The 55,803-nt window shown below is 61.4% G+C and carries 54 protein-coding genes (2 of these 54 cut by a window edge); 29 read left to right on the top strand and 25 right to left on the bottom strand.

The genetic code is table 11. The features are described from left to right. The 3 genes from dld to AC2CGQ_RS12905 form a co-directional block, all read right to left on the bottom strand. Positions 1–213 carry the beginning of a D-lactate dehydrogenase gene (gene dld / locus AC2CGQ_RS12915; RefSeq protein ID WP_261438196.1) on the bottom strand. 1,494 nt of this gene lie to the left of the window's left edge, so only the first 213 of its 1,707 coding nucleotides appear in the window; it begins with the start codon at positions 211–213; its stop codon lies beyond the left edge, outside the window. Positions 214–337: 124 nt separating this feature from the next. Further along, positions 338–1,132 (bottom strand): type I methionyl aminopeptidase, encoded by a 795-nt coding sequence (gene map, locus AC2CGQ_RS12910; RefSeq protein ID WP_033642282.1) that lies wholly within the window; start codon positions 1,130–1,132, stop codon positions 338–340. Continuing rightward, complete coding sequence (locus AC2CGQ_RS12905; protein WP_006324220.1) at positions 1,129–1,332, bottom strand: ParD-like family protein; 204 nt, start codon at positions 1,330–1,332, stop codon at positions 1,129–1,131. The genes map and AC2CGQ_RS12905 overlap by 4 nt, the downstream gene beginning before the upstream one ends. Before the next feature lie 168 nt (positions 1,333–1,500). On the opposite strand from AC2CGQ_RS12905, the gene ddlA reads away from it, so the two are divergent. Next, entirely contained in the window at positions 1,501–2,604 is a 1,104-nt protein-coding gene (gene ddlA, locus AC2CGQ_RS12900) for a D-alanine--D-alanine ligase (RefSeq protein WP_015377061.1), read from the top strand. A gap of 34 nt (positions 2,605–2,638) precedes the next feature. Here the strand turns inward: ddlA and AC2CGQ_RS12895 are convergent, their stop codons facing one another. Beyond that, a complete protein-coding gene (locus tag AC2CGQ_RS12895) occupies positions 2,639–3,418 on the bottom strand; it encodes an ABC transporter substrate-binding protein (RefSeq protein ID WP_075685286.1) in 780 nt (259 codons plus the stop codon). A gap of 34 nt (positions 3,419–3,452) precedes the next feature. After that, positions 3,453–4,607, bottom strand: a complete 1,155-nt coding sequence (locus AC2CGQ_RS12890; RefSeq protein WP_484593699.1) for a methionine aminotransferase — start codon at positions 4,605–4,607, stop codon at positions 3,453–3,455. A gap of 118 nt (positions 4,608–4,725) precedes the next feature. On the opposite strand from AC2CGQ_RS12890, the gene AC2CGQ_RS12885 reads away from it, so the two are divergent. The 3 genes from AC2CGQ_RS12885 (at position 4,726) to AC2CGQ_RS12875 (ending at position 9,053) form a co-directional block, all read left to right on the top strand. After that, positions 4,726–5,646 (top strand): LysR substrate-binding domain-containing protein, encoded by a 921-nt coding sequence (locus AC2CGQ_RS12885; protein ID WP_044031695.1) that lies wholly within the window; start codon positions 4,726–4,728, stop codon positions 5,644–5,646. Positions 5,647–5,758: 112 nt separating this feature from the next. Beyond that, complete coding sequence (gene bglX, locus AC2CGQ_RS12880; RefSeq protein WP_031299711.1) at positions 5,759–8,056, top strand: beta-glucosidase BglX; 2,298 nt, start codon at positions 5,759–5,761, stop codon at positions 8,054–8,056. 73 nt (positions 8,057–8,129) lie between these two features. Further along, positions 8,130–9,053 carry a DUF7916 family protein gene (locus AC2CGQ_RS12875; RefSeq protein WP_021503971.1) on the top strand — a complete coding sequence of 308 codons (924 nt, stop codon included), beginning with the start codon at positions 8,130–8,132 and terminating at the stop codon, positions 9,051–9,053. On the opposite strand, the gene AC2CGQ_RS12870 is transcribed toward AC2CGQ_RS12875, so the two are convergent. After that, a complete protein-coding gene (locus AC2CGQ_RS12870) occupies positions 9,050–10,078 on the bottom strand; it encodes a methyltransferase (RefSeq protein ID WP_015377067.1) in 1,029 nt (342 codons plus the stop codon). The two genes, AC2CGQ_RS12875 and AC2CGQ_RS12870, sit on opposite strands and share 4 nt — an antisense overlap. Before the next feature lie 354 nt (positions 10,079–10,432). Between AC2CGQ_RS12870 and AC2CGQ_RS12865 the strand changes: the two genes are divergently transcribed. Further along, positions 10,433–10,825, top strand: a complete 393-nt coding sequence (locus AC2CGQ_RS12865; RefSeq protein ID WP_004939596.1) for a hypothetical protein — start codon at positions 10,433–10,435, stop codon at positions 10,823–10,825. 73 nt (positions 10,826–10,898) lie between these two features. On the opposite strand, the gene AC2CGQ_RS12860 is transcribed toward AC2CGQ_RS12865, so the two are convergent. Beyond that, positions 10,899–11,699, bottom strand: coding sequence for an alpha/beta fold hydrolase (locus tag AC2CGQ_RS12860; RefSeq protein WP_484593721.1), 801 nt, complete (start codon positions 11,697–11,699; stop codon positions 10,899–10,901). A 237-nt stretch (positions 11,700–11,936) separates the two neighbouring features. Between AC2CGQ_RS12860 and AC2CGQ_RS12855 the strand changes: the two genes are divergently transcribed. Next, positions 11,937–12,698 carry a CDP-diacylglycerol diphosphatase gene (locus AC2CGQ_RS12855; protein WP_015377069.1) on the top strand — a complete coding sequence of 254 codons (762 nt, stop codon included), beginning with the start codon at positions 11,937–11,939 and terminating at the stop codon, positions 12,696–12,698. Between the two features lie 41 nt (positions 12,699–12,739). Here the strand turns inward: AC2CGQ_RS12855 and AC2CGQ_RS12850 are convergent, their stop codons facing one another. The 7 genes from AC2CGQ_RS12850 to lsrK form a co-directional block, all read right to left on the bottom strand. Beyond that, complete coding sequence (locus AC2CGQ_RS12850) at positions 12,740–13,042, bottom strand: hypothetical protein (protein ID WP_004939584.1); 303 nt, start codon at positions 13,040–13,042, stop codon at positions 12,740–12,742. Beyond that, positions 13,039–13,674, bottom strand: a complete 636-nt coding sequence (locus tag AC2CGQ_RS12845; RefSeq protein ID WP_015377071.1) for a division plane positioning ATPase MipZ — start codon at positions 13,672–13,674, stop codon at positions 13,039–13,041. The genes AC2CGQ_RS12850 and AC2CGQ_RS12845 overlap by 4 nt, the downstream gene beginning before the upstream one ends. A 271-nt stretch (positions 13,675–13,945) precedes the next feature. Further along, a complete protein-coding gene (yajD, locus tag AC2CGQ_RS12840; RefSeq protein ID WP_004939576.1) occupies positions 13,946–14,287 on the bottom strand; it encodes an HNH nuclease YajD in 342 nt (113 codons plus the stop codon). 54 nt (positions 14,288–14,341) lie between these two features. Beyond that, complete coding sequence (locus AC2CGQ_RS12835) at positions 14,342–14,803, bottom strand: GNAT family N-acetyltransferase (RefSeq protein ID WP_015377072.1); 462 nt, start codon at positions 14,801–14,803, stop codon at positions 14,342–14,344. A 54-nt stretch (positions 14,804–14,857) separates the two neighbouring features. Further along, positions 14,858–15,751 (bottom strand): LysR family transcriptional regulator, encoded by an 894-nt coding sequence (locus tag AC2CGQ_RS12830; protein WP_484593698.1) that lies wholly within the window; start codon positions 15,749–15,751, stop codon positions 14,858–14,860. A 60-nt stretch (positions 15,752–15,811) separates the two neighbouring features. Next, positions 15,812–16,996: an MFS transporter gene (locus AC2CGQ_RS12825; RefSeq protein WP_021503966.1), complete on the bottom strand. Its 1,185-nt coding sequence runs from the start codon at positions 16,994–16,996 to the stop codon at positions 15,812–15,814. 220 nt (positions 16,997–17,216) lie between these two features. Then, on the bottom strand, positions 17,217–18,782 hold the full coding sequence (lsrK, locus tag AC2CGQ_RS12820) for an autoinducer-2 kinase (protein ID WP_484593697.1): 1,566 nt from the start codon (positions 18,780–18,782) through the stop codon (positions 17,217–17,219). Between the two features lie 193 nt (positions 18,783–18,975). Here lsrK and lsrG point away from each other — a divergent pair, with 193 nt between their 5' ends. The 3 genes from lsrG to AC2CGQ_RS12805 all read left to right on the top strand — a co-directional run bounded on the left by lsrG (position 18,976) and on the right by AC2CGQ_RS12805 (position 20,936). Next, the gene (lsrG, locus tag AC2CGQ_RS12815) at positions 18,976–19,269 is read left to right on the top strand and encodes a (4S)-4-hydroxy-5-phosphonooxypentane-2,3-dione isomerase (protein ID WP_004939559.1); all 294 of its coding nucleotides are present in this window, start codon (positions 18,976–18,978) and stop codon (positions 19,267–19,269) included. Positions 19,270–19,356: 87 nt separating this feature from the next. Next, positions 19,357–20,262 (top strand): EamA family transporter, encoded by a 906-nt coding sequence (locus AC2CGQ_RS12810; protein ID WP_088381362.1) that lies wholly within the window; start codon positions 19,357–19,359, stop codon positions 20,260–20,262. 83 nt (positions 20,263–20,345) lie between these two features. Next, positions 20,346–20,936 carry a LysE family translocator gene (locus AC2CGQ_RS12805; protein WP_484593696.1) on the top strand — a complete coding sequence of 197 codons (591 nt, stop codon included), beginning with the start codon at positions 20,346–20,348 and terminating at the stop codon, positions 20,934–20,936. Here AC2CGQ_RS12805 and AC2CGQ_RS12800 read toward each other — a convergent pair. Further along, complete coding sequence (locus AC2CGQ_RS12800) at positions 20,912–21,739, bottom strand: AraC family transcriptional regulator (RefSeq protein ID WP_015377078.1); 828 nt, start codon at positions 21,737–21,739, stop codon at positions 20,912–20,914. The two genes, AC2CGQ_RS12805 and AC2CGQ_RS12800, sit on opposite strands and share 25 nt — an antisense overlap. Before the next feature lie 69 nt (positions 21,740–21,808). Here AC2CGQ_RS12800 and AC2CGQ_RS12795 point away from each other — a divergent pair, with 69 nt between their 5' ends. Continuing rightward, positions 21,809–22,027, top strand: coding sequence for a DUF7661 family protein (locus AC2CGQ_RS12795; RefSeq protein ID WP_015377079.1), 219 nt, complete (start codon positions 21,809–21,811; stop codon positions 22,025–22,027). Between the two features lie 8 nt (positions 22,028–22,035). Here the strand turns inward: AC2CGQ_RS12795 and AC2CGQ_RS12790 are convergent, their stop codons facing one another. Both AC2CGQ_RS12790 and amyA read right to left on the bottom strand, forming a co-directional pair. After that, positions 22,036–22,884, bottom strand: a complete 849-nt coding sequence (locus AC2CGQ_RS12790) for a PA4780 family RIO1-like protein kinase (protein ID WP_076740446.1) — start codon at positions 22,882–22,884, stop codon at positions 22,036–22,038. 120 nt (positions 22,885–23,004) lie between these two features. Continuing rightward, positions 23,005–24,495, bottom strand: a complete 1,491-nt coding sequence (gene amyA, locus AC2CGQ_RS12785) for an alpha-amylase (RefSeq protein ID WP_021503962.1) — start codon at positions 24,493–24,495, stop codon at positions 23,005–23,007. Positions 24,496–24,995: 500 nt separating this feature from the next. On the opposite strand from amyA, the gene AC2CGQ_RS12780 reads away from it, so the two are divergent. Continuing rightward, positions 24,996–25,901: a bifunctional helix-turn-helix transcriptional regulator/GNAT family N-acetyltransferase gene (locus tag AC2CGQ_RS12780; RefSeq protein ID WP_021503960.1), complete on the top strand. Its 906-nt coding sequence runs from the start codon at positions 24,996–24,998 to the stop codon at positions 25,899–25,901. A gap of 84 nt (positions 25,902–25,985) precedes the next feature. Then, positions 25,986–27,284 carry an SLC13 family permease gene (locus AC2CGQ_RS12775; protein ID WP_166444964.1) on the top strand — a complete coding sequence of 433 codons (1,299 nt, stop codon included), beginning with the start codon at positions 25,986–25,988 and terminating at the stop codon, positions 27,282–27,284. Here the strand turns inward: AC2CGQ_RS12775 and dapF are convergent. The 3 genes from dapF to bhsA (AC2CGQ_RS12760) all read right to left on the bottom strand — a co-directional run bounded on the left by dapF (position 27,259) and on the right by bhsA (AC2CGQ_RS12760) (position 28,956). Continuing rightward, a complete protein-coding gene (gene dapF / locus AC2CGQ_RS12770) occupies positions 27,259–28,134 on the bottom strand; it encodes a diaminopimelate epimerase (protein WP_484593695.1) in 876 nt (291 codons plus the stop codon). The genes AC2CGQ_RS12775 and dapF overlap by 26 nt on opposite strands. A gap of 113 nt (positions 28,135–28,247) precedes the next feature. Beyond that, positions 28,248–28,505 carry a multiple stress resistance protein BhsA gene (bhsA, locus tag AC2CGQ_RS12765; RefSeq protein ID WP_484593694.1) on the bottom strand — a complete coding sequence of 86 codons (258 nt, stop codon included), beginning with the start codon at positions 28,503–28,505 and terminating at the stop codon, positions 28,248–28,250. Positions 28,506–28,698: 193 nt separating this feature from the next. Then, positions 28,699–28,956 carry a multiple stress resistance protein BhsA gene (gene bhsA, locus AC2CGQ_RS12760; protein ID WP_277497035.1) on the bottom strand — a complete coding sequence of 86 codons (258 nt, stop codon included), beginning with the start codon at positions 28,954–28,956 and terminating at the stop codon, positions 28,699–28,701. A 175-nt stretch (positions 28,957–29,131) separates the two neighbouring features. Between bhsA (AC2CGQ_RS12760) and AC2CGQ_RS12755 the strand changes: the two genes are divergently transcribed. Further along, a complete protein-coding gene (locus tag AC2CGQ_RS12755; protein ID WP_004939509.1) occupies positions 29,132–29,776 on the top strand; it encodes a TetR/AcrR family transcriptional regulator in 645 nt (214 codons plus the stop codon). 35 nt (positions 29,777–29,811) lie between these two features. On the opposite strand, the gene AC2CGQ_RS12750 is transcribed toward AC2CGQ_RS12755, so the two are convergent. From AC2CGQ_RS12750 to AC2CGQ_RS12735, 4 genes are all read right to left on the bottom strand, one after another. Then, positions 29,812–30,630, bottom strand: a complete 819-nt coding sequence (locus AC2CGQ_RS12750) for a MetQ/NlpA family ABC transporter substrate-binding protein (protein WP_166444965.1) — start codon at positions 30,628–30,630, stop codon at positions 29,812–29,814. A gap of 19 nt (positions 30,631–30,649) precedes the next feature. Further along, positions 30,650–31,318, bottom strand: coding sequence for a methionine ABC transporter permease (locus AC2CGQ_RS12745; RefSeq protein WP_004939505.1), 669 nt, complete (start codon positions 31,316–31,318; stop codon positions 30,650–30,652). Beyond that, positions 31,311–32,336, bottom strand: coding sequence for a methionine ABC transporter ATP-binding protein (locus tag AC2CGQ_RS12740; RefSeq protein ID WP_021503958.1), 1,026 nt, complete (start codon positions 32,334–32,336; stop codon positions 31,311–31,313). Before AC2CGQ_RS12740 ends, AC2CGQ_RS12745 begins: the two co-directional genes overlap by 8 nt. A 401-nt stretch (positions 32,337–32,737) precedes the next feature. Then, complete coding sequence (locus AC2CGQ_RS12735) at positions 32,738–33,181, bottom strand: acetyltransferase (RefSeq protein WP_004939500.1); 444 nt, start codon at positions 33,179–33,181, stop codon at positions 32,738–32,740. 242 nt (positions 33,182–33,423) lie between these two features. Between AC2CGQ_RS12735 and AC2CGQ_RS12730 the strand changes: the two genes are divergently transcribed. The 3 genes from AC2CGQ_RS12730 (at position 33,424) to AC2CGQ_RS12720 (ending at position 36,118) form a co-directional block, all read left to right on the top strand. Beyond that, entirely contained in the window at positions 33,424–34,296 is an 873-nt protein-coding gene (locus tag AC2CGQ_RS12730) for an oxygenase MpaB family protein (protein WP_088382041.1), read from the top strand. Between the two features lie 162 nt (positions 34,297–34,458). Further along, on the top strand, positions 34,459–35,562 hold the full coding sequence (locus AC2CGQ_RS12725) for a suppressor of fused domain protein (RefSeq protein WP_021503957.1): 1,104 nt from the start codon (positions 34,459–34,461) through the stop codon (positions 35,560–35,562). A gap of 28 nt (positions 35,563–35,590) precedes the next feature. Continuing rightward, a complete protein-coding gene (locus AC2CGQ_RS12720; protein WP_015377091.1) occupies positions 35,591–36,118 on the top strand; it encodes a cysteine hydrolase family protein in 528 nt (175 codons plus the stop codon). A 32-nt stretch (positions 36,119–36,150) separates the two neighbouring features. Here AC2CGQ_RS12720 and AC2CGQ_RS12715 read toward each other — a convergent pair whose 3' ends face one another. Continuing rightward, positions 36,151–37,026, bottom strand: a complete 876-nt coding sequence (locus AC2CGQ_RS12715; RefSeq protein ID WP_261438249.1) for an NAD(P)-dependent oxidoreductase — start codon at positions 37,024–37,026, stop codon at positions 36,151–36,153. A gap of 290 nt (positions 37,027–37,316) precedes the next feature. On the opposite strand from AC2CGQ_RS12715, the gene trpS reads away from it, so the two are divergent. The 13 genes from trpS to urtC form a co-directional block, all read left to right on the top strand. Next, positions 37,317–38,324, top strand: coding sequence for a tryptophan--tRNA ligase (gene trpS / locus AC2CGQ_RS12710; protein WP_021503955.1), 1,008 nt, complete (start codon positions 37,317–37,319; stop codon positions 38,322–38,324). Positions 38,325–38,441: 117 nt separating this feature from the next. After that, on the top strand, positions 38,442–39,275 hold the full coding sequence (gene phnC, locus AC2CGQ_RS12705; RefSeq protein WP_019454697.1) for a phosphonate ABC transporter ATP-binding protein: 834 nt from the start codon (positions 38,442–38,444) through the stop codon (positions 39,273–39,275). A 41-nt stretch (positions 39,276–39,316) separates the two neighbouring features. Further along, positions 39,317–40,249, top strand: coding sequence for a phosphonate ABC transporter substrate-binding protein (gene phnD, locus AC2CGQ_RS12700; RefSeq protein ID WP_004939482.1), 933 nt, complete (start codon positions 39,317–39,319; stop codon positions 40,247–40,249). Positions 40,250–40,327: 78 nt separating this feature from the next. Next, positions 40,328–41,191, top strand: coding sequence for a phosphonate ABC transporter, permease protein PhnE (gene phnE, locus AC2CGQ_RS12695; protein WP_021503954.1), 864 nt, complete (start codon positions 40,328–40,330; stop codon positions 41,189–41,191). After that, entirely contained in the window at positions 41,188–42,087 is a 900-nt protein-coding gene (gene phnE / locus AC2CGQ_RS12690; protein WP_103085798.1) for a phosphonate ABC transporter, permease protein PhnE, read from the top strand. Before phnE (AC2CGQ_RS12695) ends, phnE (AC2CGQ_RS12690) begins: the two co-directional genes overlap by 4 nt. A gap of 230 nt (positions 42,088–42,317) precedes the next feature. Continuing rightward, complete coding sequence (locus AC2CGQ_RS12685) at positions 42,318–42,782, top strand: YehS family protein (RefSeq protein ID WP_004939471.1); 465 nt, start codon at positions 42,318–42,320, stop codon at positions 42,780–42,782. Between the two features lie 188 nt (positions 42,783–42,970). Further along, the gene (locus AC2CGQ_RS12680) at positions 42,971–46,114 is read left to right on the top strand and encodes a right-handed parallel beta-helix repeat-containing protein (RefSeq protein WP_484593693.1); all 3,144 of its coding nucleotides are present in this window, start codon (positions 42,971–42,973) and stop codon (positions 46,112–46,114) included. A 254-nt stretch (positions 46,115–46,368) separates the two neighbouring features. Next, on the top strand, positions 46,369–48,198 hold the full coding sequence (gene atzF / locus AC2CGQ_RS12675; RefSeq protein WP_166444968.1) for an allophanate hydrolase: 1,830 nt from the start codon (positions 46,369–46,371) through the stop codon (positions 48,196–48,198). Positions 48,199–48,200: 2 nt separating this feature from the next. Continuing rightward, the gene (uca, locus tag AC2CGQ_RS12670; RefSeq protein WP_484593692.1) at positions 48,201–51,821 is read left to right on the top strand and encodes an urea carboxylase; all 3,621 of its coding nucleotides are present in this window, start codon (positions 48,201–48,203) and stop codon (positions 51,819–51,821) included. A 14-nt stretch (positions 51,822–51,835) separates the two neighbouring features. Continuing rightward, a complete protein-coding gene (locus tag AC2CGQ_RS12665; RefSeq protein WP_031299707.1) occupies positions 51,836–52,546 on the top strand; it encodes a GntR family transcriptional regulator in 711 nt (236 codons plus the stop codon). Between the two features lie 35 nt (positions 52,547–52,581). After that, a complete protein-coding gene (gene urtA, locus AC2CGQ_RS12660; protein WP_033633796.1) occupies positions 52,582–53,850 on the top strand; it encodes an urea ABC transporter substrate-binding protein in 1,269 nt (422 codons plus the stop codon). 56 nt (positions 53,851–53,906) lie between these two features. Then, a complete protein-coding gene (gene urtB / locus AC2CGQ_RS12655; RefSeq protein WP_004939455.1) occupies positions 53,907–55,487 on the top strand; it encodes an urea ABC transporter permease subunit UrtB in 1,581 nt (526 codons plus the stop codon). Beyond that, positions 55,487–55,803, top strand: the beginning of a protein-coding gene (urtC, locus tag AC2CGQ_RS12650; RefSeq protein WP_031299706.1) for an urea ABC transporter permease subunit UrtC. The gene runs 760 nt beyond the window's last position; the window shows 317 of its 1,077 coding nt (coding positions 1–317); the start codon lies at positions 55,487–55,489; its stop codon lies beyond the right edge, outside the window. The genes urtB and urtC overlap by 1 nt, the downstream gene beginning before the upstream one ends.

The raw sequence follows: 55,803 nt of genomic DNA, 5'->3' as shown, positions 1-55,803 counted from the left end.
CTGCATGATGACGATTTTGTCGGCGGCCACGCAGGCCTGCAGAATGCGCCACAGCTGCAGCAGGCTGGTGGGAAACACCACCGCCAGCGCCTGGCCTTCGCCGGAGCGGAAGCCCTTGCGATACCGTTCGGTGTTGCGATCGCCGGTCAACAGCTGCGGGCCGCCGACGATGTCCTTGAGCTGATTGATAAACGTCTGATTGCCTGACTGCATGCTGCCTGTCTCCCTGTCATCCCCGTCGCCTTAACCGCGGCGCCGGTGCCGCGCAATAAGCTAAGAGGCTATCAATTAAATAACTTATCAAGCCATTAGCTTATTAAGCTAATGGCTTGTGGGTTTAGTAGCGCTCGGCGTAGCCGGCCCGGCGCTCTTCGTCGCGCAGCGTCAGGATCTCCACGCCGTCGGCGGTGACTGCCACGGTGTGCTCCCACTGCGCCGACAGTTTTTTGTCGCGTGTCACCACCGTCCAGCCGTCCTTCTTCTGCTTGATGCGGCGGTCGCCCTGGTTGATCATCGGCTCGATGGTGAACACCATGCCTTCCTGCAGCGCCATGCCGCTGCCGGGTTGGCCGTAGTGCAGCACCGCCGGCTCTTCGTGCATGTCGCGGCCGATGCCGTGGCCGCAATACTCCCGCACGATGCTGTAGCCGGCCTGCTCGGCGTGGCGCTGGATGGCGTGGCCGATATCGCCCAGGGTGGCGCCCGGTTTGACCGCGCGAATGCCCTGCCACATCGATTCATAGACGTTGTTCACCAACCGTTTGGCCAGCGGCGTCACCTGGCCGATGCAGTACATCTTGCTGGAGTCGGCGATGTAGCCGCCGTTTTCCAGCGTGATATCCACGTTGACGATCATGCCGGAACGCAGGATTTTGCTGGCCGACGGCACGCCGTGGCACACCACGTCGTCCACGGAGGTGTTGAGCACATAGGGGAAATCATACTGCCCCTTGCTGGCCGGGCGCGACTTCAGCTCTTCGACGATAAACGCCTCGGCGCGGTCGTTGATCTCCATGGTGGAGATGCCTTCGACGATGACCTCATCGAGCATAGCAAACACTTTAGCCAACAGAGCGCCGGAATGGCGCATTTTGGCAATCTCTTCCGGCGTTTTAATCACAATCTGTTTCACCCGACAATCTCCTTCAGCGTCAGCGCGTTATCTTTCATCATTTTTTTTACCAGTTGCGGGTAAGTCAGTTCCGGATGGAACTCCGCCAGCATGCCGATCTTGATCCAGTACTCGGCCTGCGCGTTGATCGAACGCGTCATAGTCAGGCTGGCGAGGCGCAGATCGTCATGCAGCGCGTCCGAAATTTTTACGATGCCCATCGGCGTCTCCATAAATTAACAATATACGAAGTGTATACGTTTTGGATGGTCGCGATGTGGCATTCTGTGGCGTAAGAAGATTCTGGCAACAACGATTGCCGCCGCCAGGCAATGCGTTTATTGTGATAAACGACTTTTTTGCCATGATTTTTCAGAAGGATTTAAGGCGTGACTAAACTACGTGTTGGGGTGATTTTTGGCGGTAAATCGGCGGAGCATGAGGTGTCGCTGCAGTCGGCCAAAAACATTGTGGATGCAATCGACAAAGAGAAGTTTGACGTCACGCTGCTGGGGATCGACAAACAGGGGCAGTGGCACATCAACGACGCCTCCAACTATCTGCTCAATGCCGAGAACCCGGCGCTGATCGCGCTGAACCGCTCGAACAAGAACGTGGCGCTGATCCCGGGCCAGGAAAAGCAGCAGCTGATCGAAGCGGGCAGCGCCGGCGCGCTGGGGCAGCTCGACGTCATCTTCCCGATCGTGCACGGCACGCTGGGAGAGGACGGCTCGCTGCAGGGGCTGCTGCGCATGGCCAATATGCCGTTCGTCGGCGCCGGGGTGCTCGGCTCGGCGGTCAGCATGGATAAAGACGTGACCAAACGCCTGCTGCGCGACGCCGGGCTGGCGGTGGCGCCGTTCGTCACCCTGACGCGCGCCAACCGCGCCGGGTTCACGTTTGAGCAACTGAGCGAGCGCCTCGGCCTGCCGCTGTTCGTCAAGCCGGCCAACCAGGGCTCGTCGGTCGGGGTCAGCAAGGTGGAAAACCGCGCCGAGTTTGACGCGGCGGTGGCGCTGGCCTTCAGTTTCGATCACAAGGTGCTGGTGGAGTCGGCGATCGTCGGCCGCGAGATCGAGTGTGCGGTGCTGGGCAACGACGATCCGCAGGCCAGCGTATGCGGCGAGATCGTGCTGAGCGACGCTTTCTACTCCTACGACACCAAATACATCAATGAGCAGGGCGCTCAGGTGGTGGTGCCGGCGGCGATCGCGCCGGAAGTAAGCGACCACATCCGCGAGGTGGCGCTGAAGGCGTTCCGCGCGCTGGAGTGCTTCGGGTTGGCGCGGGTGGATGTGTTCCTGACGCCGGACAACCAGGTGGTAATCAACGAAATCAACACGCTGCCGGGCTTCACCAACATCAGCATGTATCCCAAGCTGTGGGCTGCCAGCGGTGTCAGCTATCAGGCGCTGATCACGCGCCTGATCGAATTGGCGCTGGAGCGCCACCAGCAGGATCGCGCGCTGAACAGCTCGGTGTTCGATCGCTAAACGCGGCAGGGGGCGGCGGTGCCGCCCCCGTCCATCACTTCACCGTCACGTCGATGTCGCCGAAATACTTCTTCGACAGCGCCGCCACTGTGCCTTGCTGTTTCACTTTGGCGATGGCGGCATCCAGTTTCTTCTTCAGCGCCTCATCCCCTTTGCGCAGGCCGAAGGCAATGCCTTCACCGAGGATTTTGTCGTCGCGCACCGCCTCGCCGACGAAGGCGAAGCCCTTGCCGTCCGGCTGCGACAGGAAGCCGCTTTGCCCCGACGGCGCCATCACCAGCGTGGCGTCGAGCCGACCGGCCGCCAGATCGAGATACACCTGATTCTGATCCTGGTAAGACACCACATCCACGCCCGCCGGCGCCCAATGGGTTTTGGCGTAGATCTCCTGAATTGAGCCTTGCAGCACGCCCACGTGTTTGCCCGCCAGCGCTTTGGCGTCCGGCAGCAGGCCGCTGTCGGCCTTGGCGATCAGGCGGTTCGGCACCTGATAGATGGCGTCGGTAAAGGCGATCGCCTGGCGCCGCTGTTCGGTCACGTTCATCGCCGAGTTGATGGCGTCGAACTTGCGCGCCTGCAGCGCCGGGATCAGGCTGTCGAACGAGGTTTCCACCCAGCTGCATTGCAACTGCGCGGCGGCGCACACCGCGTCGCCCAGTTCAATGTCGAACCCTTCCAGTTTGCCGCTGGCGGATTTGGATTCGAACGGCGGATACAGCGCTTCCAGACCGAAGCGCAGGCTGTTTTCCGCCGCCAGAGAAGAGCTGGCGGCCAGCAGGCATCCGGCGGCGAACAGCGTTTTCAAAGCTTTCATAGGCAGTGCCCCTTTCCCATGGTCGGACAAAAAATTACACCTGGTTCAGGCGGCGCGCGCCTTCCAGCAGGGTCTCGTTATCTTTGGAAAAACTCAGCCGAATAAGGCCGGTATCGGTGCCGTCGCTGTAGAACGCCGACAGCGGGATCGTCGCCACCTTCGCTTCGCGGATCAAGCGCACGGCGAAATCATTGTCGCTTTCGTGACTGAAGCCGCTAAAGCGGGCCAGCATGAAGAAGCTGCCGCGGCTGGGCAGCAGCTCAAAGCGCGAATCCTGCAGGGCGCTGGCCAGCAGATCGCGCTTTTGTTGGTAAAACGCCGCCAGCCCCAGGTAGCTCTGCGGGTTGGCGAGCGCGGCGGCGAAGGCGTGTTGCATCGGCGTATCGGCGGAGAACACCATGAACTGGTGCACCTTGCGGATCTCGTCCATCAGCGCCGCCGGCGCCAGGCAATAGCCGACGCGCCAGCCGGTGACGTGGTAGGTTTTGCCGAACGACGACACGATCACGCTGCGTTCCGCCAGCTGCGGATAGCGCGCCATGCTGTGATGAATTTCACCGTCGAACACCACGTGCTCGTAGACCTCGTCGGACAGGATCACGATGTCGGTGTCGCGGGTCAGGGCGGTCAGGCGTTCGATGTCGTGCTCGTCAAACACCGCGCCGGTCGGGTTGTGCGGCGTGTTGACGATGATCATGCGCGTTTTGCCGTTGATGGCGGCGGCCACTTCGTCCCAGTCGACGCGAAAATCCTGCAGCGACAGTTTGATCGCCACCGGCGTGGCGCCCTGCAGGCGCACGATCGGCGCATAGCTGTCGAACGCCGGTTCGAAATAGATCACCTCGTCGCCGGGATGCACCAGCGCGCTGATCGCCGAGTACAGCCCTTCGCTGGCGCTGGCGATCACCGTGATTTCTTCGTCGGCGTCATAGCGCGCGCCATACAATCGTTCAGCTTTTTCCGTCAGGGCAGCACGTAACGCCGCCACGCCGCTCATCGGCGCGTATTGGTTATGACCTGCGCGCATGGCTTGCGCCGTTGCCTCGATCAGCTGCGGGTCACCGGCGAAGTTGGGCGCGCCCTGCGACAGGTTGAGGGCCTGATGTTCGGCGCTGAGTTGGCCAATGACGGTGAAGATAGTAGTGCCGACGTCCGGCAGCTTCGAGCGGGATGAGCAGGCGCTCTGCATGATGGGCTCCAGGCAAACAGGGAAGTGTTGAGCGATTAAGCATCAGCCGGCGTAGGCGGACAAGGGAAAGTTTGTCATACTTGCCATGCACTGTGATCATAGCTAATCGAGGCTCGCTATGCCGATATCCCTGCCGTCGCTCGACGTGCTGAAAACCTTCGTGGTGGTGGCGCAACGCCTTAACTTTACCCATGCCGCCCGGCAGCTGCACCTGACGCAGGGGGCGGTCAGTCGGCAAATCCTCGGGCTGGAACAGCGTCTGGGCTATCCGCTGTTCAGCCGCCAGGCGCGCGGTCTGGCGCTGACGCCGCAGGGCGCGCAGCTGCTGGCGCCGGTACAGCAGGCGCTGGGGCAGTTGGATGAAGCCCTGACGCGGGCCGCCGCTCCGCCGGGGGCGCTGCGCATCAAATGCCCGACCTGCGCCATGCGCTGGGTGCTGCCGCGCATCATTCGCCTGCAAAATGAACGGCCGGACATGCATATCGAGCTGACCGCCTCGGTGTCGCACGGCCTGGATTTCAGTACCGAGCAGTTTGACGCCGCGGTGGTATTCGGCCGGCCGCCGGGTAAAAAGCTGACCGCGCACTTGCTGTTCGATGAAATCCTCACGCCGGTCTGCACGCCGACGTTCCTGCCGGCGGCGGCCCGGTTGACGGACTTGACGGACAAAACTCTGCTGCACCCGACGCGCGATCGGCGCGACTGGCTGCGCTGGCTGAAGGCGGCGGGCGCCGATGCGTTGCCGTCCGGTAAGGCCCAGCATTTCGATACCCTCGATCTGGCGATGAGCGCCGCGCTGCAGGGATTCGGCATCGCCATCGGCGATCTGTGCCTGCTGGAGGAGGATATTCAGGCGCAGCGCATCGTCACGCCGTTCCCGCTCTGCGTCAGCAGCGGCGCGGCCTATTATTTGGTCTATCCTGAACGCACGGTGGCGCCGCCGACGTTAACCGCGCTGGTCGATTTTCTGGCGGCGGAGGCCGCCGACAGCCGCGCCCGGCTGCAGAATTACCTGCCGATAACCTGTAATGCTTTGTAAACATTAGCGATGCGAATTCCCTTGGCGATGAAACAGAGTGTGGCAAACTGTTTCTTCACTCCGATTAAACTCCGCGGCGTTGGCGGCGGAAACACGCCTGAGATAAAACAAGATGAAATGGCTTTGTGTGGTGAGTATGTTGTCCGGTCTGGCCCTCAGCCCGGCTTTTGCGCAGGAAACGCCGATAACGCAGGGCATTCACGCCCAGCAGCGCGACGCCTTCGTGTCCCATTTGATGAAGCAGATGACGCTGGAAGAGAAGATCGGCCAGCTGCGGCTGATCAGCGTCGGGCCGGATAACCCGAAAGAAGCGATCCGCGAGGGGATCCGCAAAGGGCAGATCGGCGCCATCTTCAATACCGTCACCCGGCCGGATATCCGGGTGATGCAGGATCAGGCGATGCAGCTCAGCCGCCTGAAAATCCCGTTGTTCTTTGCCTATGACGTGGTGCACGGCCAGCGCACCGTGTTCCCGATCAGCCTGGGGCTGGCGGCCAGCTTCGATCTGGAAGCCATTGCGCTCAGTGCCCGCGTGGCGGCGCAGGAGGCCAGCGACGACGGCCTGAACATGACCTTCGCGCCGATGGTCGATATCACCCGCGATCCGCGCTGGGGCCGGGTCTCCGAAGGCTTCGGCGAAGACACCTGGCTGGTCTCGAAAATCGCCAAAGTGATGGTCGACGGTTTCCAGAACGGCGATCCGGCCAAACCCGGTTCGGTGATGGCCAGCGTCAAGCACTTTGCATTGTACGGCGCCGTCGAAGGCGGCCGCGATTACAACACCGTCGACATGAGCCCGCTGCGCATGCATCAGGACTATCTGCCGCCTTACAAAGCGGCGGTGGACGCCGGCAGCGGCGGAGTGATGGTGTCGCTCAACTCGGTGAACGGCGTGCCGGCCACCGCCAACCCGTGGCTGCTGAAAGATCTGCTGCGCGAGCAGTGGGGCTTTAAAGGCATCACCATCAGCGACCACGGCGCGATCAAAGAGCTGATTAAACACGGCGTGGCCGCCGACGCGCGTGACGCGGTGCGCCTGGCGATCACCTCCGGCGTTGACATGAGCATGAGCGACGAGTTCTACGACAAATACCTGCCGGGTCTGGTGAAGGACGGGCTGGTGCCTGAAAGCGATATCGACCGCGCCTGCCGCGACGTGCTCAACACCAAATACGACATGGGGCTGTTCAAGGATCCGTATGTGCATCTGGGCCCGGCGGGTTCCGATCCGCAGGACACCAACGCCGAAAGCCGTCTGCACCGCGCCGAAGCGCGGGTGGTGGCGCGCAAGACGATGGTGCTGCTGAAGAACGATAAGCAGACGCTGCCGCTGAGCAAGCAGGCGACCATCGCGCTGGTCGGGCCGATGGCCGACAGCCAGCGCGACGTGATGGGCAGTTGGTCGGCCGCCGGGGTGGTCAAGCAGTCGGTCACCCTGCGCGAAGGGCTGGAGCGGGCGGTGGGCGACAAGGCGCGCATTCTGTACGCCAAGGGCGCCAACGTCACGCAGGATAAAGGCATCATCGACTACCTGAACGAGTATGAGCCGGCGGTGGCGTTCGATACCCGCTCGCCGCAGCAGATGATCGACGAAGCGGTGCAGGCGGCGAACAAGGCCGACGTGGTGGTGGCGGTGGTGGGCGAATCGCAGGGCATGGCGCACGAGGCTTCCAGCCGCGCCGACATCACGATCCCGCAGAGCCAGCGCGATCTGATCGCCGCGCTGAAAGCCACCGGCAAGCCGCTGGTGCTGGTGCTGATGAACGGCCGCCCGCTGGCGCTGAGCTGGGAGAGCGAGCAGGCGGACGCGATGCTGGAAACCTGGTACAGCGGCACCGAGGGCGGCAACGCGGTGGCGGACGTGCTGTTCGGCGACTATAACCCGTCGGGCAAGCTGCCGATGACCTTCCCGCGCTCGGTCGGCCAGATCCCGATGTACTACAACCACCTGAACACCGGCCGTCCGTTCGGCAAGGAGAATCCGGGCAAGTACACCTCACGCTACTTCGATTCGCCGAACGGCCCGCTGTATCCGTTCGGTTACGGCCTGAGCTACACCACCTTCAGCCTGTCGGATCTGAAATTGTCCAGCCCGACGATGGCGCGCAACGGCAAGCTAACCGCCAGCGTTACGCTGAAGAATACCGGCAAGTACGACGGCGCCACGGTGGTGCAGCTGTATCTGCAGGACGTCACCGCCTCGGTCAGCCGGCCGGTGAAAGAGCTGCGCAACTTCAAGAAAGTGACGCTGAAGGCCGGCCAGTCGCAGCAGGTTGAGCTGCCGATTAGCGAAGAGGATCTGAAGTTCTACAACGCCAGCCTGAAATGGGGGGCGGAGCCGGGCAAATTCAACGTGTTCGTCGGCCTGGATTCCGACAACGTGCAGGCGCAAAGTTTTACCCTGAAGTAACCTTTTCCCCCTCTTTCACTGCGGTGGGAGAGGGGCACTATCCCTTTCCGCTCATGTCACCGGAGCTTGCCTCATGAAACGGTATCTGGACTGCAGCGCCAGCGATCTGGCCGATATCGGCAAAGCCGATCTGCTCTATGCCATCCGCGCCAGTGAAGGGCGCATTCTGGTCAGCGAAACCATTGCGGTCACTCAGCCGCTGCTCAATAACGTCACCAACGCCGAACTGGCGGCCAGCCAGGGCGCCGATCTGCTGCTGTTGAACCTGTTCGACGTCGATCATCCGCATATCGCGGGCCTGCCCGCCGACGTGCCGCCGCAGGAGGCGCTACGCACGCTGCAGCGGCTGACCGGGCGAGTGATCGGGGTGAATCTGGAGGCCGTCGATCCGGCCTTCGCCACCGAACATAACGATTTCTGGCAGATGACGGCGGGCCGCGCCGCCACCGCCGAGAATGCGCGCAAGCTGTATCAGCTCGGCGCGCGCATGCTGGTGCTGACCGGCAACCCGAACAACGGCGTCAGCAATCAGGCGATCGCCGCCGCGCTGAAAGCAATCCGCGAGGAAGTGGGCGACGAGATGGTGCTGGTGACCGGCAAAATGCACGGCGCCGGCATCGTGCGCGAAAGCGGCAGCCAACTGATCGGCGAGCAGGACATCGCGCTGTTCGTGGAGAACGGCGCGGACATCGTGCTGTTGCCGGCGCCGGGCACCATTCCCGGCATGTCGCAGGAGAAAGTGGCGGCGCTGATCGCCTTTGCCCAGCGGCAGGGGGCGCTGGCGATGACGGCGATCGGCACCTCGCAAGAGGGGGCCGACGTGCAGACCGTGCGGCAGATTGCGCTGATGAGCAAAATGGCCGGGGCGGACCTGCACCATATCGGCGATACCGGCTATCTGGGGCTGGCGCTGCCGGAAAACATCTTCGCCTACAGCGTGGCGATCCGCGGCGTGCGCCACACCTACAGCCGCATGGCGCGCTCGGTGAACCGCTAAGCCTGGGGTTTTTGCGCCGTGACGATGCTGAAATAGCCGAGCGACGGCAGCACCTGAGCGGGCCCGAAGCCGACGTCGCGCAGCAGGTCGCCGATTTCCTTGCCGGAGTATTGGCGGCCCTGCGTCCATCCCATCATCATCAGGCTGTACCCCGCGGCGGCAGGCGGCCCGTCGCCGTCATCGTTGTACAGCACTTCGTGGATCACGATCCTGCCCCCGGGCGGGAGGGCCGCATAGCTCTTTTGCGCCAGGAAGCGGTTCTTGTTCATCGGCCAGTCGTGGAAAATATTGGAGTACAGGTGCAGATCCGCCGCCGGGTAGGGATCGCGCCACATATCGCCGCTGTGGGTGCCGATGCGCTGACTGAGGCCGTGATCGTGCGCGTAGTCGGCGGCGAGCGGGCACACCTCCGGCAGATCGAACACGGTGCACGTGAGCGCCGGCCAGTGGGTCGCCAGACTGATGGCATGGGCGCCGGAGGCGCCGCCGATATCCAGCGCCGTGCGGCAGGCACCGAGGGGCAACAGCGTAGGCCAAACGCTGGCCGAGCCCATGCTCAGGCTGTGCATGGCGTGGGTAAACAGCCGCATTCTGTCGGCGTCGAGCGTATGGGTTTCAAACAGCTCCTGCTCGCCGTACACCTGCGAGGCATTCTTTCTGATGGCGCTTTCCAGGTTTTTCAGCGTGAAAATCTCGCTGTTTTCAATCATCAAATCCCAAAAATAGCCGAAATAATGCGGGTTGTTTTTTATCAAAAAGGTTTCCGCTTCCGGCGTCAGAGAGAATGTTTCGCCGTCTCTGTCTATCAATTTCAATGCCACTAGCGCCATGACCAGCGTCTCTGCCGGGCGTCTTTCCACATTGGCCTGAGCGCATATATCGGTCAGGTTGCGGGGGCGCAATGCAATAAATTCAAAGATGCCCAGGCGGTGCGCAATAAGCGCCGCCGGATAGAGATATAAATTCATCGTGATATCGAGAATGGTTTTGTCGTCGCATGGCGGCGGCCGGACGGAATGGTTCATGTGAATCCCCTCCCACTAAGGCATGGCGCGTCTTAACAGGCTATGTTACGCCTGTGGTTTTAGCAAAGGGCGGGGGCGCGATTGACCGCAGGCCAACGCTTACGTTGTAAATAATTCCCTGGTGATACTATTTTAAAATTGAATTGGGTACGGTTAATGTCGAACGTAAAAACTGACGTCGGGCGGAGTAATAACCCCATCATGCATTTTTATTTTACTGGAGGTTAACTTAATCACAGTTATTAACGCGTTAGGGTTGTGTTAATCTGAGCCGCCGTTATACCGTACCGACGTTCACATTATTTTTTGTGAATAATTCAAAGCTAAATAATTCATTATTAAAACGAGATAACAATGAAAAAGAGCATTCTGACCGGCATGATTGCCGCGACTCTGGGCCTGTTCAATACCGCTAATGCCGAAGGGATGGACCCTGCTGCATTGAAAAACGTCTATGACATTACGCGTAATACCAGCGGGCTGATGTCTTACTGCGTCGATAAAGGTTTTCTGAAAGCGGACAGTATCGACAACGCCAAGAAAATGGTGGCCTACGTGGCCGCCATTCCCGGCGGTGTCGACACCCGCGACGGTGACAAGCGTGAAGCGATGGGCCGTGAAGGCAATGTGCTGAACGACGACGGCAAAGTGGTTGCGTTGGAAAAGGAAGCGCCACAGGGTCTGCAGACATGGTGCCAGCAGGCTGACGAAGGGATCCGCCAGGGTCTGACGTCTATCGGCCAATAAACGCCGGATGTAGCCTCCCCCTCCCTAAGGCTTCGTCTGAAGGGAATCTCCGGGCCTGACGGCCCGGAGAATCTCACCAAAACAGCGGGGTGGTGTTTTCAGCCAAAAACGCCAGCAGCGTTTCGTTGACCGCCGTCGGGTTTTCTTTGTTGCTGATATGGCCGGCGTTGGGGATCAGCACATGCCGACAGCCGAGAAGATCCGCCATGCGCTGGCCTTCCGTCGGCGGGCGCGGTTTATCCTGCGCGCCGGTGATGACGATGCTGGCGGCGGTGATGTTTTCCAGCAGCGCCAGCTTGTCGGGGCGGCCGAAGATCATCCGGCCCAGTGGCACGATGCTGTCGCGCAGCCGATCGGCGGGCAGGCTCTGCAGATGGGCCAGCAATGGCTGCGACAACGCATCGGGTACTTCGTCGGAATAGAACTGCGCGGCGATGTACTCCAGCAGCGGTGACGTGATGGCGCCGGCCTGTTCCACGGCGGCCAGCATGCCCATATAGCGCTGCCGAGCCTCCGGCGTTTCGTCGCCCAGGTAGCTGTCCAGCAGCGCCAGCACTTTCACCCGCTCCGGCGCCAGCGCCGCCAGTTCCGCGCCCCACATGCCGCCGACGGACAGGCCGACGATGCCGAACTCTGCAATATCCAAATGATCCATCAGCGCCAAATGATCGGCGGCGATATCCGACAGGCTGTTTCGTCCAGGCGGCAGCGCCGGGGAGTCGCCGTGGCCCCAGAGATCGGGCACGATCAGGCGGTAGCGTTTCGCCAACGCCTCGAACTGCGGTGCCCACATGTTCAGATCGAACAGATAGCTGTGGCCCAGCAGCAACGGAAAGCCTGAGCCCACGTCGAGATAATGCAGGGATTTGCCCATCGTTGGCATCTTGTCGGTTCCTTATATAAAGAGAGTTCGGCTGCTTATATCACACTCATATTCAACCCACGGTATTAATTTACTTTAAATTACTCAGATGGACGCGGGCTTTTTAATTTTCATTGCTAACAAGACGTCAATAAAAGGTGACGCTAAGGCTAATATTTTGGTGGTGAGCGGAGCCTTGGTTTATGCTGTCGCTCCTTTCGGTATGGAATAGATAAACAGGGCGTCGCGATGAAAAGACTTTTCAGACTATTAATTATTTTGCTTGTCATTTTGCTGCTGACGGCGGTGCTGTGGTGGTTCTTCGGGCGCGGCAATCCGAATGCGCTGTGGCAAATCGTCAGCCAACAGTGCGTGCCCAATCAGCAGCAGAACAACGATCCGGCGCCCTGTTTAAAGGTTGATTTAACCGAGGGTTATGTGCTGTTTAAGGACAGCAAAGGCCCCTATCACGATCTGGTGATGCCGACCGAAAAGGTCAGCGGTATCGAGAGCCCGGCATTGCAGACAGAGCACGCGCCGCCTTATTTCGCCCAGGCCTGGAATAACCGTGAACATATATCCGGCGAGCTGGGTAAACCGTTAAAAGATGCGTGGATTTCTCTGGCGGTCAATTCGAAATATGGTCGCTCTCAGAATCAGCTGCATATTCACGTTGCCTGCTTGCGCCAGGATGTCTATAACGCGCTGGGGCAGCAGGCGGAACAATTAGATCAACAGTGGCGGCCGCTGGCGGTGAAATTGCTCGGTCACCAATATCTGGCCAGAAAATTGGCGGGCACCGATTTAACCCAGGAAGATCCTTTCCGTTTACTGCAGAACTATGTGGTCGAGCAGGGCGACAGCATTGGCAATTACGGCCTGGCGCTGGCGGTCAGCCCGCAGGGCGAGATGCTGCTGTTGGCGAACCGTTTGAAGCTGACCGATCTGAACCTGGGCTCGGCCGGCGAAATTCAGGACTACCGGTGCGAGGTCGCGGGGAACTCAAGATGATAACGGCCCGCCGGCGTGGTCAGCCGGCGGCTGCCGTGCGGTCAGAGTTTTTTCAGCAATGCCAGCAGCTGCGTTTCGCTTTTCTCCGCCAGCCCGTCGATGGCGAGCTTGATGATGTCGGAGCGGGTGATGCGCACGATGCCGTTGCGCGCCGCCTGCACGATCACCTCATCGATGGCTTCGATGTGGTTGTCCGTCAGGCTGACGGAAATCGCCTTATAGGTGCGCTTGCGGCCGGCCGGCTTGGCTTCCGGCGCGGGCGCCGCAACCGGCAACGTATGCGAGGTGGCGCTGTTGATGAATTCGTCTTCCGACATGCGGTGGGTGGGAGTGCGCTTCTTCACAGGATCACCTCTTTCACCAGGCATTCGATCTCGGCCTGCGCCTTTTCGTTGTTCGCCTCATGCACGGTGATGGCTTCGCCCCAGGCGTCGCGGTAAATTTTGCGATCGCACAGGCGGTGGCTCACCAGGGTGAACTCCGGATATTCGCTCAGCACCTGCGCCGCTTCGTTGGCTTCATTAATGAAGATATTGGTCGGGCACATGTTCAGCACAATGTAGCCTTTGACCTTCTCGTTGTATTCCTGCGCGGTGGAGAACATCTCCGACAGGTAGCCGATGGTGTCGAGATCCATCTGCGAAGGGCGCAGCGGCGAGAGGAACAGATCGGCGGCCAGCAGGCCGGAGCGCAGTTCGGCGCTGTCGCGGCCGGCGGTGTCGACGATCACGTAGTCGTAATGGCGATCCAGCTCTAGCAGCGTTTCCTTGATTTTGCCCGACGCGGCCACCACCGGAATGTGCGGCAGCCCCTCGACGTTCTGACGGTCGTTGTACCAGGTCATGATCGATTTCTGGTCGTCGGCATCGACGATGATCGCCGTCTTGCCTTGCTTAAGAATCAGATACCCGGCGATATTCACCGCTTTCGTCGACTTGCCGACACCGCCTTTTTGCGAGCCAATCAGAACAATCATGCTGCCATCTCTCAAGTTATTAAGCAGGTAACTTATTAAGTTAATGTGCTTATTAGGTTGATAATCAAACAGGTTAACAAGAACAACTCGCGAACAATATGCACCAACTGCGGCGGCTTGCCAAGCCAGTATGTCGTTAACTGTGCAGCTTATTTTGCGCTGGATGGCCCGGATGGGTAAGTAGGAATTCTCTGGGAAGTGGCGATGCGGAGGAGGATTTTATTAATTTAACAGCTTAATAAGTTAGTGACTCATTAAGCTGTTGTCGACATTATTTCTTCATCATCGCCTTCAGGTTGGCGAACGGGTTGTGGGTGGCGACGCCGATATCTTTTTGCGCATCTTCACCGGCCACCACCGTCGAACCGTATTGATCGGCCTCGGTGTATTTCGAGTGTTCGTGGTCGTGGCAATACAGGCACAGCATTTCCCAGTTGCTGCCGTCTTCCGGGTTGTTGCTGTGATCGTGATCGATATGGTGCACCGTCAGCTCGCGCAGGTTGGAATAAACGAATTCGCGTGAGCAGCGCCCGCATACCCAGGGGAACAGTTTCAGCGCTTTTTCGCGGTAGCCGGTTTCCAGCTTCGCATAGTTTTTGGGGATATAGGCCATGGTGGTCGTCCGTCGGGAATCAATATGCGGCCAATAATACCACAGTGCGTGCGGCTACAACGTGCGGCTCATCACCGTGACGGTTTCACCGGCGACCTGGCGTTGCTCCAGAGGGCGCCAGCCGAGTTTCTGATACAGCGTCTGCTGGTCGGGCGTATACAGATACAGTTCGCTGATGCCCTGGGTTCGGCCGTGCTCGATGCAGCGCGCGATCAGGTTGCGGGCGATGCCTTGGCCGCGGTGCTGCGGGTGGGTAAAGACTTCGCTCAGCCAGTATTGGCGCTCCGGTTTATCTGTCAATTCATACCGCGTCAAACTGGCGGTGCCGACGATCTGTTGCTGCGGCGACAGCGCCAGCAACACGACGCCTTGGCTCTCGGGCGCACAGCGTTCAGCCAGCCGCCGGCTGATGGCGTCGCGGTTGCTCCACTGCGCAAAGGCGCCCCATTCCTGATGCAGTAATTCGGCCAGTTCGTCAATGCGCTGACGATGTGCAAGCAGCGGTTCGATATGCATGGTTTGCCCGTTTTTATTGTCCGTAAGAGAAGCCACTATAGCCGGGGCGATCGGTTAATGAAACGTCTCCACCGCCCAGTCGATGAACGCCCGCAGCTTGCCGCTGAGGTGGCGATTGGACGGGTAGACCACGTACATCTGCTCCGGCGGCGGCTGCCAGTCGTGCAGCAGGCTGACCAGCTCGCCGCGCTCGAGGTGTGGCTGCGCCATAAACCGATAAATCTGGATGATGCCTAATCCGGCCAGGCTCGCCGCCAGCAGCGCGTTGCCTTCATTGATGCTGACCGGGTAGCGCTGCTGGATGGCGATCTCTTTGCCGCGCTCGACATAGCGTTGCGGATGGATGCGGTCGTTGACCGGATGGCGGTAGTGCACCATCGGAAAGCCCTGTTCCAGATCGCACGGGTGGCGCGGGGTGCCGTGGTGCGCCAGATAGGCCGGGGTGGCGCAGCTGACCCAGTCCAGATCGAACAGACGCCGGGCGATCAGGCTGGAGTCGGCCAATGGGCCGCTGCGGATCACGCAGTCGGTGCTGTCGCTGATCAGATCGATAACGCGATCGCCGATGCTGAGATCGATTTGGATTTGCGGGTAGCGTTCCAAAAAGCCGGGCAGCGCCGGCAACAGCAGTTGGCGAGCGGTGCCGCTGCCGGTGTCGATGCGCAGCACGCCCTGCGGAGAACTTTGCGACTCGGTCAGGCAGCCCTCCATCTGCTCCAAATCCGCCAGCCATTTCACCGTATTTTGGTAATAGCATTCGCCTTCGCGGGTGACCGACACGCTGCGAGTGGTGCGCTGAAACAGCTTGGTCTGCAGGTGATCCTCCAGATTTTGGATCAGCTTGGTGACCGTCGCTTTCGGCATGCCCAGCGAATCGGCGGCGCGGGTAAAGCCGCCGGTTTCCACCACGCGGTTAAATACCCGGATAGCGAGCAAATGATGGTCCATAGGGTTCTCAACGCCATGCCCCGGCGGTGACCGGGGCATGTTTCTGCAGATAGATAATGATTAACACTGTTTAGCGCCAATCGCGCCGGAGCGCAAGCTGAGGCCGAACACCAGCGTGGCGGAGAGGATCAGCGCGCCGCCGAACAGCATGGCGCTGCTGACGCCCTGCCAGTCCACCACCTCGCCGCCCAGCAATGCGCCGGAGGCCAGCGCGATTTGGACGACGCACACCAGCAGCGCCTGGCCGGCCTCCGGCGCCTGCGGCACCGCGGCGAACATCCAGTTGGTGGCGCACACCGGCACGGCGCCAAAGGCCAGCCCCCAGACCATCACCATCAGCGTGGCGCCGCCGAGGCCGCTGAGCAGCGGTGAGACGATCAGGATGCCTGCCAACATGGCGGCGATCAGGATAAAGGTGGCGCGCAGGCTGTATTCCCCCAGGCGTTCGCCGAGGAACGTGCCCAGCAGGCCGACGGCACCATAGGCCAACAGCTGCAGCGAGATGGCCGACGGGCTGAGCACGAACACCTGCTGCAGCAGGGGGCGCAGATAGGTATAGGCGGCGAAGTGGCCGATGAACAGCAGCACGATGGCGATAAGGCCGATGCGCGCCATCGGCAGGCGCAGCGGCAGCACCAGATCGCGCGGCGTGACCGGCCGGGACGGCGGCACCGACGTCAGTAAGCGCAGCTGCGCCAACAGTACGCCGACCGCCAGCGCCGCGCCGCCGAAGAAGGCGGCGCGCCAGCCGAACAGATCGCCGACCAGTGCGCCAATCGGCACGCCGCACACCGCGCCGACCGAAACGCCGCTGAGGATCAGCGCGGTGGCTCGCCCCTGGCTGGCTTCCGGCACCAGATGGCGGCCATAGTTGGCGGCGAACGACCAGAAACCGCCGACGCAGACGCCCAGCAGCACGCGGCCGAGCAACATCATCGGAAAGTTGACGGCCAGCGCCGCCACCAGATTGGATACCACCAGCAGCAACGATAGCCCCAGCATCAATAAACGCCGATCCAGGCGGCCGGACATCAGGCTCAATGCGGGGGCGGCCACCGCCGCCACGATGCCGGGCATGGTGACCATCAGCCCGGCGCTGCCGGTACTGACGCCGAGCGAGGGGGCGATGTTGGTCAGCAGACCGATCGGCAGAAACTCGGTGGTGACCATGACAAAACAGGCAACCGTCAGCGAGAAGATCGCCAACCACGGGGATGATGCAGGGTTATCTTTATGATTCAGCATAATGCCGCTCTTCTCAGGTGAATGCGCAGGCCGCGCGCGGGGCGCAGCGTGACCGAAATCACAATTTACGGCAGGCGAGAGCGGCGGATAAATCCATCTGCGGTGGTTACACTGTTTCTGAGGGGGAACAATCGCGGCAGTGAGTTAAAGCGCGGCTTGCGCCGCGCCGAGGGGAAAGGAATAAAACGGCATAAGGTTATGACCGAATGCCGCGAGGCGCTTACAGCCCCGGCGCTTTCCACAGCGAGGTGGTCAGGCCGTTGTCCACCAGCGTCAACTGATCGGCGTAGATCCGCCGCCAGGTTTCTTTCTGTTCCTGATACAGCGCGTGGTGGGTCATGTCCGGCTGATGCTCGCGCTCCCAGCGCACCAGGCGCTCGCCGGTTTCGGCCAGCGATGCGTACAGCCCGGCGCCGACGCCGGCGGCGATCGCGCAGCCCAGCGCGGTGGCCTCTTTCACCACCGACACCCGCACCGTCAGCCCTGTGACGTCGCTGAGGATCTGGCTCCACAGCTTGCCCTTGGCCCCGCCGCCGGCGAACACCAGCGAACGGGCCTGCACGCCGGAGAAGGCGGCGATCTGTTCCAGATTGCAGGCGGAGACGATGGCGGCATTCTCCTCCAGCGCGCGAAACAGCGTCTGTTTGTTGCAGCGCTCCGGGTCGATCGACATGTTGATGAACGACGGCGCTGCGTGATACCAGGTTTTGAAATGCATGGCGTCGGAGAAAATCGGCATCACGCCGTAGGCGCCCGGCGGCACTCTGGCCGCCATCTCTTCCAGCAGGCTGTAGGCGTCGACCCCCAGCCGCTCCGCCAGCAGTTTTTCTTCCGCGCAGAAGGCGTCGCGGAACCAGCGCATGGTCAGGCCGGTAAAGAAGCTGATGGATTCCGCCTGCGCCATGCCGGGAATGACGTGGGGGTTGATGCGGATGTTCATCTCCGGATCGATGGCCGGCTCCGGCAGGTTGACGATTTGCTGCCAGAAGGTGCCGCCGAGCACCGCCGTCTGCCCGGCGCGCACGATGCCGAGCCCCAGGCTGCCGAGCTGCACGTCGCCGCCGCCCATCACCACCGGGGTGCCGCGCAGCAGCCCGCTCTCCTGCGCCGCCTGTTCGGTGACGCGCCCCAGCACGCTGCCGGTCTCTTTCACCGGCGACAGAATATCGGCGCGCAGGCCGGCCATGTCGAGCAACGCCGGCCGCCAGTCGCGGCTGGTCAGATCCAGCATGCCGGTAGTGCCGGCGTTGGAAGGATCGACCGCCAGTTCGCCGCTCAGCATGTTGGCCAGCCAGTCGCTGATCATGGTCAGCGTCGCCGCCTGGCGGTAGATGTCCGGCCGATGGTGCGCCAGCCACAGCAGGCGCGGCATGGCGCTCAGCGCCAGCGTCTGGCCGGAGTGCTGGTACACCTCGCGTTCGAAGCCGTGGTTGTGCAGCTCTTTCAGCTCGCTGACTTCGTGGCTGGCGCGTGCGTCGACGTTGGCGCAGGCCCAGATCGGCACGCCGTTGCGGTCGTACAGCACGATGCCTTCACGCATCGAGCAGCAGGCCACCGCGCGGATCGCCTGAGCGCTCAATCCTGCACGTTGCATCGCCTGGCGGATGCACTGGCAGGCCAGCTGCCAGTTGCGGCTGAGGTCAAACTCCATCGAGCCGGGCACGCCCGGCACCGCGAGGTGTTGCCACTCCGCCTGGCCGTGCGCGATCTGGTTACCCGCCAGATCGAAGATCACCGCGCGAATGCTGCCCGTTCCTGCGTCCAGCGCCATCAAGTAGTTATCCATAGCCTATGCTCTCAGGGGGAGGAATGTTAACTATAGATGCCGCCGCCTTACCCCGCCGGGGGAGGAGTGGGCGTCGCCGACGCGATTTGTGAGCCAGGCGGCAAAATTGCCGTTGCGGCAGGGCAATCGACGGGAATAAACCTATGGTTGGAAAGCGCCATGTTACGGCGCGCCGTTTAAACAAGGAGTTGCCATGCACGTCACATTGGTTGAGATCAACGTTAAACAAGACAAAATCGACGAATTTATCGATGTTTTCCGCGCCAATCACCTGGGCGCGATCGAAGAGCCGGGCAACCTGCGCTTCGATGTGCTGCAGGATGAACAGATCCCGACGCGGTTTTACATCTACGAAGCCTATCGCGACGAGCAGGCGGTGGCGGCGCACAAGCAGACCCCGCACTACCTGCAGTGCGTGGAGAAGCTGGAAGCGCTGATGACCGGCCCGCGCAAGAAGACCACCTTTATCGGCCTGATGCCTGAATAATCGCCGGCGTTTGCCGGTGTCCATGCGCCCGGTTTGGTTGTAACCTGCAAGGCAAAGCGAATTTTCAATGGGATAAGCGGGGCGAGGATGACATTGCGCGATCGGCTGTTGGCGCTGTTGGTGGTGGTGATCTGGGGCGTGAATTTCGTCGTGATCAAGTTCGGTTTACAGGGTATGCCGCCGTTTCTGCTGGCCGGGATGCGTTTTTTACTGGTGGCGTTGCCGGCGATCTTCTTTATCCCGCGCCCGACTATTCCGTGGCAATGGCTGCTGCTGTACGGCATGACCATGAGCTTCGCGCAGTTCGCGTTTTTGTTCGTCGCCATCAAGGTGGGCATGCCGGCGGGGCTGGCCTCGCTGGTGCTGCAGGCGCAGGTGTTCTTCACCCTGCTGTTGGGCGTTGTGCTGATGGGAGAAAAGCTGCGGATCAACCATTTCGTCGGCATCGCTATCGCCAGCGGCGGCATGCTGGTGCTGGCGCAGGCCAGCCTGCATAAGCCGGGCAGCGGCGCGGTCCCTCTGGCGGGCCTGCTGTTGACGCTGGCGGCGGCGTTTTCCTGGGCGCTGGGCAACCTGACCAACAAGAAGATCCTGGCCGGTTTCCCGCAGCGTAATATCTTATCGCTGGTGGTGTGGAGCGCGCCGATCCCGGTCGTGCCGTTCCTGGCCTGCAGCTGGCTGTTCGACGGCCCTGAGGTGGTGCTGAGCAGCCTGAGCCATGTGCAGGTTGGCACCTGGCTGGCGGTGGCCTATCTGGCGTTCGCCGCCACGCTGTTCGGTTATTCGGTGTGGGGCAGCCTGCTGGGGCGCTATGAAACCTGGCGCGTTGCGCCGCTGACGCTGCTGGTGCCGCTGGTCGGGCTGTTCGCCGCCTGGCTGTTGCTGGACGAAGCGTTGTCGCCGGCGCAGTTCGGCGGCGCATTGCTGGTGCTGGCCGGCATGGCGGTGAACACCTTCGGGCTGCCGCGCCGCCGGGCCGTCGCCGTGCGCTAAACCGAATAGGGTAATTCTGTTCAATACGCTGTCGGCGGCGGTCGGCATTCTGGTGCCTGTGAATATTTTCTCAGGTGTCCATCATGAATATCTACCTTTCCATGGCCGCGTTTGCGCTGGCGGCCTCCATCACTCCCGGCCCGGTCAACATCGTCGCATTGAGCGCCGGGGCGCAATTCGGCTTTGGCGCAACCCAGCGCCATGTGTTCGGCGCCACGCTGGGGTTTACCCTGTTGCTGGTGCTGCTGGGATTGGGCATGCACCAACTGCTGATCCTGTGGCCGGGGCTGACCCGCTTGATCCAGTGGGCCGGCGTGGCCTTTCTGCTGTTTATGGCCTATCGGCTGGCGTTTGACGACGGCAGACTGGGCAACGGCGCGGCGCAGGCGCCTTCCTGTTGGTACGGCGCGCTGATGCAATGGCTGAATCCCAAGGCATGGCTGGCGTCGGTGGCCAGCCTCGGCGCCTTTGTCGGCGACGGTGACATTCGGCTGCTGTGGCAGTTCGCCGGGCTCTACTTCGTGATTTGCTATGCCTCGGTAGCCTGCTGGGCCTATGTCGGCGCGATGCTGCGCGGCCTGCTCAGGCAGGCGCGCAACGTGCAGCGCTTTAATCGCGCGATAGCGGCGTTGCTGGCGGCCAGCGCTTGCTATCTGTTGGCAGAGGGTTTTTGATACTGGCCGGGCGTGGCGGCCAACAGCTGTTTGAAGGTGCGCTGAAAGTGCGCCTGATCGGCAAAGCCGCTTTCGCTGGCGGCCGCAGCGATCGGCAGGCCGCTTTTCAAGAGCCGATGGCCGTGCTGTACGCGGCGGTTGACCAGATAGGCGTGCGGCGTCATGCCGTAACGCTGGCGGAAGGCACGGATCAGGTAAGAAGGGGACAGCGCGGCGGCGCGGCAAATGTCGTCCAGCGTCAGCGGCCGGGTGCAGTGCGCGTCGATAAACGCCGCTGCCGCCTCCAGTCGGGTATGCGGTGGCGTCTCCGGCTGGCGGACATCGCCCAGCCCGAGCTGCAGGGCGCTGAAATACTCCACCATGGCGATCTGTTTTTCCAGCGCGCTGCACAGCGGATCCGTCAGCAGCGCATAAAGCCGGTTCAGCCCGTGGAACAGCGCCGGATCGCGGCTGAGCGGCTGGCTGAACGGAACAAAACGGTCGCCCTCGCCGCCGAGCAGCTCCTGCTGCAGCGCGCCGAGCCAGGCGAGATCGAGATAGAACATGACGTACGACCAACGGCGATCGGCGATGGGGTTGCAGGCGTGCGCCTGCTGCGGGTTGATGACAACCAGATCGCCGGCGCTGACCTGCATGCGTCGTTCGCCGTTGACATAGGTGCTGACGCCGCCGGTGATGGCGCCGATGGAAAAGAATTCGTGGCTGTGCAGGCTGTAGCACACCTGGCGGCCATCCGCGATGGCGCGGGCTTCGACGAACGGCAACTGCGGATCGCGCCAGAACTGCGGCGTTTTTTCACTCATACGCTTTCCTTTTCACTGCGGCGGCATCACAGTGTTATAGCCTGAAAGCGACGAGTGGGGGAATGGCGGATGATGATTTTTAACGTGTTCGGCCGTCTGCTGGGCGTGAAGCGCATCGGGGACGAATGGCGGCTGTTCCGCGTGACGCTGCCGGAGCGCAAATATGCTCCCAGCTACGATATCGTGCTGCCGGCGGATCTGCGTGAAGAGGAGATCGCCGGCTATCTGGGGGATATTTATCACGAGGCCGCGACGCCGCAGCGGCCGGAGGTGTTTCGCGTCGAATAGCGCGGCCGTTACTCTTCCGTATTGCGCGCCATGAGGCGGCGCTGATGTTCCTCGCTGGCGGCCTGGATCTCTCCCAGCACCGAGCCGACGTCGGCGCGCTTCTGGATTTCGTTGAACCGGCCGCTGAGGGCGCTGTCCGGCGTCAGGTTGCCTTCCTGATACAGCGCCCAAATCTCTTTGGCGTATTGGCTGTCGCGCAGTTCCGGCGCGAACTGGCCGTAAAATTCGGCCAGATTGCCGATATCGCGCTCGAACATGCTTTTGGCGTGGTTGTTGGCGGCGGCGTCCACCACCTGCGGCAGATCGATGATCACCGGTCCGTCTTTATCCATCAGCACGTTGAATTCCGACAGGTCGCCGTGCACCAGCCCGGCGCACAGCATGCGCACCGCGTAGTTCATCATCAGGGCGTGATCGGCGCGCGCCTGTTCCGGCGTCAGGATGACATCGCTCAGGCGCGGCGCCACCAGGCCTTCTTCGTCGGTGATCAGCTCCATCAGCAGCACGCCGTCCAGGCAGATATCCGGCTGCGGCACCCGCACCCCGGCCTTGGCCAGCAGATACAGCGCGTCCACTTCGGTGTTTTGCCAGGCTTCTTCCTGCTGCTGGCGGCCGAATTTGGAGCCTTTGCTCATGGCGCGTGCGTCGCGGCTGTTGCGCACCTTGCGCCCTTCCTGATAGTGGACGGCCTGCTTGAAGTTGCGCTTCTCGGCCTCTTTGTACACTTTGGCGCAGCGGATCTCATCGCCGCAGCGCACGATAAACACGTCGGCTTCTTTGCCGCTTTTCAACCGGCGGATGACGTCGTCGATTAACCCGTCATCCACCAGCGGCTGGAGTCGTTTTGGAATTTTCATGCAGCCTTGTACCCTATTTAGGCTCCGGTGTGAATGGCTTGCGCAGTTGATAGCGTAAGTTAGACCCGAAAGGCAAACATTAGTTTTGCCGCCGCGTCATCATTACGCGGCGGCGGGCGATCAGAGGCTGGCGGCCGGCACCCAGACGCTGACGCTGCCGGCGTTAACCGGGAAATGGGCGCTGCCCTGGTCGTCGGCGGTGATTTCCTCCGGGCGGTTGCCGAGGAAATCGCGCCAGGCGGTGTGCGCGAGATCGGCGCCGAGCGTAACCGTCTTGCCGCTCTCGCCGCCGTTGGTCAGCACCACCACGCAGCCGGGAGCCTCGGCAGTGCCGGCGCGGCTGAAGGCCACGCAGTGGCTGTCGTCGAAGTAGTCGGTTTGCGGGCCGTTGGCGAAGCGCTGGCGCGCGGCGATCAGCTTCTCCAGCTCCGGGATCGCCGGCATGTCGATCTGGTATTCACCGCCGTCGCGCCCCTTGTCGCGGTAGCTGGCGCCATACAGGTCGGGGTAAAACACGCAGGGCACGCCCTGTTCGCGCAGCAGGATCAGCGCGTAGGCCAGCGGTTTGAACCAAGGTTCCACCGGCGCTTCCAGCGATTGCAGCGGCTGGGTATCGTGGTTGGCGACCAGCGTCACCGCGTGGGCCGGATCGGCGGCGGTCAGGGTATCGGTGAAGATCTGCGCCATGTCGAAGCCGTCGCCTTGCTTCGACGCCTGATGAAACTTCAGGTGCAGCGCCACGTCGAACAGCATCACCTTGCCGTCCACCAACTCGATGTATTGTTGCAGCGCGCTGAGATCGTGCGACCAGTATTCGGCAACGATAAACAGGTCGCGTTGCGCGCTGCCGCGCACGTGATCCGCCCACTCTTTGAAGAACCAGGCGGGAATGTGTTTGGCGGCGTCGAGGCGGAAGCCGTCGCACGGCAAGGTTTCCAACAGCCAGCGCGCCCAGTATTTGAGCTCCTCCGTCACGGCGGTATTGCGGAACTCCACGTCGGCGCCCATCAGATAGTCGTAGTTGCCTTTCTCGTCGTCGACCTGATCGTTCCAACCGTCGTCGCCATAATCGTTGGCGATTTTGAACACCCCTTTGTCGTCCGGCTGCTCAACATAGTCGACGCCGCTGAAGCATTTGTAATCCCAGATAAATTCGGAATGCACGCCCTGGCGGCCGGGGAAGGTGAAGCGGGTGTAGGCCAGCGCGTCGAAGCCCTGATCGTCAATGTCGTTGCGGTTGTTGGCGTCCACCTTGAACACGTGCACCCGTTCTTTCTCGTCCGCGCCGAGCTTGTGGTTGAACACCACATCGTAAAGCACGCCCACGCCGTGTTCGCGCAGCGTATTGGCGGCATGTTCCAGCGCCGCCTTGTCGCCGTATTTGGTCGCCACGCTGCCTTTCTGGTCAAACTCGCCCAGATCGAACAGATCGTAAGTATCGTAGCCGACGGAGTAGCCGCCGGAAGCGCCCTTGCAGGCGGGCGGCAGCCACAGATCGGTGATGCCCAGTTCGGCCAGGTGCGGGGCGCGCTCGGCGGCCTCCTGCCACAGTTTGCCGCCGTCGGGGTAGTACCAGTGGAAGAATTGCAGCAGGGTGGTTTTTTTCGTCATGAGCCAGCGTCCCGGTTAGCCAGAAGGAGAGAAGCAGTTAAAGCATGGGCTACTTTTGGCAAAAGGGACAATGGCGCAGGGAAGCGCGCGAAGGCAGGCGTAAATATGTAACCGACGTTGACGAGGTAGCGCTTGAGTTGTTGCTATCAAGTTTTTACGTTTTAAATTTTATCTTTTAAATTTCAAATGGATATTTATTTTATTTTTTGTTTTACCCACTTTTGCCGTTTTTATGCTCACTTTTACTGGATTTTTATTTCAACTTTAAATCTTAGTATGATTTTTAATTTTATTAATTTGTTTTAAATTGGATTTAAATGCTGTTATATGAAATATTTTGACATATTCAGGTGCCGGGTTGGTTATTCATTCGCAATTGTTTATGCGTTATCGTTATGTTCAAAATTAGATAACACTATCAACCAATAACCCATCCAACGTAGCCTGAAGGTGGGAGAACAGGGGAGCATAACGCCGTGAACATCAGGGATTTCAGAGCATTGGCGCGCAATTTGGTCAGAGAATTCGGCATGTTGAACAAGCAGAGCAACGGCTCGCGCTTTTCGCCGTTGCAGATCCATCTGATGATCGAAGTCAGCGAGCAGCCGCTCGGCGTCACCGAGCTGGCGGCCCGATTGTGCATTGACAAGGCAAGCGCCAGCCGGGCGTTGCGCAGCCTGGTCGCCGCCGGCGTGATAGAAACGGTAGATCATCCGGATGACAAGCGGCACAGCCTGCATCGGTTGAGTAAACAGGGCGGCAAGACGCTGGCCGGCATCGAGAACGACGCCGACGGTTTTATGCAGGCGGCGCTGGCGCAGTTGGACGACGATGAGCTGGCGAGCACCACTGCGGCGATGAAAAAGATGACCGCGGCGCTGCGCAGCGCGCGCAAACAGCGCGACGCCAATCTGCGGGTGCGGCCGATCGCCGAGCGCGACGATGCGGCGATGGCGGCGATCATTCGCGACGTGTTTCGCGAGTACGGCATGGACAAAATGGAAGGGGTCAGTCTGCACGATCCGGATCTCGATCGGCTGACCGGTCTGTATCGCGACAACGGCGGCCACTACTGGGTGCTGGAGCGGGACGGACAGGTGGTGGGGGGCGTCGGCATGGCGCCGCTGGCCGGCGAAGAGCCCGGCTATTGCGAGCTGCAAAAACTGTTTTTCAAACCCGGCGCGCGCGGGCTGGGCATGGCGCGCCATATGGTGGTGCAGGCGCTGAAGGCGGCGCGGGCGGCGGGGTATCGCTACTGCTACCTGGAAACCACCGAACAGTTGAAAGAGGCGATCGGGTTGTACTATGCGCTGGGGTTCACGCTGTTGACGGAACGGCGCGGCAATACCGGCCACCACGGCTGCAACGTATGCATGCTGAAAAATCTCCAGAGCGACGATATGTGAGCGGTTTCAAGGTTAGCGCCCGCGCTTTGTGTCACCCTGTTAACCGTTTGATAACAATCACAACGTTTTATCAGGGAGGAAACTATGTTGGGGGATCCGATGGCGCTGCCCGCGCTGGTCACGCTGGTGGTCATCGCGCTATGGGCCAGCGCCCGCTTGCCGGAGTATGTGGTCGCGCTGCTGTTCTTTACGGCGGTGATGGTCTTGCAGCTGGCGCCCGCCGCGGTGACCTTTTCCGGTTTCGCGTCTTCCGCATTCTGGCTGGTGCTCAGCGGTTTCGTGCTGGGCTCCGCCATCCGCAGCACCGGTTTGGCGGATCGCCTGGCCAACCGACTCTTGCCGCATCTGGCCGGTTCCTGGCCCCGGCTGGTGGGCGGCGTGGTGGCGATAAGCTACGCGCTGGCGTTTGTCATGCCTTCCAATATGGGGCGGATTACGCTGCTGATGCCGATCGTCATGGCGTTGGCCAATCGCGCCGGTCTGGCGGAAGGCTCGCGCGGCCGCATCGGTTTGGCGCTGGCGGTGGGGTTCGGCACCTTCCAGCTCTCCGCCAGCATCCTGCCGGCCAACGTGCCCAATCTGGTGATGAGCGGCGCGGCGGAAAGCGCCTATGGCAGCCATTTCGCTTATCTTTCTTACCTGCTGTTGCACGCCCCGGTGCTCGGGATCGCCAAAGGCGCGCTGCTGACGCTGTGCATCTGCGGCCTGTTCCGTGCGCGGCCGCAGCCGGTGGCGGCCGAGGCGGCGCAAACCCCGCTCAGCGCCGCCGAATGGCGGCTGATCGCGCTGTTGGGCGCCACGGTGCTGTTGTGGATGACCGACAGCTGGCACGGCATCGCTCCCGCCTGGGTGGGGTTGGCGGCAGCGTGTTTCTGCCTGTTGCCGCGTATCGGGTTTCTCAACGGCGAGCAGTTCGCCGCCGGGGTTAACGTGCGCACCTGTATCTACGTGGCGGGGATCCTGGGGCTGACCGCATTGGTCAGCCACTCGGGGCTCGGCGATCGGTTGGGCGGTGCGCTGCTGGCGATGATGCCGGATCTGCATGGCAAACCGTTCGCTGCGTTCGGTTCGCTGGTGGGGATCACCTCGTTGCTGAATTTCGTGGTGACCGCCAACGGCGTGCCGGCGCTGTTTACTCCGCTGGCGCAGGCGTTGTCCGCAGGCAGCGGCTTGCCGCTGCTGACGGTGCTGATGACCCAGGTAATCGGTTACGCCACGCCGCTGCTGCCGTATCAGGCTTCGCCGATCGTGGTGGCGATGGGGATGGGCAAAGTGCCGGCGCGCGAGGGGCTGAAGCTGTGCCTGCTGTTGGCCGCGCTCAGCTTTGCGCTGCTGGTGCCGTTGGATTATCTGTGGTTCAGACTGCTGGGGTGGATCCCGTAAACAGCCCTGCGCCGCCGGCAAAACAATCTTCGTCCAGCGTCAGAGTGGCGATTTTATGCACCGGTCCGCGCATGCTGACCTGAAAATCGCCGCTGAAGGCGATCTGCAGCTCGCCGCCCGGCATCCGCACGCTAACCCGATCGCCGACTCGTCCCAACTTGCGCATCACGCTGGCGGCGGCGCAGCTGCTGCTGCCGGAGGCGAGGGTAAAACCGGCGCCGCGCTCCCAGATGCCGATGCGCAGCGTCTGGCGATCGACCACTTCCACCAGTTGTACATTGGTGCGTTTCGGGAACAGCGGATGGCGTTCAATCTGCGGTCCGAGCCGATGCACCTGCGCCAGATCCAGTTTTTCCACCGGCACCACGCAGTGCGGGTTGCCCATCGACACCAGCGAAACGCTTAACGTCTCCTCCCTCAGGGGCAGCGGATAGTTCAGCGCCTCCGGCAGATCGATCAACGCCGGCAGCGCCGCCGGGCTGAAATTGGCGCGCCCCATTTCCACCGTTATCTGATGCGCGTCTTGCGCCACCTGGCAGCGCACGTCGCCGCCGGCGGTGTGCACCAAAAACGGTTGATGGCCCACGCGGCCGCTGTCAAACAGATAGCGCGCGTAGATACGCAGGCCGTTGCCGCTCTTCTCCGCTTCGGAACCGTCCGGGTTGATGATGCGCAAGGTGGGATTGACGGCGTCGCCGCTGTCGATCAGCAGGCCGTCGGAACCGATGCCGTAATGCGGGTGGCACAGCAGGCGGATCTGTTCATGGCTCAGCGGATCGGCGACCGAACGGTGGCATACCAGGTAGTCATTGCCCAGACCGTGATATTTGTGGAACAGCAGGGGAGTCATGGCGTTGCTCGGCTCAGCGGAAAAAGGTCGCTACAGCTTACAACAGAACGTTGGCGTTAAAGCAAGCAAAAGGCGGCCTGAGCCGCCCTTTTGCACGATTGCCGATCCGGCCATTAATTGTAGATGATCGCGGTGCCGTGCAGTTTATTGTCACCGGTGGTGGCGATGATCTGGAAGGATTTTGCGCCCGCCGCATCGGCTTTGGCCGCCAGTTTGTTTTCCAGGCTGCTCAGGTCGGACGCGCCGCTGACGGTGACGACGCCGGCTTTTTGCAGGTCGACGGGTTGTGCGTTAACCAGTTCGGCGGCGAAGCTGCCGAAGGAGACGGAAGCCAGTGCGATGGCGGCGATGGTCATTTTCAGGTTTTTCATGGTCTTATTTCCTATCTTTGTTCTTTACGATGTTTGTTTTGTAAGGTCGTTAAATTAATTAACGATCGATAATTTAATGTTAGATGCCGGTTTGACGGATTGCAAGTATTTTTTTAATGCTCGTTAATTAATTTTTTTTGACGCCCTGGCGTCGGGAGCACAACTTATCGCGATCCGTTGGTTTAATTCATTGTTATTGATAGATTTCTGCGGTCCCGTGCAGCTGGTTGTTACCGCCGGCGCCGATGATACGGAAGGATTTTGCACCGGCCTGATCGGCTTTGGCGGCCAGGCTGCTTTCCAGCGAGGTCAGATCGGATGCGCCGCTGACGGTAATGACGCCCACTTTCTGCTGGCCAGCCGGTTGGTTCTGGACCAAATCAGCGGCGAAGCTGCCGAAGGAAATGCTGGCCAGAGTGAGGGCTGCTAAGGTTAATTTTAAGTTTTTCATAATGTTAATTCCTTTCCGATAACGGTGAATAGAGGGGTTTAATCCGCTTCGCTAAATTATCTTAACGATCGATAACTAAATGCTAATCGGTTCTCGACGAGGGCGCAATATTTTTTTATAATGATCGTTAAGTTATTTGTGCTAACCCTGCTGTGGAGCGGGACAGGAGAGAATGATGAGCATCAATGAAGAGGTCTGCGGCAAAAAGAGCCGTGGCAGGCCGAAACAATTTGATCGCGACCGGGCGCTGGAAAGCGCGCTCGATCTGTTCTGGCGGCACGGCTATGAAGCCACCTCGCTGGCCGATCTGGTGGAAGTGACCGGCGCCAAAGCGCCAACGCTGTATGCGGAGTTCGGCAACAAGGAAGGGATGTTCCGCGCGGCGGTGGAACGCTATCTGCAAAAATACACCACCTGCACCAACCAACTGTTGGAACAGGCGTTGCCGGTAGCCGAGATCGTCGAGGCCTACGTGCGTTCTTCCGTCGAAGTGTTTACCGATCCCGATACGCCGTCAGGTTGTTTTATGGTGTGCGCCTCCGCCGCGCTGTCGTCCGCGTCCGACGACGTCGCCCAGATGCTGCGCAAAAAACATCATGCCCAGGAAGCGGCGCTGAAAGCCTGTTTCGATCGCAAGGTGCAGCAGGGGGAACTGCTGGCGAAGACCGACACCGCGCTGCTGGCGAAATACGTCATTTGCACCATTGAAGGCATGTCGGTGCAGGCGCGCGAAGGGGCAAGCCGCAGCGATCTGCTGCGGTTGCTGGAGGCGTTGATGCTGGTGTGGCCGCGGCTCAGCCAGATTGGCAATAAGGTGTGACAACCGGCCCGGCTTTTACCGGGCCGCGTAACCCATTACTGATTGACCGGGATCACCGCGCCCTGGTACTTCTCGCGGATAAAGTCCTGAATCGGTTTGGAGTGCAGCACTTTGACCAGCGCCACGATCCCCGGCTTGTTCACGTCGGCTTTGTGCACGGTGATGATGTTGGCGTACGGGTTGTTTTCGCCGCTTTCGACCGCGATCGGATCCTTGGTCGGATTCAGCCCGGCGTCGATGGCGTAGTTGGCGTTGATCACCACCGCGTCGCCTTCGTTGTTGTTATACATCTGTGGCAGCAGCGCGCCCTCAACGTTGGCCTGGAACTTCAGGTGTTTCGGGTTTTCCACCACGTCGGTGATGCGCGCGTCCACTTTGCTCACCCCCGGCTTCAGCTTGATCACGCCTTCCCGTTCAAAAATAGACAGGATGCGGCCTTCTTCCGCCACCGCGTCGCGCATGATGATTTTGCCGTTTTCCGGCAGATCTTTCAGGCTCTTGTACTTCTTCGAGTAGATACCGATAGGCTCAATATGGATCGCGCCGGCGCTGACGAAGTCGTAGCTCTTGTCGTCGGCGTGGTCTTTCAGCACCGAGTTCAGGTAAGGCACGTGCTGGAAATAGTTGGCGTCAATGTCATGGCTGGCCAGCGCAGTGTTCGGCAGGATGTAGTCCTGGAAGCGCTTGATCTGCAGATCGATGCCTTCTTTTGCCAGTATCGGTTTAGCCTGTTCGAGGATCTCGGCGTGCGGCACGTTGGAGGCGCCGACCACCAGCTTGGTCGCCGCGGCGGCGCCAAAAGAAGCCAGAGTGGCGACGGAGGCGAAAGCCAACATCAGTAGGTGCTTTTTCATCATCGTTTTCCTTGGTTAATTAACGTTTATCGAGCGTTCTTGTCAGGGTGTCGCCAATGAACTGAATGACGAAAACGATCAGCAGGATCGTCAGCGTCGCCACCAGCGTCACGTCACTGTGGTTGCGTTGGAAGCCTTCCAGATAGGCCAGGTTGCCCAGGCCGCCGGCGCCGATCACCCCGGCCATCGCGGTGTAGCTCACCAGTGCGATCAGGGTGACGGTGATGCCGGAAACCAGCGCCGGCGAGCTTTCCGGCAGCAATACGCGGAAAATCAGGGTGCGGTTTTTGGCGCCCATCGAGCGCGCCGCTTCGATCACTCCTTTGTCGACCTCGCGCAGCGCGATCTCCACCAGCCGGGCATAGAACGGCGCCGCGCCGACGATCAGCGCCGGCAGGGCCGCATCCGCGCCGAGAATGGTGCCGATAAGCGACTTGGTGAACGGGATCAGCAGCACGATCAGAATGATGAACGGAATGGAGCGGAAGACGTTGACCAACACGGAGATCAGCGAGTAGACCGCCCGGTTCTGCAACAGCTGGCCCTTCGAGGTTAAAAACAGCAGCACGCCGAGCACGATGCCCAGCACCAGCGTGGCCAAACCGGCGATGCCGGTCATGTACAGCGTTTCCCAGGTGGCGTCCCACAGTTGGTCCAGACGCAGGTGGGGGAACAGGGATTCAATCATGTTGGATAACCTCGACGGCGATGTTTCTTTCGTTCAGCAACTTGAGCATGTCGGCGACTTGTTGTTCGTTGCCTTCGGCGTGGATGTACAGTTCGCCGAACGAACCGTTGAGGGTGTGGCTGATCTTGCCGTGCAGAATGTTGATGGTCAGGGCGTAGCGCCGGATCACTTCAGAAATCACCGCCTGATGGGTTTGCACGCCGACGAAGGTCAACTTGAAAATCGCCCCCGGCAGGTGGGCGGTGAGCTGCGGGTTGAAGCTCTCTTCGGTGTCCGCATACTGCGACACCTGTTTGACGAACTGCCGGGTGATCGGCTGCTGCGGCCGGGTGAACACGTCGAGCACCGGGCCTTCTTCGACGATGCGGCCGTTTTCCATCACCGCCACGCGGTGGCAGATTTTGCGCACCACGTGCATCTCGTGGGTGATCAGCACGATGGTCAATTTCAGCTGACGGTTGATGTCCAACAGCAGGTCGAGAATGGCGTCGGTGGTCTGCGGATCGAGCGCCGAGGTGGCCTCGTCGCACAGCAGCACGCTCGGGTTATTGGCCAGCGCGCGGGCGATGCCGACGCGCTGCTTTTGGCCGCCGCTGAGCTGCGACGGGTAGGCGTTTTCGCGCCCCTGCAGGCCGACCAGCGCGATCAGTTCCGCCACGCGCGGCGCAATCTGCGCCTTGGGCACGCCGGCGATCTGCATGGAAAACGCGATGTTCTGGCTGACGGTGCGCGACCACAGCAGGTTGAAGTGCTGAAACACCATGCTGATTTTCAGCCGTGCCTGGCGCAGATGGCTGCCTTTGGCGCGGGCGATATCGAAGCCGCCGACGTCGATGCGGCCGCTGGTGGGCGTTTCCAGGCCGTTGAGCAGGCGGATGAGGGTGCTTTTGCCGGCGCCGCTGTAGCCGATGATGCCGTAAATTTGCCCGGCCTCTACCGCCAGGCTGACGTTGTCTACCGCTACGACGCGGCCCTGTGTGCTGTCAAAAGTTTTGCAAACGTTCGAAAGAACGATCATAGCGAAGCGGATCCTTATCGATACATCACAGCATTCCGTCCAGAGCGCGGTGCGCCGGACAGAGATCGTTCGGCTTTTCGGCTGACGGAACCTCTGTTGCGGGTGAATACCGGGCAATCCTACCGAGGGTTGATAGTGACAGGAAGAATGTAAAATCTATTACTTATTCTGATTTGATATATAAGGCGACGGGGGAGGCGGGGGAAGAAAACCGGCCGCAGGGCGGCCGGCGAGATTGATGACAAACCTTAGACCCTTGCCGGGTTGGCAGAGAGCACCGAATAAAAAACAAGGAAAATCAATTTATTGATTTTCGGCTGATCACCACAAAGAGGGGAAAAACCACGCTTTTTCCCCTCTTTGTCAATAGACTGACCGGCCGCAGGGCGGCCGGCGGAAGGCTAGCGTTTGTCCAGCTTCATGTGCAGCAGCGGGAACGGGTTGCCCTGGCCGTCGAGCGGCGAGCGGCCGGTGATGACAAACCCGTAGTGGCGGTAGAAGCCGCTGGCCTGCGGATTTTGCTCGTTCACGTCCAGCTGCAGCTCATCGTGCAGCGTTTCCGCGTGGGTCAACAGCGCTTTGCCCACGCCTTGGCCGCGCTGATCGGCGTCGATAAACAGCATCTCCACCTTGTTGCCGTTCAGGCCGATAAAGCCGCAGGGATGCCCCGGTCGGTCTTCGGCCACCCAAACGTTGACCGCCGGCAGGTAGTCGTTCAGCACCAGCGGGAACAGCTGCGCGATGTTGTCTTCGGTTAAAAAATGGTGGGTGGCGCGCACCGAACGCAGCCAGATATCTGCCAATTGCGCGTTGTCTTCCGCCGCGCGTGCTCTGATGGTAATCATCGAACTCTCTGCTATCTAAGTTGAAGGAAAAGAAACTAGATAGAGGTTTTGTGGGGTTAGTGCCGAATTAACGTGGGTTAACGCCCTGCAAAGCGCCTCTGCAGTGGATCGAATAGGCCCGCCTTCTCGCAAGCGGTATAACAACTGTAATTCAGCAAGTTAATGCTTTCAACCGCCGCAGGGCGCAATGAGGCGTTCGTCGCGTGATACACTGGCCGCTGAACCAGCAAGAGGGCGGCAGGATGGAAGCGGTACGCGCAGCGATAGAAAAACAGGTGCTCAGCCTGACCGGGCTGGCGCTCGGCGGCGTTGATTTTGAGAACCCGCCGGGCGATCCGGGCTTGTTCGGCCCGCAGTCTGTCATCTGGCAGGTACATCGCGATTTCACCCCGATGCTGTGCGGCGGCGTCAGCGCCTTGCTGCTGCAAATGCTGCACCCGCTGGCGCTGGCTGGGGTGTGGGAGCACTCCAATTTTCGCGAAGATATGATCGGCCGCCTGCGCCGCACCAGCCAGTTCGTGTCGGTCACCACCTTTGGCCCGACCGCCGAGGCGCAGCGGCTGATCGCCAAAGTCAAAGCCATCCATCTGCGGGTGACCGGCGTCGGCAGCGACGGCACGCCTTATGCCGCCAGCGATCCGGCGCTGCTGACCTGGGTGCACGTGGCGGAGAGCAGCCGTTTTCTGGCCAGCCACCTGCGCTACCGCAACCCGCACCTTTCCCGCGATTTGCAGGATCAATACTATCGTGAAGCGGCGCGCGTGGCCGCCGCGCTGGGGGCGACGGCAATTCCTCAGTCCTGCGCGGAGGTCGAAGAATACCTGCAGGCGATGCGGCCGCAGCTGGTGTGTGATGAACGCACGCAAGAGGTGGCGCGCATTCTGCTGAAGGCGCCGGCGCCGAGCGCATTGGCGCGCCCCCTCGGCGGGGTGGTGATGCAGGCGGGCATCGATCTGTTACCCGATTGGGCGCAGCGGCAGTTCGGTTTTCATCCGGGTGCGCTGCGGCGGCGGCTGGTGCGAACGGGCGCCGCCGGTTTGGGCAAGGTGCTGGGCGCGTCGATGCGCAACGGTTCCTATCAGCGTGCGGTGCGGCGCATCACTCAGCCATCATGAGCCGCAGCCGCTATAATTAGCCTTTGTTTATCTTCGTTTACGGCCGTTTTTGAGACTTTTACGGGTGATCCGGCCAGTAATGCGTTTTACACTTGGGGCAAAGCCACATTCCATTTTTGGCGCGCAGCCGATTCTGCCGCGCCCTGACCCTATTGAGGTGATATGAACGAGTCATACGTACTTGCTGAAGTCAGCAATGAGAACCAGACGCTGGTCGCGGTGGTTCAGCAAGATCACCGGGCAGCCTATTTTTACATCTATCCCGCCGAAGCCTACAGCGATCGCTATCAGGTGCGCGCCTGTTGGCTGCGCAATCTGGCCGCCGCGCCGCTGCAGGAGGATCGCGCCGCGCTGGAACAAGGGCAGCCGCCGATGCTGGCGGCGGAGTTTTGCCGCAACCTGGAAGGGGAAGCGCCGCTGAACCCGGAAGGGCTGATGGTGGTGTGGAGCGAAAGCGACGACGGCGCGGCCCTGTGGTATTACGGCCAACTGTTGGCGGTGATCCCCGGCTGGAGCCTGTATATCGATCATTCGGTGTGCTATTCGGCCAGCTGTATCAAGGAGAGCCCACTGGCCTATCCGCTCGGTTCGGCCTCGACCAACACCCAATATGCGCTGGCGGAAAGCACCCGCCAGTTTTGGCGCAGCTGGCAGCGTGAAGAGGGCAATCCGTGGCCGAAGATGCAGCGCGATTTTCAGGCGCGCTATGAGCCGCATTTCGGCCCTTCGGTAAAATACTACGCCATCGATCAGGGCAAGTGGCCGCCGATGGCCATCACCCAGCACGAACGCGACGGCATCTATTACTTCCTCACCATGGGGGTCAGCATCCGGCCGATGCCGTGGGTGGAGATCCTGTTCAACGACGAGGCTTCGCGCTATCGCCGCATGGAGATGGCGATCGCCATCGACAGTCAATACATGACCGAAGACAACGCGGTGCAGATGGCCAGCGCGCTGGCCGGTTTCGCTCATGCGCCGTGGGCGCGGCTGACCTGGATCGGCGAAGGACATACGCTGGAGTCCGACGTGGCGCCGCTGGGCTATGAGGGCTATATTTTATCGTCGTCCTTCTACCCGCATCACGCGCACCTGGCTCTGCCGCAGCAGTATGGCGATCCGGTTAACCTGTTCTGGGCCAGCCCGGTGTTTACCGCCGAGCGCCAATTGGCGCACGCCACGCCGAATGGCGGGCACGATCTGGTGCACAGGCTGCGCGAGCAGGGCGTCGACCATATTTTCCGCCCGCGCCAGCCGGTGTGCTGACGCGCTTATCTTTTCTTCAGGAGCCGCCATGACCACCGCGCTGTTGATTATCGATGTGCAGGAAGGGTTGTTTACGCCGCCGCCGGCGGATGCCGCGGGCACCGTTGCGCGCATCAATCAGCTGAGCGAGCGCGCCCGCCGGGCCGGTGCGCCGGTTGTCGTCATTCAGCACCATACGCCGGACGATGAGTTGCCGCACGGCAGCGCCGCCTGGCAAGTGCTCGCGGCGCTGACGGTGGCGCCGGGCGACCATCGGGTGGAGAAAACCACGCCGGACTCGTTCCTGCGCACCTCGCTCGGCGCGTTACTGATCGCCAACGGCGTATCGCAGCTGGTGGTGTGCGGCTACTCCACGCCGTTTTGCATCGATACCACGGTGCGCAGCGCGGCGGCGCGCGGCTATCCGGTGACGCTGGCGGCGGATGCGCATACCTGCCACGACAAATCCTATGCCGACGGCCTGCTGATCCGCACCCACCATAACGAGACGCTGTCGAACATCGACAGCTTCGGCGTGCCGATCCGCGCGGTGCCCGCGGCGGACATCGTGTTCTGAGAACGGAAAACGGGGGCCAACGCCCCCGTTCGTTATTTCAGGCCCGCCCGCCGCGCCGCCACCTTGGCCAGCGCCGCCCAGTCCAGATCCGCATCCCCCTGCGCCATCGCGTCGAGGAAGTTGTCTTTCAGCACCCCGGCGAACGGCATCGGCGTATGGCTGTCGGCGCCGGCGGCCAGCGCCAGCCCGACGTCCTTCAGCCCCAGCGCCAGCCGGAATCCGGCGGGTGAATACTTCTCGGCGGCGATCAGCGCGCCATAGCCCTGATAGGCCGGGGCGGCGAAGACGGTGCTGCTCAGCATCTGCAGGTAGTCGGCGCCGGACACGCCGTAGTTGCGCACCAGCGCGCTGCCTTCCGCCATCGCTTCAATGGCGCTGGCCAGCGTAAAGTTGGTGGCGATCTTGACCACGTTGGCCTGCGCCGGATCGGCGCCGAAGTGCCAGGTTTTCTGGCCGAGGGCATCGAACAGCGGCTGCGCTTGCTTCAGCCGCTCGCTATCGCCGGCCGCCAGAATATTCAGCTTGCCGGCGGCGGCCACGTCGACCCGGCCCAGCACCGGCGCGGCGAGATAGCCGATGCCGTGTTCCGCATGCAGCGTCGTCAGGCGTTTGGCGAGTTCGACCGAGATGGTCGCCATATTGATATGCAGCGCGCCCGGTTTCATTCGCTGCAGCAATCCGCTGTCCACCACCACCTGTTGCGTGGCGGCATCGTCGGCCAGCATGGTGATCAGCACGTCGGCATCGGCCAACTGTTCCGGCCGCTCGGCCTGCCGCGCGCCGGCGCTCACCAGCGGCTGCGCCGCCTGCGGCGAGCGGTTCCATACCGTTAAGGCGAAGCCCGCCTGCAACAGGTTGGCCGCCATGGCGCTGCCCATCCCACCCAGTCCGGCAAATCCGATCTTCATCATGCGCTCCTTTTTCAGGTTGAAGGTTTTACCCTAGCGCGCCGAGCCAGGAACGCAAATGCCGGAATGTAACGTCGTCTTACGCATCGGCGGCGGGTTATTGACGCGCTGCCGCAGCGGGTATACCTTGATGCCATGAATATATCGATGCACTCCACCCACAATCAGTCATGGTGGCGCCTCTTCTGAGGCGGCACGAGTATTCACATCTCTTTTTAATGCCGCCGGTTTGGCGGCATTATTTTTTGTGGCGTTGATCCGGCGGTCTACAGACCTTCAGGAGCACTGTCATGAGCTACACCATTCTTACCGGCGATCGCGCCACCGGCCCACTGCATTTAGGGCACTTCGTCGGCTCGCTGCGCCAGCGCGTGGAACTGCAGCACCAGCATAACCAAACGGTGATGGTGGCGGATTTGCAGGGCCTGACCGACAACGGCAACAATCCGCAAAAAATCAGCGCCAACGTGCTCAACGTAGTGGCTGACTATCTGGCGGTCGGCATCGATCCGCACAAGACCACCATTTGCCTGCAGTCGGCGCTGCCGGCGTTGGCCGAGCTGACGATGTACTACCTCAATCTGGTCAGCGTGGCGCGGCTGGAACGCAACCCGACGGTGAAAAGTGAAATCGCCGAGAAGGATTTCGCCCGCAGCCTGCCGGCCGGCTTTTTGATCTATCCGGTCAGCCAGGCGGCGGACATCACCGCCTTTGGCGCCACCCACGTGCCGGTCGGCGAGGATCAGTTGCCGATGCTGGAGCAAACCAACGAGATCGTGCGGCGCTTCAACCACATCGTCGGCCAACCGGTGCTGACGGAGTGCCAGCCGCTGTTGAGCAACGTCGGGCGTCTGCCGGGGCTGGACGGGCAGGGCAAGATGTCGAAATCGCGCGGCAACGCCATCCCGCTTGGCGCCGGCGCCGACGAGGTGCACAAGGCGGTGATGAGCATGTTCACCGATCCCGGTCATCTCAACGTCAGCGATCCCGGCCGGGTGGAGGGCAACATGGTGTTCACCTATCTGGACGCCTTCTGCGACGACGCCGCGCTGGTGGCGGAGCTGAAGGCGCACTACCGGCGCGGCGGATTGGGGGACGTGAAAATCAAACGGCTGCTGGAGGATTGCCTGCAGAGCCTGCTCGAACCGATCCGCACTCGCCGCGCCGAATTCATCGCCGATAAAGGCGAGCTGACGCGCATCCTGCAGCACGGCACCCGCCGCGCGCATCAGGTCAGCCGGCAGACGCTGCAGCAGGTCAAGGCGGCGCTGGGGCTGGACTTCTTTAGCCTGGAATGATGCGCACGCCGGGGCGGCACGCGTCACGCCCCGGCCATAAAACCATCATCCCACTGTCATAAACTTATCCGTTAATAGGTGCCCATAATGATTAGCCACTGAAACCAGAGAAATCATATGGCTCAGGCACTGTTAAAATTGGCGCAGCACGACTTTCCAGGGCAGCACGCCGCCGCATCCCGCAAAGTGTTATCGGTAAAGGGGCTCGGCAAGGCCTACAAAGCGCAGCAGCGCGTGCTGGATGACATCAATTTCGATCTGCACGCCGGCGAGTTCGTGGCGGTGATCGGCCGTTCCGGCGCGGGCAAGTCCACGCTGCTGCACACCCTCAACGGCACTATTCCTTCCAGCTGCGGCGAGATGCTGCACTTCGAAGACGATGGCGTGGCGCAGGATATCGCCCAGCTTGCCGGCCGCCAGATGCGCCAGTGGCGCGCGCGCTGCGGCATGATCTTCCAGGACTTCTGCCTGGTGCCGCGGCTGGACGTGATGACCAACGTGCTGCTGGGGCGCCTGAGCCACACCTCCACCCTGAAATCCTTCTTCAAACTGTTCGATGACGCCGACCGCGCTCGCGCCATCGAGCTGTTGCAGTGGCTCAACATGCTGCCGCACGCGCTGCAGCGCGCCGAGCACCTCTCCGGCGGCCAGATGCAGCGCGTCGCCATCTGCCGCGCGCTGATGCAAAATCCGCAAATCCTGCTGGCCGATGAGCCGGTGGCGTCGCTCGATCCGAAAAACACCCGCCGCATCATGGACGCGCTGCAGAAAATCAGCGAAGACGGCATCGCGGTGATGGTGAACCTGCACTCGGTCGAACTGGTGAAAGAGTATTGCTCGCGGGTGATCGGCATCGCCCACGGGAAGATCGTGTTTGACGGGCATCCTTCGCAACTGAACGAGCGGATCCTGCACCAGCTGTATGGCGAAGAAGCCAATCAGATCCATTGAAGCACTTTTGACCTTTACCCTTTACACACAAGGCACACCTAATGAAAAAAGTATTGAGTCTGACCACCCTGATGGCCGGCGCGATGATGGTCTTTAATGCTGCCGCAGCGGATGCGCCGAAAGAGCTGAACCTGGGCATTCTCGGCGGCCAGAACGCCACCCAGCAGATCGGCGATAACCAGTGCGTGAAGCAGTTCCTGGACAAAGAGCTGAACGTCGATACCAAGCTGCGCAACTCGTCCGACTATTCCGGCGTGATCCAGGGCCTGCTGGGCGGCAAGATTGACCTGGTGCTCAGCATGTCGCCGTCGTCGTTCGCCTCGGTCTACATCAAGGATCCGAAAGCGGTGGACATCGTCGGCATCGCGGTCGACGACGTCGACCAGTCGCGCGGCTACCATTCGGTGGTGGTGGTGAAGGCCGGCAGCCCATACCAGAAACTGGAAGACCTGAAGGGCAAGGCCATCGGCTTCGCCGATCCGGACTCCACCTCCGGCTTCCTGATCCCGAACCAGGCGTTTAAAAAGCTGTTCGGCGGCACGGTCGACAACAAATACAACAACACCTTCTCCAGCGTCACCTTCTCCGGCGGCCACGAGCAGGACATCCTCGGCGTGCTGAACGGCCAGTTTGAAGGCGCGGTGACCTGGGCGTCGATGATCGGCGACTACAACACCGGCTACACCAGCGGCGCGTTCACCCGCATGATCCGCATGGATCACCCGGACCTGATGAAACAGATCCGCATCATCTGGCAGTCGCCGCTGATCCCGAACGGCCCGATCCTGGTGAGCAACTCGCTGCCGGCCGACTTTAAGGCCAAAGTGGTCACCGCCATCAAGAAGCTGGATAAAGACGATCACGCGTGCTTTATCAAAGCGATGGGCGGCAAACAGCACATCGGCGACACCACCCTGGCGGAATACCAGACCATCATCGATATGAAGCGCGAGCTGACCAAAGGCGACCGTTGATTCCCGGCTGCCTCGGCCGCCCGAATGAAGGGGTTCAGCATGCTGAACCCCTTGTTCCATAACGATGGAAGACCTGTTTTGAATACCGATTTCGCACACTATTACCAACGGATCCGCAGCAAGCAAAAGCGCGAAGCGCTGCTGTGGTCGCTCGGGCTGGTGGTGCTGTACCTGGGCGCCGGCAACCTCGCCGAGTTCAACCTGCACACCGTCTGGGTGTCTATTCCGCACTTCTTCGACTATCTGGCCGAAACCGTTCCGACGCTGCACTGGCACCTGCTGTTCGCCGACGGGCGTACCGAAGGCTCGCTGGCTTACTGGGGCTATCGCCTGAACATTCAGCTGCCGCTGATCTGGGAGACCCTGCAGCTGGCGCTGGCGGCGACCATTTTTTCGGTGCTGGTGGCGACCGTGCTGGCGTTTCTGGCGGCCGGCAACACCTATACCCCGGCCTCGGTGCGGCTGGCGATCCGCACGCTGGTGGCGTTTCTGCGCACCATGCCTGAGCTGGCGTGGGCGGTGATGTTCGTGATGGCGTTCGGCATCGGCGCCATTCCCGGCTTCCTGGCGCTGGCGCTGCACACCATCGGCAGCCTGACCAAGCTGTTCTACGAATCGATCGAAACCGCCTCCAACAAACCGGTGCGCGGGCTGGCGGCCTGCGGTGCCACGCCGCTGCAGCGCATGCGCTTTGGCCTGTGGCCGCAGGTGAAGCCGGTGTTTCTCTCCTACAGCTTCATGCGGCTGGAGATCAACTTTCGTCAGTCGACCATTTTGGGGCTGGTGGGCGCGGGCGGCATCGGCCAGGAGCTGATGACCAACATTAAACTCGACCGTTACGATCAGGTCAGCATGACGCTGCTGCTGATCATCGTGGTGGTTTCCGTGCTCGACTACGTGTCGGGCGAGCTGCGCAAGCGCGTGGTGGAGGGGGCAAAATGACAGCGGGCACTCCGGCGTCGGCGGAAACGCTGCGCCAGTTGAAACAGCAGCATCCGGCGATCTTCGCGCAGCAGGGGCGCTACCTGCGCACCGTCGGCCTGATCGCCTTGGCGATCGTGCTGTACTACGTGTTCTTCTTCCTGGTCTTCGGCATTAGCTGGCCGCAGTTTATCAACGGCTGCCAGCAGCTGGGACGCTATTTCCTGCGCATGTTCGTCTGGCATGACTTCGCCAACTGGCCGTTCATGTACTACTTCCAGCAGATTGGCATCACCATCGCCATCGTGTTCGCCGGCACCATCACCGCGTCGCTGATCGCGCTGCCGCTGTCGTTCTTCGCCGCGCGCAACGTGATGTCGACGCCGCTGCTGCGGCCGATCTCCGTGCTGGTGCGCCGCATGCTGGACGTGCTGCGCGGTATCGATATGGCGATCTGGGGGCTGATCTTCGTGCGCGCCGTCGGCATGGGGCCGCTGGCCGGGGTGTTGGCTATCGTGATGCAGGATGTCGGGCTGCTGGGCAAACTGTACGCCGAAGGGCACGAGGCGGTGGACAAGTCCCCGAGCCGCGGCCTGACGGCGGTAGGCGCCAACGGGTTGCAGAAGCACCGCTACGGCATCTTCACCCAGTCGTTCCCCACCTTCCTGGCGCTCAGCCTGTACCAGATCGAATCCAACACCCGCTCTGCGGCGGTGCTGGGTTTCGTCGGTGCCGGCGGCATCGGCCTGGTGTACGCGGAGAACATGCGGCTGTGGAACTGGGACGTGGTGATGTTCATCACCCTGATCCTGGTGGTGGTGGTGATGATCATGGACAAGGTCTCGTCGCTGCTGCGCAACAAGTACATCATCGGCGAAGACATCCCGCTGTATCAGCAAAAAAGCCAAATCGATTGAGAAACCCCTTGCCGATCCCTATACTGCCGCACATTCAAGGTGTGCGGCCATACCCGTCATACTTGGAGCTGCCTCTTTGTTGGCTGCATTTGCGCGCCCCGGTCACATAGTTAACTATGCTCCGGGGGCTTACAAATTTGCCGCCGCGATGCAACTCCAATTATTTTGGGTATGGGGCATTTTTTTACAATGCGCACGTCCCCGTTAGACAAATAAGGCAATGCAATCCCATGATGAACAACGACGTGCTGCGCAGCGTGCGCTATATGCTGAGCATTAACAACGCCAAAATGGTCGAGATTATCAAACTGGACGATTTCGAGGTGGCGGTGTCGGCGATGGACGCTTACGTGATCAAAGAAGGCGAGCCGGGCTACGAGAAGTGCCCGGACGAAGTGATGGCGCACTTCCTCAACGGCCTGGTGTTCTTCAAACGCGGCAAGGACGACAAGTTCCCGGCGCCGGCGGTTGAGCTGCCAATCACCAACAACCTGGTGCTGAAAAAGCTGCGCGTGGCGTTCGAGCTGAAAGACACCGACATGCACCAGATTTTCACCGCGGTGGATTTCCGCATCTCCAAGCCGGAGCTGAGCGCGCTGTTCCGCAAAGAGGGCACCAAGAACTACCGCCCGTGCGGCGATCAGATGCTGCGCTACTTCCTCAAAGGGCTGGCGCAGCGCGTTCGCGGCGAGTAACGCGCAGCGTTCACCGAACATCAGGCGCAATCGCAAGGTTGCGCCTTTTTTATTGCCGCTCTCCCGTCCGCCGTTGTTGTACTGGCCCTCAGCCATCCGCCATTGATGGAGGGCGTGCCGCCTATCCGGTTACTTTTCCAGGGTTCGTTCAATGTCGATTGAAACGTAAAATCCAGAGGAGTAATTCAATGGCTCAAATGTCAAAAGAAGATCCGCAGTTCAACACAAAAAATACCGCAGCTCAGGTCAATGACGGCGGCGAATTCGCTGAATATACCCCTGAACAGTTTGGCGCCGTAGGCGATGGCCTGGCCGATGATCGAGATGCTGTTAGCGCCATGTTCGCTAAAGTGGCGATTGACGCCGCTAAATCGATGAAAAAACGCCAGGTCAGAATGGCGAATGTCTATCGGTTGACGTTGGGTTCGGCTTGGCAGCCTCTGCAGATCCCCAGCAACTGCCATATTTATGGCGGTGGTGAAATTCACCTGGATGACGATACGCCTCAAATCAACATTTTTAATACCGTTGAACAGTCGAATTTCATCGTGGAAGATCTGAGGATTACGAGAAAGGTGACTCAGAAAGATACAGATCCTATTTGGTGGTATGCCACACGCGCGTGTACCGGCATGGCTTTCACCCGTTGTGAAAACTTCACCGTGAGAAATTGTGTCATCAGTATGCATACTGATGCTTTGGGCCTTTCTGACTGTACGTCAGTTACCCTTGAGAACAATTTACTTAAAGATTTGGGAGAGGAACCTATCGCGGTTCGTGGCGGCCGCCATATTACGATCCAGAATAACGAGCTGACGAATCACCAGGGTGATGGGATCCTGCTGAAAACGGGTGTGAACAGAGAGGCTTATGACATCTTAATCGTGAACAATCATATTCACGATGGGCACAAGCCTGCGAAACCGGCAGGGGCAGGGCACACGCAAAGAGGGGGCGGGGTGACGCTCAATAACGAGGTGACCGGCACGCCTCATTCATTTACTAACCTGACCGTTGCCAATAACCATATTGTTAATACCAGCTATGGCATCGCGCTGGGTGGAATCAGTGACATTAATATCTCTAATAACTACATCAAGACGATCGAAAGGTTCGGCATTCAGATAGACTATTCCTTAGTAAATAACCCCACCAAAATTCCTACGAATAATTCCCGAATTATCGGGAATCACGTTGAGAATACCGTTGAGAATGGCATCGATTATCATGGTAACAATGATATTTCTGTCACGGAGTCTGTTATCGCAGATAACTTTTTAAATTTCTGTGGTACCTCCACGACGTCGGCCTTCAATGGCATTGCCGCAACGGAGGCGACCCTTTCAGGCAATATTATCAATAACTGCAAGGTTGCCCTGTTCGCTAATAGCTGCGTGATGACCGGCAATAAGATAACCAACTCCGGATGGGGCGCCAGTCAGGTATGGATCAAGTTGTATGGCGACCGTACGGTGTTTTCCGGCAATCGGGTGACGGACTCTGGGTTTGGTTATATCCGTTTCTTGAATGGGAAAAACGCCATTATTGAAGGGAATGTGATTAAACTGGCTGCGCCTGCTCGGGCGCTGGAGTTAGGCGGGGAATTTGACGAAACGACCCTTATTGGCAAGAACGCCTGGGATTGCGCTTTTAAACCTATTCTCTCTACGATTGCTGGGGTGACGGGCAATCAACTCATTCAGTACTCCTTCCCGAATGAAGGCGTGGCCCACATTACCCCGCAGATGTTCGGCGCGAAGGGTGATTGGAATGATACCGCTGGCGTTGGTACGGATGATACGCAGGCGTTTAAACAGGCTATCGCTTATGCGATTAGCCAAGGCTGCAAGAAGCTCTATGTGCCTGCCGGCAACTATTACATTACGGATACGTTAAATTTAGGGGGGGAAAACTACACCGGAGATAAAGGCATTGCGATAGAGGGTGAAAATTGGATTAGTACAAAATTCTTCTTTAAGCCGACGTCTAATGATCATGCGTGTTTTGAGTCGAAAGGCGGTTCCGGGATCCATAGCAACAGATATATCAGCGACGTGACGATTACGCCGGCCAAGGGCGCGTTATATACGGGCACCGGCTATCGGATTAATGGTTCCTGCTTCATGCGGCATGAAAGATTGCTGATTATGAAGTTTTTTGTGAACCTACATCTGTTGAACGGCTATGCCGGTGCGTTTACCGAGTTCGTCAGTTTTCACTCTTGCCGGTTCCACCGTGGCTTGTCGAACATCTTGATGGAAAGCAATGGCGGGGATAGCTCCTTCCACGGCGTGGGGTTCCATGAAATTCAATGTCAGATCAAAGTTTCCGGCAATCCGGGCGATGGCGGCACAAATACGGATGCCGGCGTGGGGCTGGAGCTGAGAGGAAACGCCAACAGAGCAACCTGGTACAACGGTTTCTGCTATATCCACCTGTTCGGCGGCGTCGGCGCAACGGCGATCAAACTCACCCGGACCAACACCGATAACATCCTGGGGCAGTTTACTTGCGAAGGTGAAACCATTCTTCAGAGTGATGGAAGCACTTTTGAATGTCGAGGCGGTTTCTATAACGTGAGTACTACCACTTACAATGTGGCGGCAGAGCCGGTAAACGGCATTGCGGCGGCATTTGTGTTTGATAACATGATGAGCAATACGACAAGATTCGCCAACGCGGCAATCGCCGATATGGCTCCAAGGCAGCTTCCGTGGTCCTTGGCGGACAGGGCCAGTAATGGCGCTTATCCGGCGATTTTCCATGGCATCAAGGGCGACTCCGATAACCTGTTCTATGCAGCCAGAGGGGGAAGTACCAACTATCATTACTTTGGCGGTATTTCTCCAGGCAATAACCTTCAGGGGTTTGAACCGGGCGTCAGGTTGGCTCAGGACGGGGCTTCTTTCATTAGTTTTGCACCTAAGTTTACGCTTGGCGCGAATAACAATACGACCAGCAGCGGCGTATCCATCTCCCCTGCTGATTTTTCGCCGCAGAAGGATATCGCGACCGCCTTAGGACAGCCCTCATTCAAATGGAGCGGGTTGTACACTAAGCAGTTAACGGTCGCTGACAATGGCGTTTATCCTGCCGGTGACGGCGCTTACCCTATTGGTGGGCCGAATAACCAATTCTCCTCTGGCCACATAAAAGTGTTGAATATTTATGATTCAGCGAACGTGAACGGAGATCCCGTAGGTGTCAGAGTTGCCGTCCCCGCTTCGGCCGTTGCGCCCGGTAAAATAGGCCAATGGTCGGCAGACTCCGCATTCTTTTATGTTTGCACGGCGGCCAATACCTGGAGAAGGGTGCCGCTCACCACATGGTAGGTACTGAACTTGCGGCTGATGGCTGACCTATCCATATCATCCTTCCGGGGCGGCGAGTGTCGCCGCCCCGTTTTTTCCTCTGCGTCATCCCGCTATTGCACTCTTTTTGTTCTCCCGCTGCGCACCGCTGGTGCAGCCCGTTTGCCGCCGCTGTCATAAGTTTTAATTATAATTTATTGAAATCATGAGATTAAAAATTGGCACGCCGGTTGCTCTGTTGGATCCCATCTTGTGTACCAGATGGAATTCAGCCGATGAGCGAACCTGTTGAAGCGTGCGGTTTTACCCTCAGTGAATGGCAGCACCATTATCAAACCCGTCCGGCGGGCGAGCGCCTTGCCTGCGTCAGTGCGACGATCGAAACGCTGGTCGCCGGCCTGAACCCGGACGATAACGCCTGGCTGTATCTCGCCACGCCGGCGCAGCGCGAGCAGCAGTATCGGCAACTGGCACAGAGGCTCGAGGCGGTCGCCGGCGATCTCAGCCGCCTGCCGCTGTTCGGCGTGCCCTTTGCCATCAAAGACAATATCGACGTCGGCGGCTGGCCGACCAGCGCCGCCTGCCCGGCGTTCACCTATCAGGCCGCGGCGGACGCCACCGTGGTCGCCCACCTGCGCGCCGCCGGGGCGATCGCCCTCGGTAAAACCAACCTCGACCAGTTCGCTACCGGGTTGGTGGGCACCCGCTCACCTTATGGCGCGGTGGTCAACAGCTTCGACAGCTGCTACGTCAGCGGCGGTTCCAGTTCCGGCTCCGCTTCGGTGGTGGCGCGCGGCCTGGTGCCGTTCGCGCTGGGCACCGATACCGCCGGTTCGGGGCGCGTGCCCGCCGGGTTCAACAACATCGTCGGGCTGAAGCCGACCAAGGGGCGGTTGTCCAATCGCGGCGTGGTGCCGGCCTGCCGGTTGAACGACACCGTTTCGATCTTCGCGCTGACGGTGGCCGATGCCGCGCAGGTGGCGGAGCTGGCGAGCGGCTTTGACGCGGCAGATCCGTATTCCCGCGCCGATCCGCATACCGCGCCGGCGGATATCCCCGCCGCGCCGCGTTTCGCCGTTCCCGCCCAGCTGGAGTTTTTCGGCGACGTGCAGGCCGAGCGGGCGTTTCACCGAGCGCTGGCGCAGCTGCAGGCGGGCGGCGCCACGCTGGAACCCCTCGATTTCGCGCCGTTTCGCACTCTGGCGGAACAGCTGTATTACGGCCCCTGGGTAGCGGAGCGCACGGTAGCCATTGAGCAGGTGCTGGAAGCGAACCCGCAGGCTATCGATCCGGTGGTGCGCGGCATCGTTGGTAACGGCCTCGGCTACAGCGCCTGCGACGCCTACAAGGCGGAATACCTGCGCGCCGAGCTGGCGCGGCAGATCGCCCAGCGGCTGGCGCCGTTCGACGCGCTGGTGGTGCCGACCGCGCCCACTATCCGCACCCTGGCGGAGATGGCGCAGGAACCGGTGCTGTTCAATTCGCAGTTCGGCACTTACACCAATTTCACCAACCTGGCCGATCTGAGCGCGCTGGCGCTGCCGGGACCGCTGCGCGAAGACGGTCTGCCGGCGGGCATCACCCTGATTGCGCCCGCCTGGCATGACCGGGCGCTGGCGGCGTTTGGCCTGCGCTGGCAACGGCAAAGCGCCTTGCCGCTCGGCGCTATCGGCCGGGCATTGCCGCCGCAGCCGGCGCCGGCCCCGTCTTCGGGACACGTGCGTCTGGCGGTAGTAGGCGCTCACCTTAGCGGCATGCCGCTCAACGCCCAGCTGACGCAGCGCGACGCGGTGTGGGTAGAGCAAACCGTCACCGCCCCCTGTTATCGCCTCTACGCGCTGGCCGATACCGATCCGCCGAAGCCGGGGCTGGCGCGCGCGGCGCAGGGGGCGGCGATCCGCGTAGAGCTGTGGGACATCCCGCTGGCCCGTTTCGGCGAGTTTGTGGCGGAAATCCCGGCGCCATTGGGCATCGGCACGCTGCTGCTGGCGGACGGCCGGCGGGTGAAGGGGTTTATCTGCGAAGCCTGGGCGCTGGAAGGCGCCACGGATATCACTGAGTTTGGCGGCTGGCGCGACTATCTCGCCAGCGTTAAGGGGGCATGAACATGTTTACTACCGTACTGATCGCTAACCGCGGCGAAATTGCCTGCCGCGCCATTCGCACCCTGAAACGCCTGGGCGTCACCAGCGTGGCGGTCTATTCCGACGCCGACCGCAATGCGCCGCACGTCACCGAGGCCGACAGGGCGGTGGCGCTCGGCGGCGACAAGGCCGCCGACAGTTACCTGCGCATCGACAAGATCCTCGCGGCCGCGGCGGCCACCGGCGCGCAGGCGATCTACCCCGGATACGGCTTTTTGTCCGAGAGCGCCGAGTTTGCCGACGCCTGCGAGGCGGCGGGCATTGCCTTTATCGGCCCGACGGCGGCGCAGATGCGCGAGTTCGGCCTCAAGCACCGGGCGCGCGAGCTGGCGGCGTTGGCCGGGGTGCCGATGACGCCGGGTACCGGCTTGCTGGAGAGCGTTGAGCAGGCGGTCGCCGCCGCCGCGCGCATCGGCTACCCGGTGATGCTGAAAAGCACCGCCGGCGGTGGCGGCATCGGCCTGACGCGCTGTGACGACGAGGCGGCGCTGCGCGACGCCTACGACAGCGTCAAACGGCTGGGGGAGCAGTTCTTCCGCGACGCCGGCGCCTTTATCGAACGCTTCGTCGATCGGGCGCGCCACGTCGAGGTGCAGATTTTCGGCGATGGCCAGGGGCAGGTGGCGGCGCTCGGCGAGCGCGACTGTTCACTGCAGCGCCGCAACCAAAAGGTGGTGGAGGAAACCCCGGCGCCGCATCTGCCGGCGGCGACCCGCCAGGCGCTGCATCGGGCGGCGGTGGCGCTGGGCGAGTCGGTGAATTACCGCAGCGCCGGCACGGTGGAGTTCATTTACGACGCCGCGCGCGACGAGTTTTATTTCCTGGAAGTGAACACCCGCTTACAGGTAGAGCACCCGGTTACCGAGATGGTCACCGGCCTGGATCTGATCGCATGCATGCTGCAGGTGGCGGCGGGTGACGCGCTGGATTGGGCGGCGTTGCGCCGCGCGCCGCAGGGCGCGGCGATCGAGGTGCGCCTCTATGCCGAAGATCCGCTGAAAAACTTCCAGCCCAGCCCCGGCGTGCTGACCGAGGTGCATTTCCCTGACGACGTGCGCCTCGACGGCTGGGTGGCGACCGGCAGCGAAGTTTCGGCGTTTTACGACCCGATGATCGCCAAGCTGATCGTGCACGGCGCCGATCGGGCGCAGGCGCTGGAAAAACTGCGCGTGGCGCTGGCGGCGACCCGTTTGCACGGCATCGCCACCAACCTCGACTATCTGCGGCAGGTGATCGCCACGCCGCAATTTCAGCGCGGCGACGTCTGGACGCGCCTGCTGGACGATTTGCGTTTCCAGCCGCACTGCCTCGAAGTGCTGCAACCCGGCACCTACAGCAGCGTGCAGGATTATCCCGGCCGCCTCGGCTATTGGGACATCGGCGTGCCGCCGTCCGGCCCGATGGACGACTTCGCGTTTCGGCTGGCCAACCGCATCGTCGGCAACCACCCGGCGGCGGCCGGGCTGGAGTTTACCCTGCAGGGGCCGACGCTGCGCTTTCACTGCGACGCCACCATCGCGCTGACGGGCGCCAGCTGCCCGGCCGATCTGGACGGCGAGGCGGTTGCGTATTGGCGGCCGATTACGGTGCGGGCCGGGCAGGTGCTGACGCTGGGGCGCGCTACGCACGGCTGCCGTACCTATCTGGCGGTGCGTAACGGCTTCGACGTGCCGGTATATCTCGGCAGCCGCTCTACCTTCGCGCTCGGGCAGTTCGGCGGCCACGCCGGGCGCACCTTGCGCGTGGCGGACATGCTGGCGATCGCCCAACCGGCGCTGGCGGCCAGCACCACGCCGGCGCCGATCGCCGCGCCGCAGGCGATGGACGACAGCCTGATCCCGCACTACGGCGATCAATGGCACATCGGCGTGCTGTACGGGCCGCACGGCGCGCCGGACTTTTTCACCGCCGAATCGATAGAGGCCTTCTTCGCCACCGACTGGCAGGTGCATTACAACTCCAACCGCCTCGGCGTGCGCCTGGCGGGGCCGAAGCCCGAGTGGGCGCGGGAGGACGGCGGCGAAGCCGGTTTGCACCCTTCCAACGTGCACGACTGCGAGTACGCCATCGGCGCGATCAACTTCACCGGCGACTTCCCGGTGATCCTGACCCGCGATGGGCCGAGCCTCGGCGGCTTCGTCTGCCCGGTGACCATTGCCAAGGCCGAACTGTGGAAAGTGGGGCAGGTGAAGCCGGGCGACCGCATCCGTTTCCATCCGATCGGCTTCCGGCAGGCGCAGTCGCTGGAGCAGGCGCAGCTCGGCAGCATCGAAGCGCTGGCGGCGGTGAAGGCCATCACCCTGCCGCCGCCGGATCTGGCCCCGGCGGAGACCGTTTCCGCCGCGGTGCTGGCAGCGCTGCCGGCGGCGGAGGGGCGCCCGGCGGTGGCGTATCGCCAGGCGGGGGACGGCTACATCCTGATGGAGTACGGCGACAACGTGCTCGATCTGGCGCTGCGCCTGCGCATTCATCTGCTGATGCTGTCGCTGCGTGAGGAGGCGATACCGGGCGTGGCGGAGCTGGCTCCGGGCGTGCGTTCGCTGCAGATCCGCTACGACAGCCGGCAGATTAGCCAGGCCGACCTGCTGCAGCGCCTGCTGGCGCGCGAACGGGCGCTGGGGGACGTCAGCCGCCTGAAGGTGCCGACGCGCACCGTGTGGCTGCCGATGGCGTTCGAGGATTCGGCCACGCTGGGGGCGGTGGATCGCTATCAGCAGACGGTGCGCGCCTCGGCGCCCTGGCTGCCGAACAACGTCGATTTCATTCAGCGCATCAACGGCCTGAGCCGACGCGAGCAGGTGCGCGACATTCTGTTCGACGCCAGCTACCTGATCCTCGGGCTGGGGGACGTGTACCTCGGCGCGCCCTGCGCGGTGCCGCTCGATCCGCGCCATCGCCTGCTGAGCTCCAAATACAACCCGGCGCGCACCCATACCGCCGAAGGGACGGTCGGCATCGGCGGCATGTACATGTGCATCTACGGCATGGACTCGCCGGGCGGTTACCAGCTGGTGGGGCGCACGCTGCCGATCTGGAACAAATTCCTCAAAAACCCGCAGTTCACCGCCGGTGAGCCCTGGCTGCTGCGCTTTTTCGATCAGGTGCGCTTCTACCCGGTCAGCGAGCAAGAGTTGGACGAGCAGCGCGAAGCGTTCCGCGAAGGGCGCATGCAGGTGCGCATCGACGAGAGCGAGTTCGACTTCGCCGCCTACACCCGTTTCCTGGCCGACAACGCCGGGGCGATCGCCGACTTCCAGCATCGCCAGCAGCAGGCGTTCAGCGCCGAAGTGGCGCGCTGGCGCAGCGATGACGACGAGGCCGAGGCGCAGCTGTTGCCGCCGGAGGAAGAAGACGCCATCGACGGCGATCTGGTCAGCGCCGATCTGAATGGCAGCGTGTGGAAGATCCTGGTGGAACCGGGGCAGGCGGTGGCGGCCGGGCAGCCGCTGATCGTGGTCGAGGCGATGAAAATGGAGCTGGCGGTCACCGCGCCGCGCGCCGGGATCGTTAAGCGCATCAGCTGCCGGCAGGGGCGGCCGGTCGGGCCGGGCGACGCCCTGCTGTGGCTGGAAAAGGCGGTCTGAACGGAGAAGCGATGATGCAAATCACCAACGGAGAGCACAAGGCGCGCCCGGAGGGGCTGGCGGAGCGCATTTATCTGCAGCTCAAGGCCGACATTTTCGAGTTTCGCCTGCTGCCGGGCGATCGCTTCAGCGAAAGCGAGGTGGCGCAGCGCATGGCGGCCAGCCGCACGCCGGTGCGCCAGGCGCTGTTTCGGCTGGAGCGCGAAGGCTATGTCGAGGTGCTGTTTCGCAGCGGCTGGCAGGTGCGGCCGTTCGATTTCGCCTACTTCGAAGAGCTGTACGACCTGCGCATCGTGCTGGAACAAGAGGCGGTGAAACGGCTGTGCGAACGCCCGGCCGGGGAAACGCCAGGCGCGCTGGCGGCGCTGAGCCGTTTTTGGGCCGAAGCGCCGCGCCTGGCGGACGGCAAGGCGGTGTCGCAGCACGATGAGCAGTTTCATCAGGCGTTAGTGGCCGCGGCGGGCAACGGCGAAATGGCGCGCATTCACCGCGAACTGACCGAAAAAATCCGCATCATTCGCCGGCTGGATTTCACCCAGCAGGCGCGGGTGGACGCCACCTACCGCGAACACGCCGCCATTTTGCAGGCGATCCTGCAGCGGCAAAGCGGGGCGGCGCAAACGCTGCTCGGCGAGCATATCGCCGTCAGCAAGGCAGAGGTACGAAAAATAACGCTGCACATGTTGCACCAGGCGCGGGCTCAGCAGCCTGTGCGCTCGGCGTAACGATTTTGATTTCACACACATCAGGAGTTTGAACTATGCAACGTCGTCGTTTTATCAAAGCTTTTGCGCTGTCCGCCGCCGCGATCGGCCTGGGCCTGGCCTGGAGCGCGCAGGCCGCCGACACCATCAAGGTCGGTATTCTGAGTTCGCTCTCCGGCACCATGGCGATTTCCGAGACGCCGCTGAAGGATGTGGCGCTGATGACCATCGACGAGATCAACGCCAAAGGCGGGGTGCTCGGCAAAAAGCTGGAGCCGGTGGTGGTGGATCCGGCCTCCAACTGGCCGCTGTTCGCCGAAAAGGCGCGCCAGCTGCTGAGCCAGGACAAGGTGGCGGCGGTGTTCGGCTGCTGGACTTCGGTGTCGCGCAAGTCGGTGCTGCCGGTGTTTGAGGAGCTGAACGGACTGTTGTTCTATCCGGTGCAATACGAAGGTGAAGAGATGTCGCCAAATGTGTTCTACACCGGCGCGGCGCCGAACCAGCAGGCGATCCCGGCGGTGGAATACCTGCTGAGCGAGGACGGCGGCGGCGCCAAGCGCTTCTTCCTGTTGGGCACCGATTACGTCTATCCGCGCACCACCAACAAGATCCTACGCGCCTTCCTGCACAGCAAAGGCGTGCAGGACAAGGATATCGAAGAGGTCTATACGCCGTTCGGCTACAGCGATTACCAGACCATCGTCGCCAACATCAAGAAGTTCGCCGCCGGCGGCAACACCGCGGTGATCTCCACCATCAACGGCGATTCCAACGTGCCGTTCTACAAAGAACTCGCCAACCAAGGCGTCAAGGCCACCGACGTGCCGGTGATCGCCTTCTCGGTCGGCGAGGAAGAGCTGCGCGGCATCGACACCAAACCGCTGGTGGGCAACCTGGCGGCCTGGAACTACTTCGAATCGCTGGATAACCCGACCAATAAACAGTTTGTCAGCCAGTGGAAAGCCTACGCCAAGGCGCACAATCTGCCGAATTACGCCACCGCGGTGACCAACGATCCGATGGAAGCCACTTACGTAGGCCTGCACATGTGGGCGCAGGCGGTGGAAAAGGCCGGCACCACCGACGTCGATAAGGTGCGCGCGGCGATGGCCGGGCAAACCTTCGCCGCGCCGTCGGGCTTCACGCTGACCATGGACAAAACCAACCACCACCTGCACAAACCGGTGATGATCGGCGAGATCGAGAGCAACGGCCAGTTCAACGTGGTGTGGCAGACCGAAGCGCCGGTGCGTGCGCAGCCGTGGAGCCCGTATATCGCCGGCAACGACAAAAAACCGGATTACCCGGTGAAAGGCGGCAAGTAACGTCACTCAGCGCCGGCGCGGCTCGACGCGCGCCGGCCCAACAGAAGAGGCAGCTGATGCAATCTCCGTTTTTATCCTCTCTGCGCGCCGGGCTGTGGCTATTGTGCGCCTGGCCCCTGCTGGCGCAGGCCGGGCCGGCCGATGAGTTCGCGGCGGCCACTCGCGCGCAGCAGGCCAAACTGCTGCAGGCGTGGGCGGCCGAGCCGGATCCTGCGCGTCTGCCGTTGCTGCAGGGGCTGCAGCAGGAAACCGTGGCGATCGACGAGGCGAAACGCGCCTTTATCCGCCAGGGCGACCGCTATCTGCCGCTTGAAGGTGAGGCGGCCCCGGTTGGCGAGCCGAAGAAGGTGTGGCTGAACAACCGGCTGCGCATTCTGATCGCCAACGCGTTGTCGGCGCAGCGGTTGGTCAGTGCGGACGCGGCGGTGCGGCTGCAGGCGGCGACCGCGCTGCAGCGCGAGGCGCAGGGCGAGCAGTTGCCGCTGTTGACCCGGCGGCTGGCGCAGGAGCAAGACCCGCAGGTACGCGACGCGCTGAGCATTGCGCTGGCGAACCTGCAATTGGCCGACGCCAGCCCGCAGGTGCGCTTCAATGCGGTGCGGCTGCTGGGGGAATCGGGCGAGCCGGAAACCCGCGCGCGGTTGCAAGCCTTGACCGACGCGGCCAATGAGCCGGACGCCGCGGTGCGCGCCGAGGCGCAGCGCAGCCTGCAGCGCGTGCAGCATCGCCTGATGATCGGCGATCTGCTCGGCCAGGCGTTCAGCGGCCTGTCGCTCGGTTCGATCCTGCTGCTGGCGGCGCTTGGTCTGGCGATCACCTACGGCCTGCTCGGCGTCATCAATATGGCGCACGGCGAAATGCTGATGCTCGGCGCCTATTCGGCCTATCTGGTTCAGGGGCTGTTTCAACAGTTTGCGCCGCAGTGGCTGGCGCTCTATCCGTTGGCGGCGCTGCCGGTGGCGTTCGCCATCACCGCCGGGATCGGCATGGCGCTGGAACGCACGGTGATCCGCCACCTGTACGGCCGGCCGCTGGAAACCCTGCTGGCCACCTGGGGCATCAGTCTGGTGCTGATCCAGCTGGTGCGGGTGCTGTTCGGCGCGCAGAACGTCGAGGTCGCCAACCCGGCGTGGCTGTCGGGCGGCGTGCAGCTGTTGCCGAACCTGGTGTTGCCGTGGAACCGCATCGCGGTGATCGCGTTCGTGCTGCTGGTGCTGGCGTTGACCTGGCTGTTGCTGAACAAGACCCGGCTCGGCATGAACGTGCGCGCGGTGACGCAAAACCGCGCGATGGCCGCCTGCTGCGGCGTGCCCACCGGGCGGGTGGACATGCTGGCCTTCGGGCTGGGTTCCGGCATCGCCGGGCTCGGCGGGGTGGCGCTGTCGCAGTTGGGCAACGTCGGGCCGGAGCTGGGGCAAGGTTACATCATCGATTCGTTCCTGGTGGTGGTGCTCGGCGGCGTCGGCCAACTGGCGGGGACGGTGGCGGCGGCTTTCGGCCTCGGCATCGTCAATAAGATCCTCGAACCGCAGATCGGCGCCGTGTTGGGCAAGATCCTGATCCTGGTGCTGATCGTTCTGTTTATTCAAAAGCGTCCGCAGGGGCTGTTCGCCCTCAAGGGCAGGGTGATTGACTGATGAGCCAACCATTGACCGTAACCGGCGTGCAGAAAGCGCCCCGGCTGGCGTTGAGCATCGGCGCGCTGGCGTTGCTGGCGCTGTTGGTGATGCCGTTCTTGACGCTGTTGCCGGCGGATCATCCGCTGGCGGTGTCCACCTATACCCTGACGCTGGCGGGCAAGATCCTGTGCTACGCGGTGGTGGCGGTGGCGCTCGATCTGGTGTGGGGCTATGCCGGGCTGCTGTCGCTCGGCCACGGGCTATTCTTCGCGCTCGGCGGCTACGCCATGGGCATGTACCTGATGCGGCAGGCGGCGGGCGACGGGCTGCCGGC

This window comes from Serratia sp. DFXYC6 (genome assembly GCF_057196085.1).
Note: the sequence above shows the minus strand (reverse complement) of the source record. Positions and strands in the feature narration are given on the sequence as shown.

What these genes read in the sequence shown, in the direction of transcription:
- phnD (WP_004939482.1), top strand. Translation starts at nt 39,317, where the DNA reads ATGAAAAAAGTATTGAGTCTGACCACCCTGATGGCCGGCGCGATGATG.
- AC2CGQ_RS12790 (WP_076740446.1), bottom strand. Translation starts at nt 22,884, where the DNA reads ATGAAAATTCCAAAACGACTCCAGCCGCTGGTGGATGACGGGTTAATC.
- AC2CGQ_RS12835 (WP_015377072.1), bottom strand. Translation starts at nt 14,803, where the DNA reads ATGCATATCGAACCGCTGCTTGCACATCGTCAGCGCATTGACGAACTG.
- yajD (WP_004939576.1), bottom strand. Translation starts at nt 14,287, where the DNA reads ATGGCCTATATCCCCAAAAACTATGCGAAGCTGGAAACCGGCTACCGC.
- trpS (WP_021503955.1), top strand. Translation starts at nt 37,317, where the DNA reads ATGAGCTACACCATTCTTACCGGCGATCGCGCCACCGGCCCACTGCAT.
- AC2CGQ_RS12860 (WP_484593721.1), bottom strand. Translation starts at nt 11,699, where the DNA reads ATGGGCAAATCCCTGCATTATCTCGACGTGGGCTCAGGCTTTCCGTTG.
- AC2CGQ_RS12795 (WP_015377079.1), top strand. Translation starts at nt 21,809, where the DNA reads ATGATGATTTTTAACGTGTTCGGCCGTCTGCTGGGCGTGAAGCGCATC.
- AC2CGQ_RS12890 (WP_484593699.1), bottom strand. Translation starts at nt 4,607, where the DNA reads ATGCAGAGCGCCTGCTCATCCCGCTCGAAGCTGCCGGACGTCGGCACT.
- phnE (WP_103085798.1), top strand. Translation starts at nt 41,188, where the DNA reads ATGACAGCGGGCACTCCGGCGTCGGCGGAAACGCTGCGCCAGTTGAAA.
- uca (WP_484593692.1), top strand. Translation starts at nt 48,201, where the DNA reads ATGTTTACTACCGTACTGATCGCTAACCGCGGCGAAATTGCCTGCCGC.
- AC2CGQ_RS12905 (WP_006324220.1), bottom strand. Translation starts at nt 1,332, where the DNA reads ATGGGCATCGTAAAAATTTCGGACGCGCTGCATGACGATCTGCGCCTC.
- phnC (WP_019454697.1), top strand. Translation starts at nt 38,442, where the DNA reads ATGGCTCAGGCACTGTTAAAATTGGCGCAGCACGACTTTCCAGGGCAG.
- AC2CGQ_RS12750 (WP_166444965.1), bottom strand. Translation starts at nt 30,630, where the DNA reads ATGAAAAAGCACCTACTGATGTTGGCTTTCGCCTCCGTCGCCACTCTG.
- AC2CGQ_RS12735 (WP_004939500.1), bottom strand. Translation starts at nt 33,181, where the DNA reads ATGATTACCATCAGAGCACGCGCGGCGGAAGACAACGCGCAATTGGCA.
- AC2CGQ_RS12715 (WP_261438249.1), bottom strand. Translation starts at nt 37,026, where the DNA reads ATGAAGATCGGATTTGCCGGACTGGGTGGGATGGGCAGCGCCATGGCG.
- AC2CGQ_RS12720 (WP_015377091.1), top strand. Translation starts at nt 35,591, where the DNA reads ATGACCACCGCGCTGTTGATTATCGATGTGCAGGAAGGGTTGTTTACG.
- AC2CGQ_RS12855 (WP_015377069.1), top strand. Translation starts at nt 11,937, where the DNA reads ATGAAAAGACTTTTCAGACTATTAATTATTTTGCTTGTCATTTTGCTG.
- AC2CGQ_RS12805 (WP_484593696.1), top strand. Translation starts at nt 20,346, where the DNA reads ATGAATATCTACCTTTCCATGGCCGCGTTTGCGCTGGCGGCCTCCATC.
- urtB (WP_004939455.1), top strand. Translation starts at nt 53,907, where the DNA reads ATGCAATCTCCGTTTTTATCCTCTCTGCGCGCCGGGCTGTGGCTATTG.
- AC2CGQ_RS12665 (WP_031299707.1), top strand. Translation starts at nt 51,836, where the DNA reads ATGCAAATCACCAACGGAGAGCACAAGGCGCGCCCGGAGGGGCTGGCG.
- AC2CGQ_RS12755 (WP_004939509.1), top strand. Translation starts at nt 29,132, where the DNA reads ATGAGCATCAATGAAGAGGTCTGCGGCAAAAAGAGCCGTGGCAGGCCG.
- dapF (WP_484593695.1), bottom strand. Translation starts at nt 28,134, where the DNA reads ATGACTCCCCTGCTGTTCCACAAATATCACGGTCTGGGCAATGACTAC.
- AC2CGQ_RS12865 (WP_004939596.1), top strand. Translation starts at nt 10,433, where the DNA reads ATGAAAAAGAGCATTCTGACCGGCATGATTGCCGCGACTCTGGGCCTG.
- AC2CGQ_RS12870 (WP_015377067.1), bottom strand. Translation starts at nt 10,078, where the DNA reads ATGAACCATTCCGTCCGGCCGCCGCCATGCGACGACAAAACCATTCTC.
- AC2CGQ_RS12685 (WP_004939471.1), top strand. Translation starts at nt 42,318, where the DNA reads ATGATGAACAACGACGTGCTGCGCAGCGTGCGCTATATGCTGAGCATT.
- amyA (WP_021503962.1), bottom strand. Translation starts at nt 24,495, where the DNA reads ATGACGAAAAAAACCACCCTGCTGCAATTCTTCCACTGGTACTACCCC.
- AC2CGQ_RS12885 (WP_044031695.1), top strand. Translation starts at nt 4,726, where the DNA reads ATGCCGATATCCCTGCCGTCGCTCGACGTGCTGAAAACCTTCGTGGTG.
- AC2CGQ_RS12745 (WP_004939505.1), bottom strand. Translation starts at nt 31,318, where the DNA reads ATGATTGAATCCCTGTTCCCCCACCTGCGTCTGGACCAACTGTGGGAC.
- AC2CGQ_RS12845 (WP_015377071.1), bottom strand. Translation starts at nt 13,674, where the DNA reads ATGATTGTTCTGATTGGCTCGCAAAAAGGCGGTGTCGGCAAGTCGACG.
- lsrK (WP_484593697.1), bottom strand. Translation starts at nt 18,782, where the DNA reads ATGGATAACTACTTGATGGCGCTGGACGCAGGAACGGGCAGCATTCGC.
- AC2CGQ_RS12725 (WP_021503957.1), top strand. Translation starts at nt 34,459, where the DNA reads ATGAACGAGTCATACGTACTTGCTGAAGTCAGCAATGAGAACCAGACG.
- AC2CGQ_RS12740 (WP_021503958.1), bottom strand. Translation starts at nt 32,336, where the DNA reads ATGATCGTTCTTTCGAACGTTTGCAAAACTTTTGACAGCACACAGGGC.
- AC2CGQ_RS12830 (WP_484593698.1), bottom strand. Translation starts at nt 15,751, where the DNA reads ATGGACCATCATTTGCTCGCTATCCGGGTATTTAACCGCGTGGTGGAA.
- AC2CGQ_RS12895 (WP_075685286.1), bottom strand. Translation starts at nt 3,418, where the DNA reads ATGAAAGCTTTGAAAACGCTGTTCGCCGCCGGATGCCTGCTGGCCGCC.
- AC2CGQ_RS12730 (WP_088382041.1), top strand. Translation starts at nt 33,424, where the DNA reads ATGGAAGCGGTACGCGCAGCGATAGAAAAACAGGTGCTCAGCCTGACC.
- AC2CGQ_RS12800 (WP_015377078.1), bottom strand. Translation starts at nt 21,739, where the DNA reads ATGAGTGAAAAAACGCCGCAGTTCTGGCGCGATCCGCAGTTGCCGTTC.
- AC2CGQ_RS12680 (WP_484593693.1), top strand. Translation starts at nt 42,971, where the DNA reads ATGGCTCAAATGTCAAAAGAAGATCCGCAGTTCAACACAAAAAATACC.
- AC2CGQ_RS12775 (WP_166444964.1), top strand. Translation starts at nt 25,986, where the DNA reads ATGTTGGGGGATCCGATGGCGCTGCCCGCGCTGGTCACGCTGGTGGTC.
- bglX (WP_031299711.1), top strand. Translation starts at nt 5,759, where the DNA reads ATGAAATGGCTTTGTGTGGTGAGTATGTTGTCCGGTCTGGCCCTCAGC.
- AC2CGQ_RS12810 (WP_088381362.1), top strand. Translation starts at nt 19,357, where the DNA reads ATGACATTGCGCGATCGGCTGTTGGCGCTGTTGGTGGTGGTGATCTGG.
- bhsA (WP_484593694.1), bottom strand. Translation starts at nt 28,505, where the DNA reads ATGAAAAACCTGAAAATGACCATCGCCGCCATCGCACTGGCTTCCGTC.
- urtA (WP_033633796.1), top strand. Translation starts at nt 52,582, where the DNA reads ATGCAACGTCGTCGTTTTATCAAAGCTTTTGCGCTGTCCGCCGCCGCG.
- atzF (WP_166444968.1), top strand. Translation starts at nt 46,369, where the DNA reads ATGAGCGAACCTGTTGAAGCGTGCGGTTTTACCCTCAGTGAATGGCAG.
- AC2CGQ_RS12825 (WP_021503966.1), bottom strand. Translation starts at nt 16,996, where the DNA reads ATGCTGAATCATAAAGATAACCCTGCATCATCCCCGTGGTTGGCGATC.
- bhsA (WP_277497035.1), bottom strand. Translation starts at nt 28,956, where the DNA reads ATGAAAAACTTAAAATTAACCTTAGCAGCCCTCACTCTGGCCAGCATT.
- lsrG (WP_004939559.1), top strand. Translation starts at nt 18,976, where the DNA reads ATGCACGTCACATTGGTTGAGATCAACGTTAAACAAGACAAAATCGAC.
- AC2CGQ_RS12875 (WP_021503971.1), top strand. Translation starts at nt 8,130, where the DNA reads ATGAAACGGTATCTGGACTGCAGCGCCAGCGATCTGGCCGATATCGGC.